The sequence below is a fragment of the Streptomyces tendae genome (genome assembly GCF_014650435.1).
GTDB lineage: Bacteria > Actinomycetota > Actinomycetes > Streptomycetales > Streptomycetaceae > Streptomyces > Streptomyces tendae.
Genome location: NZ_BMUY01000017.1, coordinates 115,344 through 172,571, shown reverse-complemented (window position 1 = coordinate 172,571; position 57,228 = coordinate 115,344). Strand labels below are relative to the sequence as shown.

Annotated in this window: 49 protein-coding genes, 1 tRNA gene and 1 pseudogene (2 of these 51 running past the window's edge); 32 read left to right on the top strand and 19 right to left on the bottom strand. The window is 72.2% G+C overall.

The annotated features are described in order from the left end of the window. Both IE258_RS34575 and IE258_RS34570 read left to right on the top strand, forming a co-directional pair. On the top strand, positions 1–471 hold the 3' portion of the coding sequence (locus IE258_RS34575) for a DegT/DnrJ/EryC1/StrS family aminotransferase (RefSeq protein WP_189749766.1). Its footprint begins 192 nt before the window's first position; only the last 471 of its 663 coding nucleotides appear in the window; its start codon lies off the left edge, out of view; the stop codon is at positions 469–471. Between the two features lie 82 nt (positions 472–553). After that, positions 554–629 (top strand) — tRNA-Thr (locus IE258_RS34570). Positions 630–695: 66 nt separating this feature from the next. Here the strand turns inward: IE258_RS34570 and IE258_RS34565 are convergent. Beyond that, positions 696–3,446: a SpoIIE family protein phosphatase gene (locus tag IE258_RS34565; protein WP_127894250.1), complete on the bottom strand. Its 2,751-nt coding sequence runs from the start codon at positions 3,444–3,446 to the stop codon at positions 696–698. Positions 3,447–3,840: 394 nt separating this feature from the next. Between IE258_RS34565 and IE258_RS34560 the strand changes: the two genes are divergently transcribed. From IE258_RS34560 to IE258_RS34505, 12 genes are all read left to right on the top strand, one after another. Continuing rightward, complete coding sequence (locus tag IE258_RS34560) at positions 3,841–9,330, top strand: HAMP domain-containing protein (RefSeq protein ID WP_189749757.1); 5,490 nt, start codon at positions 3,841–3,843, stop codon at positions 9,328–9,330. 464 nt (positions 9,331–9,794) lie between these two features. After that, positions 9,795–10,469 (top strand): response regulator, encoded by a 675-nt coding sequence (locus tag IE258_RS34555; RefSeq protein WP_087806923.1) that lies wholly within the window; start codon positions 9,795–9,797, stop codon positions 10,467–10,469. Between the two features lie 203 nt (positions 10,470–10,672). Beyond that, entirely contained in the window at positions 10,673–13,426 is a 2,754-nt protein-coding gene (locus tag IE258_RS34550) for a DNA translocase FtsK (protein WP_189749756.1), read from the top strand. Positions 13,427–13,688: 262 nt separating this feature from the next. Then, on the top strand, positions 13,689–14,552 hold the full coding sequence (locus tag IE258_RS34545; protein WP_189749754.1) for a helix-turn-helix domain-containing protein: 864 nt from the start codon (positions 13,689–13,691) through the stop codon (positions 14,550–14,552). 91 nt (positions 14,553–14,643) lie between these two features. Beyond that, positions 14,644–16,125 carry a 30S ribosomal protein S12 methylthiotransferase RimO gene (gene rimO, locus IE258_RS34540; RefSeq protein ID WP_189749753.1) on the top strand — a complete coding sequence of 494 codons (1,482 nt, stop codon included), beginning with the start codon at positions 14,644–14,646 and terminating at the stop codon, positions 16,123–16,125. Further along, a complete protein-coding gene (pgsA, locus tag IE258_RS34535; RefSeq protein WP_189749751.1) occupies positions 16,122–16,985 on the top strand; it encodes a CDP-diacylglycerol--glycerol-3-phosphate 3-phosphatidyltransferase in 864 nt (287 codons plus the stop codon). Before rimO ends, pgsA begins: the two co-directional genes overlap by 4 nt. After that, complete coding sequence (locus IE258_RS34530; protein ID WP_189749750.1) at positions 16,982–17,527, top strand: CinA family protein; 546 nt, start codon at positions 16,982–16,984, stop codon at positions 17,525–17,527. The genes pgsA and IE258_RS34530 overlap by 4 nt, the downstream gene beginning before the upstream one ends. 109 nt (positions 17,528–17,636) lie before the next feature. Then, positions 17,637–18,017 (top strand): helix-turn-helix domain-containing protein, encoded by a 381-nt coding sequence (locus IE258_RS34525; protein WP_003973269.1) that lies wholly within the window; start codon positions 17,637–17,639, stop codon positions 18,015–18,017. A 207-nt stretch (positions 18,018–18,224) separates the two neighbouring features. Beyond that, the gene (locus tag IE258_RS34520; RefSeq protein ID WP_003973268.1) at positions 18,225–18,695 is read left to right on the top strand and encodes a Dps family protein; all 471 of its coding nucleotides are present in this window, start codon (positions 18,225–18,227) and stop codon (positions 18,693–18,695) included. Positions 18,696–18,701: 6 nt separating this feature from the next. Then, positions 18,702–18,971, top strand: a complete 270-nt coding sequence (locus IE258_RS34515; protein ID WP_189749748.1) for a hypothetical protein — start codon at positions 18,702–18,704, stop codon at positions 18,969–18,971. Between the two features lie 84 nt (positions 18,972–19,055). Next, the gene (locus IE258_RS34510; protein ID WP_189749747.1) at positions 19,056–19,445 is read left to right on the top strand and encodes an ArsR/SmtB family transcription factor; all 390 of its coding nucleotides are present in this window, start codon (positions 19,056–19,058) and stop codon (positions 19,443–19,445) included. Then, positions 19,442–19,930: an SRPBCC family protein gene (locus tag IE258_RS34505; RefSeq protein ID WP_159327932.1), complete on the top strand. Its 489-nt coding sequence runs from the start codon at positions 19,442–19,444 to the stop codon at positions 19,928–19,930. The genes IE258_RS34510 and IE258_RS34505 overlap by 4 nt, the downstream gene beginning before the upstream one ends. Before the next feature lie 29 nt (positions 19,931–19,959). Here the strand turns inward: IE258_RS34505 and IE258_RS34500 are convergent, their stop codons facing one another. Further along, positions 19,960–20,790, bottom strand: coding sequence for an Fpg/Nei family DNA glycosylase (locus tag IE258_RS34500; protein WP_189749745.1), 831 nt, complete (start codon positions 20,788–20,790; stop codon positions 19,960–19,962). A gap of 18 nt (positions 20,791–20,808) precedes the next feature. Then, entirely contained in the window at positions 20,809–25,887 is a 5,079-nt protein-coding gene (locus IE258_RS34495; protein WP_189749744.1) for an ATP-dependent helicase, read from the bottom strand. A 145-nt stretch (positions 25,888–26,032) separates the two neighbouring features. Between IE258_RS34495 and IE258_RS34490 the strand changes: the two genes are divergently transcribed. Genes IE258_RS34490 through IE258_RS34480 form a run of 3 tightly spaced genes read left to right on the top strand, consistent with a single transcriptional unit; the run spans position 26,033 to position 28,004 of the window. After that, entirely contained in the window at positions 26,033–26,899 is an 867-nt protein-coding gene (locus IE258_RS34490) for an AraC family transcriptional regulator (protein WP_189749742.1), read from the top strand. Then, entirely contained in the window at positions 26,896–27,699 is an 804-nt protein-coding gene (locus tag IE258_RS34485; protein ID WP_189749740.1) for an AzlC family ABC transporter permease, read from the top strand. Before IE258_RS34490 ends, IE258_RS34485 begins: the two co-directional genes overlap by 4 nt. Beyond that, on the top strand, positions 27,696–28,004 hold the full coding sequence (locus IE258_RS34480) for an AzlD domain-containing protein (RefSeq protein ID WP_087806910.1): 309 nt from the start codon (positions 27,696–27,698) through the stop codon (positions 28,002–28,004). Before IE258_RS34485 ends, IE258_RS34480 begins: the two co-directional genes overlap by 4 nt. A 44-nt stretch (positions 28,005–28,048) precedes the next feature. Here IE258_RS34480 and IE258_RS34475 read toward each other — a convergent pair whose 3' ends face one another. Then, positions 28,049–29,035 (bottom strand): hypothetical protein, encoded by a 987-nt coding sequence (locus IE258_RS34475; RefSeq protein ID WP_189749738.1) that lies wholly within the window; start codon positions 29,033–29,035, stop codon positions 28,049–28,051. An 81-nt stretch (positions 29,036–29,116) separates the two neighbouring features. On the opposite strand from IE258_RS34475, the gene IE258_RS34470 reads away from it, so the two are divergent. Both IE258_RS34470 and IE258_RS34465 read left to right on the top strand, forming a co-directional pair. Then, positions 29,117–29,311: a DUF3046 domain-containing protein gene (locus IE258_RS34470; protein WP_007445009.1), complete on the top strand. Its 195-nt coding sequence runs from the start codon at positions 29,117–29,119 to the stop codon at positions 29,309–29,311. 60 nt (positions 29,312–29,371) lie between these two features. Then, on the top strand, positions 29,372–30,703 hold the full coding sequence (locus IE258_RS34465; protein ID WP_189749737.1) for an AI-2E family transporter: 1,332 nt from the start codon (positions 29,372–29,374) through the stop codon (positions 30,701–30,703). Positions 30,704–30,722: 19 nt separating this feature from the next. Here IE258_RS34465 and IE258_RS34460 read toward each other — a convergent pair whose 3' ends face one another. Beyond that, positions 30,723–30,923, bottom strand: coding sequence for a type II toxin-antitoxin system VapB family antitoxin (locus tag IE258_RS34460; RefSeq protein WP_087806908.1), 201 nt, complete (start codon positions 30,921–30,923; stop codon positions 30,723–30,725). Positions 30,924–31,211: 288 nt separating this feature from the next. Between IE258_RS34460 and recA the strand changes: the two genes are divergently transcribed. The 3 genes and pseudogenes from recA to IE258_RS34445 form a co-directional block, all read left to right on the top strand. After that, on the top strand, positions 31,212–32,336 hold the full coding sequence (gene recA / locus IE258_RS34455) for a recombinase RecA (protein ID WP_189749735.1): 1,125 nt from the start codon (positions 31,212–31,214) through the stop codon (positions 32,334–32,336). 3 nt (positions 32,337–32,339) lie between these two features. Further along, on the top strand, positions 32,340–33,122 hold the full coding sequence (recX, locus tag IE258_RS34450; protein ID WP_189749734.1) for a recombination regulator RecX: 783 nt from the start codon (positions 32,340–32,342) through the stop codon (positions 33,120–33,122). Positions 33,123–33,362: 240 nt separating this feature from the next. Further along, a pseudogene (locus tag IE258_RS34445) lies at positions 33,363–34,217 on the top strand (sugar ABC transporter substrate-binding protein); the annotation flags it as partial. Between the two features lie 101 nt (positions 34,218–34,318). On the opposite strand, the gene IE258_RS41480 reads toward IE258_RS34445, so the two are convergent. The 8 genes from IE258_RS41480 to IE258_RS34415 form a co-directional block, all read right to left on the bottom strand. Beyond that, entirely contained in the window at positions 34,319–34,729 is a 411-nt protein-coding gene (locus tag IE258_RS41480) for a rhodanese-like domain-containing protein (RefSeq protein WP_229892608.1), read from the bottom strand. Then, positions 34,726–35,283, bottom strand: a complete 558-nt coding sequence (locus IE258_RS34440) for a cupin domain-containing protein (protein WP_189749730.1) — start codon at positions 35,281–35,283, stop codon at positions 34,726–34,728. The genes IE258_RS41480 and IE258_RS34440 overlap by 4 nt, the downstream gene beginning before the upstream one ends. A gap of 82 nt (positions 35,284–35,365) precedes the next feature. Continuing rightward, a complete protein-coding gene (locus tag IE258_RS42120) occupies positions 35,366–35,437 on the bottom strand; it encodes a putative leader peptide (protein ID WP_309544753.1) in 72 nt (23 codons plus the stop codon). Between the two features lie 126 nt (positions 35,438–35,563). Next, positions 35,564–37,186: an FAD-dependent monooxygenase gene (locus IE258_RS34435; RefSeq protein WP_189749729.1), complete on the bottom strand. Its 1,623-nt coding sequence runs from the start codon at positions 37,184–37,186 to the stop codon at positions 35,564–35,566. Positions 37,187–37,371: 185 nt separating this feature from the next. Then, a complete protein-coding gene (locus IE258_RS34430; RefSeq protein WP_189749728.1) occupies positions 37,372–38,259 on the bottom strand; it encodes an amino acid ABC transporter permease in 888 nt (295 codons plus the stop codon). After that, a complete protein-coding gene (locus tag IE258_RS34425) occupies positions 38,256–38,924 on the bottom strand; it encodes an amino acid ABC transporter permease (RefSeq protein ID WP_127892978.1) in 669 nt (222 codons plus the stop codon). The genes IE258_RS34430 and IE258_RS34425 overlap by 4 nt, the downstream gene beginning before the upstream one ends. Positions 38,925–39,008: 84 nt before the next feature. Then, positions 39,009–39,845 (bottom strand): glutamate ABC transporter substrate-binding protein, encoded by an 837-nt coding sequence (locus tag IE258_RS34420; protein ID WP_189749726.1) that lies wholly within the window; start codon positions 39,843–39,845, stop codon positions 39,009–39,011. 139 nt (positions 39,846–39,984) lie between these two features. Next, positions 39,985–40,761, bottom strand: a complete 777-nt coding sequence (locus IE258_RS34415) for an amino acid ABC transporter ATP-binding protein (RefSeq protein WP_108987449.1) — start codon at positions 40,759–40,761, stop codon at positions 39,985–39,987. Between the two features lie 302 nt (positions 40,762–41,063). Here IE258_RS34415 and IE258_RS34410 point away from each other — a divergent pair, with 302 nt between their 5' ends. Next, positions 41,064–41,750: a response regulator transcription factor gene (locus IE258_RS34410; RefSeq protein WP_189749725.1), complete on the top strand. Its 687-nt coding sequence runs from the start codon at positions 41,064–41,066 to the stop codon at positions 41,748–41,750. Between the two features lie 9 nt (positions 41,751–41,759). After that, entirely contained in the window at positions 41,760–43,193 is a 1,434-nt protein-coding gene (locus IE258_RS34405; protein ID WP_189749723.1) for a HAMP domain-containing sensor histidine kinase, read from the top strand. Here IE258_RS34405 and IE258_RS34400 read toward each other — a convergent pair. The 3 genes from IE258_RS34400 to IE258_RS34390 all read right to left on the bottom strand — a co-directional run bounded on the left by IE258_RS34400 (position 43,190) and on the right by IE258_RS34390 (position 46,093). Then, positions 43,190–44,185, bottom strand: a complete 996-nt coding sequence (locus IE258_RS34400; RefSeq protein WP_189749722.1) for a TAXI family TRAP transporter solute-binding subunit — start codon at positions 44,183–44,185, stop codon at positions 43,190–43,192. The two genes, IE258_RS34405 and IE258_RS34400, sit on opposite strands and share 4 nt — an antisense overlap. Before the next feature lie 185 nt (positions 44,186–44,370). After that, positions 44,371–45,603 carry a cation:proton antiporter gene (locus tag IE258_RS34395; RefSeq protein ID WP_189749720.1) on the bottom strand — a complete coding sequence of 411 codons (1,233 nt, stop codon included), beginning with the start codon at positions 45,601–45,603 and terminating at the stop codon, positions 44,371–44,373. A gap of 4 nt (positions 45,604–45,607) precedes the next feature. Further along, positions 45,608–46,093: a cation:proton antiporter regulatory subunit gene (locus IE258_RS34390; RefSeq protein WP_189749719.1), complete on the bottom strand. Its 486-nt coding sequence runs from the start codon at positions 46,091–46,093 to the stop codon at positions 45,608–45,610. 114 nt (positions 46,094–46,207) lie between these two features. Between IE258_RS34390 and IE258_RS34385 the strand changes: the two genes are divergently transcribed. Both IE258_RS34385 and IE258_RS34380 read left to right on the top strand, forming a co-directional pair. Further along, entirely contained in the window at positions 46,208–47,290 is a 1,083-nt protein-coding gene (locus IE258_RS34385; RefSeq protein ID WP_189749717.1) for a HAMP domain-containing sensor histidine kinase, read from the top strand. After that, positions 47,290–47,949, top strand: a complete 660-nt coding sequence (locus IE258_RS34380) for a response regulator (protein ID WP_059297894.1) — start codon at positions 47,290–47,292, stop codon at positions 47,947–47,949. Before IE258_RS34385 ends, IE258_RS34380 begins: the two co-directional genes overlap by 1 nt. A 48-nt stretch (positions 47,950–47,997) precedes the next feature. Here IE258_RS34380 and IE258_RS34375 read toward each other — a convergent pair whose 3' ends face one another. Continuing rightward, entirely contained in the window at positions 47,998–49,218 is a 1,221-nt protein-coding gene (locus IE258_RS34375) for a cellulose-binding domain-containing protein (RefSeq protein ID WP_189749716.1), read from the bottom strand. A 144-nt stretch (positions 49,219–49,362) separates the two neighbouring features. On the opposite strand from IE258_RS34375, the gene miaB reads away from it, so the two are divergent. Both miaB and IE258_RS34365 read left to right on the top strand, forming a co-directional pair. Beyond that, entirely contained in the window at positions 49,363–50,880 is a 1,518-nt protein-coding gene (gene miaB / locus IE258_RS34370) for a tRNA (N6-isopentenyl adenosine(37)-C2)-methylthiotransferase MiaB (protein ID WP_189749714.1), read from the top strand. A 49-nt stretch (positions 50,881–50,929) separates the two neighbouring features. Beyond that, complete coding sequence (locus IE258_RS34365) at positions 50,930–51,646, top strand: class III extradiol dioxygenase subunit B-like domain-containing protein (protein WP_189749713.1); 717 nt, start codon at positions 50,930–50,932, stop codon at positions 51,644–51,646. 121 nt (positions 51,647–51,767) lie between these two features. Here IE258_RS34365 and IE258_RS34360 read toward each other — a convergent pair whose 3' ends face one another. Then, on the bottom strand, positions 51,768–52,061 hold the full coding sequence (locus IE258_RS34360; RefSeq protein ID WP_123626519.1) for an antitoxin: 294 nt from the start codon (positions 52,059–52,061) through the stop codon (positions 51,768–51,770). 24 nt (positions 52,062–52,085) lie between these two features. Next, the gene (locus IE258_RS34355) at positions 52,086–52,364 is read right to left on the bottom strand and encodes a hypothetical protein (protein WP_189749712.1); all 279 of its coding nucleotides are present in this window, start codon (positions 52,362–52,364) and stop codon (positions 52,086–52,088) included. A gap of 182 nt (positions 52,365–52,546) precedes the next feature. Between IE258_RS34355 and miaA the strand changes: the two genes are divergently transcribed. The 4 genes from miaA to IE258_RS34335 form a co-directional block, all read left to right on the top strand. Beyond that, positions 52,547–53,485 carry a tRNA (adenosine(37)-N6)-dimethylallyltransferase MiaA gene (miaA, locus tag IE258_RS34350; RefSeq protein ID WP_189749711.1) on the top strand — a complete coding sequence of 313 codons (939 nt, stop codon included), beginning with the start codon at positions 52,547–52,549 and terminating at the stop codon, positions 53,483–53,485. Between the two features lie 107 nt (positions 53,486–53,592). Next, on the top strand, positions 53,593–54,093 hold the full coding sequence (locus IE258_RS34345; RefSeq protein WP_189749765.1) for a hypothetical protein: 501 nt from the start codon (positions 53,593–53,595) through the stop codon (positions 54,091–54,093). Between the two features lie 71 nt (positions 54,094–54,164). Then, on the top strand, positions 54,165–55,058 hold the full coding sequence (dapF, locus tag IE258_RS34340) for a diaminopimelate epimerase (RefSeq protein ID WP_189749709.1): 894 nt from the start codon (positions 54,165–54,167) through the stop codon (positions 55,056–55,058). Positions 55,059–55,304: 246 nt separating this feature from the next. Continuing rightward, a protein-coding gene (locus tag IE258_RS34335) for a RelA/SpoT family protein (RefSeq protein WP_189749708.1) crosses the window boundary here: on the top strand, positions 55,305–57,228 show its 5' portion. 254 nt of this gene lie beyond the right edge of the window; 1,924 of the gene's 2,178 nt are visible here — the first part of the coding sequence; its start codon is at positions 55,305–55,307; its stop codon lies beyond the right edge, outside the window.

Here is a 57,228-nt window from a genome sequence, read left to right as displayed (position 1 = left end):
GTGCACCGGTTCGGGCGGCCGGCGGACATGGGCTCCCTGCACCGGATCGGTGAGCGGCACGGGCTGCTCGTGCTGGAGCGGAGCGAGTCCGAGGCGCCGTACGACGAGATAGCCCGGCGCAGGCAGCGGGCGGCCTACCTCGACGGGAAGTTGAGGGGCGTGCGGACCCCCGACGGGGGTGACGGGCACACCTATCAGCAGTACGTGGTGCGGGTGCCGGGGAACGGGCGGCCGGACCGTGACGCGTTCGCCCGCGCGATACGGGGGAGGGGCGTCGAGTGCCGGGTGCCGGTGAAGACGCCCGTGCACCGGATGCCTGGATTCCGGCGGTGTGTGTCGCTGCCGGAGACGGAGCGGGCCGTCGACGAGACGCTCGCGCTGCCTGTCGAGGCCGCGTTGACCAAGCGGGACATGCAGCGGATCGTGTCCGCCTGCAATGCGCTCGGTGGGCTGTTGCAGTCCGCGTACTGAGTCAAAGTCCGTGGTTGGGAGCACCGGCTTGTTCGGGGTATGATCTATTCCGTTGCCGCGAGGGAAACCTCGAAAGCGACAGGCCCCTATAGCTCAGTCGGTAGAGCGTCTCCATGGTAAGGAGAAGGTCAACGGTTCGATTCCGTTTGGGGGCTCCAGTACAAAGGCCCCGCCCGATTGGGCGGGGCCTTTTGCATGCCTGCGCATGCCCGCGCACGCCCTGGTCAGTCCGCGTGGGGCTCCGGGACGCGCATCGCGAGGATCGCCATGTCGTCGGACGGGGCGTCGGACGCGAAGCGTTCCACCGCGCGCATGATGCGGGCGGCCACCGCGCCCGCCGTCAGACCCGTGCACGTCGTCAGGACGTCGGCGAGGCCGTCGTCGCCCAGCATGCGCGTGCCCTCGCGGCGTTCGGTGACGCCGTCCGTGACACAGAGCAGGACGTCGCCCGGGTCGAGGGTGACCGTCTGCTCGTACAGCTCCAGGTCCTCGATGACGCCGAGGAGGGGCTGCGGTTCGGCGGCCGGTTCCACCGTGCCGTCCTGGCGCAGGCGGAGCGGGAGCGGATGGCCGGCGCAGACCACCTTCAACTCCGCGCCGCCGTCCTCCTGCGGGCGCATCTCGCCGTACAGCAGCGTGAGGAAGCGGCTGCGGGCGCCCTCGTCGAGGATGGCGGAGTTGAGGCGCTGCAGGACCTCCGGGCCGCTGAGGCCCTCGCGGGCCAGCAGGCGCAGGGCGTGCCGGGCGAGGCCGGTGACGGCAGCCGCGTTGGGGCCCGTACCGCAGACGTCGCCGATGGCGAAGCCGTAGGCGTCGTCGCTGATGGGGAAGAGGTCGTAGAAGTCGCCGCCGACCTCGTTGCCCTCGCCCGCGGCGCGGTAGATGACGTCGACCTCCACGCCGTCCACGACGGGGAGTTCCGGGGGCAGGAGGCTGCGCTGGAGGGACTGGCTGATGGCCGTGCGCTCCGAGTACAGGCGGGCGTTGTCCAGGGCCAGGGCGGCCCTGCGGGACAGGTCCTCGGCGAGTTCGAGGATCTCCTGGCGGAAGTGGTCGTCGGTGGGCTTGCCGAGCGTGAGCATGCCGATGACGCGGTTGCGGGCGACCAGCGGCAGCACGACGGTCTCGCCGCCGACCGCGGAGGCCGTGGCGAGGGTCGGACCGATGCCGGTGCTCAGCGGCTGGGGCGCGCCGCCGCTGAGGCCGAGGTCCCGCATGGAGGTGCGCAGGGCCGCCTGGTGGGCCATTTCCGCCGGGGCCGTCCACACGCGGGCGCCCGGGGTGGGCACCGGGTCGGGCGGGGCGATCTTCGACAGCAGGGACTTGATGCCGTCGATGAGTTCCTCGTCCTCGTGCAGGACGTACGAGAGGTACGGGTCCGAGGACTGGTCGGCGATCGTGTAGACGGCGCACCAGGTGGCCAGCGTGGGAACCGTCATCTGGGCCATGAGGGCCAGCGTCTGGTCGCGGTCCAGGGTGCCGGCGAGGAGGTCGGAGGCCTCGACGAGGAAGCTGAGCGAGCCGCGGCGCAGCCGCTCCAACTCGCCGAGGCGCGCGGACTCGACGGCGAGCGCGATGCGGTCGGCGGCGAACTGGAGGCGCAGCGCCTCCTCGTTGGAGTACCGGCCGGGGGCCTCGGCGGCGACGCCGAGTGAGCCGGTGAGGCGGCCCTCGACCTTGAGGGGGACGGTGACCACCGAGCGCATGCCCGTGCTGTTGAGCAGCGGGACCGCGCCGGGGACGGACTCGAGGTCGTCGTGGACGGCGGGCATGCGCGCCGAGCCGTAGCGGCCGGGTCCGGCCTCGACGGGGACGCGGGCGAAACGCTGGCGGGCGGAGGGCAGACCGGTGGAGGCGCGGACCTCCAACTCCGTTTCGTCGTCGGTCGCCAGGAGCAGGAAGGCGGCGTCGGCGTCGAGCATGTCGCGGGCGCGTTCGACCGTGCGCTGCAGGAGGCCGTCGAGGTCGTCCGGGGCGGGGGAGCCGATGAACACTTCGAAGGGGTCGGTGCTCTGGCCCTCGGAGGACGGGGAGTCGGAGGCCGGCACCCGCAACGGGGTCTGCAGCACCGCGCGTTCGTGGTCGCGCACGAGGAGGCAGACCGTGGAGGGCTCGCCGTCGGCGTCGCGGACGCGCAGGTGGGAGGCGTAGACCGGGGTGACGCGGCCGTTGGCGCCCCGCATGCCGTAGCTGCCCTCCCAGCGGGAGAGCTGGAGTGCCTCGGCGATGCCGGTGCTGGTGCCGGGGGTGTGCGGCCACGCGGCGAGGTCGGTCAGCGGCTTTCCGGTGACCTGGTCGGCGGTGTAGCCGAACAGCTCTTCCGCGTCCTCGTTCCAGGACGTGACCGCGCCGGTGCGGTCGATCTGGACGACGGCGACGCGGACCCGGCCGTCGGCGAGCGGCAGGAGGGCCGCCGGGAGGGAGGGGCCGGCGGCGCGGGTGCCGACCGGACGCTCCGGCAGGTGGAGGTGGAACCAGACGTTCTTCAGCGTGGGCGTGTACTCGACGCCCCAGCGGTCCGCCAGGGCCGCGCACAGCTGGAGCCCGCGGCCGCCCTCGCGGTCGGGGCTGCCCATGTCGGCGGGGGAGCCCTGGAGGGGGACCTCGCGCTCGGGGTAGTGGTCGGCCACCTCGATCCGTACGCCGTCGTCGCTGCGCAGGCACAGGACGTCGGCGGTGGTGCCGGCGTGGACCACGGCATTGGTCACCAGTTCGCTGGTGAGCACCACGGCGTCGTCGACGATGTCGGCATGGCCCCAGCCCTGGAGCGTGTCGCGGACGAAGGACCGGGCGCTCGCCACGGATCGTCCGACGGGCTCGAAGCTGGCGGCCGCGCGCGCGGTGATCACAGAACTCCTCGACCCTCTCTCCCCGTGCACGGCCTCATGGCCGACCGGCTCGCGCCGCTGCTGCGGCAGTCCACCCGTCGGCCCGGGATCCGGGGGCTGCTCCCCCGGGATCAGTCCGGTGGTCATTCCGGCCGCCCCTCCGATGCCCGCTCGTCTCCGTGCCACCGCCCAGACCGGACGGGACCGGTTCGGCTGGACAGCCGTATGCAAGGTTACTTACCTTCGCCGTCCATCCGGATGCCGGTCTGCAGTGTTTCCGCCCAGAGGGTGTGCGGACGATGTGCGAAGCTGCCGAACTGTTATGGCCTGGTTCGGCCGGGGTGAAACACTGGGCAAGCTGCTTATGAAGGTCCGGGCAGGTGAATGCGCGCCGAGTCGGGTGGGCAGCAGCCTCTGGAAGCGGTCCGGCGCGCCGGACCGGATCGCCCGGCAGTACGGGAATCAAGCGGCAGCAACCGGTCCGCCGAGCGTGGGCGGACCGGGCACAGCGGTATCGGTCGACCCCTGCGGGAGGGACACAGTGGAGTCTGGCGCAGCGACGCGGGCCACGAAGACGCGCGCGAAAGGCGGACAGTCCCTGAGTAACCAGGGCAAAACGCGGGGTGGCGGCGCGCGGAGCGGCAGTACGACGGTGGACACGGCCGCGCTCAACCGGCTGCTCGCGGCGCTGGTGTCCATGCGCGAGGGGAATTTCCGCAGGCGGCTCACGGTGTCCGGCGACGGCGTGATGTCGGAGATCGCGGCGGTCTTCAACGAGGTGGCCGACCGCAATCTGCACCTCACGGGTGAGCTGGCGCGAGTGCGGCGCGTGGTCGGGCGTGAGGGAAAACTCACGGAGCGGCTGGAGACCGGGGCCTGCGAGGGGTCCTGGGCGGCCGCGATCGACCACTCGAACGCGCTGGTGGACGACCTGGTGCGGCCCGTCTCCGAGGTCAGCCGGGTGCTGTCGGCGGTCGCGGACGGTGACCTGTCGCCGCGCATGGAGCTGCGGACGCAGAACGACGAGGGCACCGGGCAGCCGCTGCGCGGTGAGTTCCTGAAGGTCGGCCGGACCGTGAACAACCTGGTCGACCAGTTGTCGACGTTCACGGACGAGGTCACGCGGGTGGCCAGCGAGGTCGGCACCGAGGGCAAGCTGGGCGGTCAGGCCCGGGTGCGGGGCATGTCCGGGTCGTGGAAGGACCTGACGGACTCCGTCAACACGATGGCGTACCGGCTCACCGCGCAGGTGCGGGACATCGCGCTGGTGACGACGGCGGTGGCCAAGGGCGACCTGTCCCGGAAGGTCACGGTGCACGTGGCCGGCGAGATGCTGGAGCTGAAGAACACCGTCAACACGATGGTGGACCAGCTCTCCGCGTTCTCGTCCGAGGTGACGCGGGTGGCCCGTGAGGTGGGCACCGAGGGCGCCCTGGGCGGGCAGGCGCAGGTGCCGGGCGTGGCCGGGGTGTGGAAGGAGCTGACCGACTCCGTCAACACCATGGCCGGGAACCTGACGGCCCAGGTGCGGGAGATCTCGCACGTGACGACGGCGGTGGCCAACGGCGACCTGTCGAAGAAGGTGACGGTGCCGGCCCGCGGCGAGGTCGCGCAGCTCGCCGAGACGATCAACCAGATGACCGAGACGCTGCGGATCTTCGCGGACGAGGTCACTCGCGTGGCCAACGAGACCGGTGGCGAGGGTCAGCTCGGCGGGCAGGCGAACGTGCCGGGTGCGGCCGGTATCTGGAAGGACCTGACGGACTCCGTCAACACCGTCTTCCGGAACCTGACCACTCAGGTGCGGGACATCGCCGCGGTGACGACGGCCGTGGCCAGCGGTGACCTGTCGCAGAAGGTCACGGTGGACGTGGCCGGCGAGATGCTGGAGCTGAAGAACACCGTCAACACGATGGTCGACCAGCTCTCCGCCTTCGGTGCCGAGGTCACGCGGGTGGCCCGTGAGGTCGGTGTCGAGGGCGAGCTGGGCGGTCAGGCGCAGGTGCCCGGGGCGGCGGGGACGTGGAAGGACCTCACGGACTCCGTCAACACCGCGTTCCGCAACCTCACCGGTCAGGTGAGGAACATCGCCCAGGTGACGACGGCGGTGGCCAACGGAGACCTGTCGCAGAAGGTCACCGTGGACGTCTCCGGCGAGATGCTGCAGCTGAAGAACACCGTCAACACGATGGTGGACCAGCTCTCCAGCTTCGCCGACCAGGTCACGCGGATGGCCCGGGACGTGGGCACGGAGGGCCGCCTCGGTGGTCAGGCCCGGGTCGACGGTGTCTCGGGGACCTGGAAGGAGCTGACGGACTCCGTCAACTCCATGGCCGGCAATCTCACCTCCCAGGTGCGCAACATCGCGCAGGTGACGACGGCTGTGGCGCGCGGCGACCTGTCGCAGAAGATCGACGTGGACGCGCGCGGCGAGATCCTGGAGCTGAAGAACACCATCAACACGATGGTGGACCAGCTGTCGTCGTTCGCGGAGCAGGTCACGCGGGTGGCCCGCGAGGTGGGCACGGAGGGCCGCCTCGGCGGTCAGGCGCAGGTGCCCGGGGTCGCCGGTGTGTGGCGGGACCTGACCGACTCGGTGAACGGCATGGCCGGCAATCTCACCGCGCAGGTGCGCAACATCGCGCAGGTCGCCACGGCGGTGGCGCGCGGCGACCTGTCCCAGAAGATCACCGTGGACGCGCGCGGGGAGATCCTGGAGCTGAAGAACACCCTGAACACGATGGTGGACCAGCTGTCGTCGTTCGCCCAGGAGGTCACGCGCGTAGCGCGCGAGGTGGGCACCGAGGGCATCCTCGGCGGCCAGGCGGAGGTGCAGGGCGTCTCCGGCACCTGGAAGGACCTCACGCAGTCCGTGAACGGCATGGCCAACAACCTGACCATGCAGGTGCGCAACATCGCCGAGGTGACCACCGCGGTCGCCAAGGGCGACCTGTCGAAGAAGATCACCGTCGACGCCAAGGGCGAGATCCTCGAGCTGGTCACCACCGTCAACACGATGGTGGACCAGCTGTCGTCCTTCGCCGAGCAGGTCACGCGGGTGGCCCGCGAGGTGGGTACGGAGGGCATCCTCGGCGGTCAGGCGAGCGTGCCCGGCGTCGTGGGCATCTGGAAGGACCTCAACGACAACGTCAACCTGATGGCCAAGAACCTCACGGTCCAGGTGCGGAACATCTCCCAGGTGGCCGCGGCCGTCGCCAACGGCGACCTGACGCGGACGGTGACGATCGAGGCGCGCGGCGAGGTCGCGCAGCTCGCCGACACCTTCAACACCATGGTGCGGACGCTGCGGTCCTTCGCCGACCAGGTGACCAAGGTGGCCCGCGAGGTGGGCACCGACGGCATCCTGGGCGGCCAGGCACAGGTGCCGGGCGTGTCGGGGACGTGGAAGGACCTCACCGAGTCGGTGAACCAGATGGCGTCCAACCTGACCGGTCAGGTGCGCAACATCGCCATGGTCACCACGGCGATCGCGAAGGGCGACCTGACCAAGAAGATCGACATCGACGCGCGCGGCGAGATCCTGGAGCTGAAGACGACGATCAACACGATGGTCGACCAGCTCTCCTCCTTCGCCGAGGAGGTCACCCGCGTCGCCCGTGAGGTGGGCACGGAGGGGCAGCTCGGCGGTCAGGCACGCGTGCGGGACGTCGACGGCACCTGGCGCGACCTGACGGAGTCCGTGAACGAGATGGCCGGGAACCTCACCCGGCAGGTGCGGGCCATCGCGCGCGTGGCGACCGCGGTGACCCGCGGCGACCTGAACCTGAAGATCGACGTGGACGCCTCCGGGGAGATCTCGGAGCTGCAGGACTACATCAACAAGATGATCGCCAACCTGCGCGACACCACGATCGCCAACAAGGAGCAGGACTGGCTCAAGGGCAACCTGGCCCGTATCTCCGGCCTGATGCAGGGCCGCCGGGATCTCCAGGACGTGGCCTCGCTGATCATGAGCGAGCTGACACCGGTGGTCTCCGCCCAGCACGGGGCGTTCTTCCTGGCGATGCCGCTGGTCGACGGGCAGGAGCAGGCGGGCGCCGAGGGCGACGCGTACGAGCTGCGCATGCTCGGGTCGTACGGCTACTCGATGGGGTCCATGCCCACCTCGTTCCGGCCGGGGGAGGCGCTGGTCGGCACGGCCGCCCAGGAGAAGCGCACGATCCTCGTGGAGAACGCGCCGAGCGGTTACCTGAAGATCTCCTCCGGGCTCGGCGAGGCGCCGCCCGCGCAGGTGATCGTGCTGCCGGTGCTGTTCGAGGGGCAGGTGCTCGGCGTCATCGAGCTGGCGTCGTTCACGCCGTTCACGCACATCCAGAAGGACTTCCTCAACCAGATCGCCGAGATGATCGCGACCAGCGTCAACACCATCTCCGTGAACACCAAGACGGAGGTCCTGCTGAGCCAGTCGCAGGAGCTGACCGAGCAACTGCGTGAGCGGTCGGAGGAGTTGGAGCAGCGGCAGAAGGCACTGCAGTCGTCCAACGCCGAACTGGAGGAGAAGGCCGAGCTGCTGGCGCAGCAGAACCGCGACATCGAGGTGAAGAACACCGAGATCGAGGAGGCCCGGCAGGTCCTGGAGGAGCGTGCGGAGCAGCTCGCGGTCTCCATGCGCTACAAGAGCGAGTTCCTGGCCAACATGTCGCACGAGCTGCGTACGCCGCTCAACTCACTGCTGATTCTGGCCAAGCTGCTCGCCGACAACGCCGACGCGAACCTGACCCCGAAGCAGGTCGAGTTCGCCGAGACGATCCACGGCGCCGGCTCCGACCTGCTCCAGCTCATCAACGACATCCTCGACCTGTCGAAGGTCGACGCGGGGAAGATGGACGTCTCGCCGACCCGCATCGCGCTCGTGCAGCTCGTGGACTACGTGGAGGCCACCTTCCGGCCGCTGAGCGCGGAGAAGGGCCTGGACCTGTCGGTGCGGGTGTCGCCCGGGTTGCCCGCCACCATGCACACCGACGAGCAGCGGCTGCTCCAGGTGCTGCGCAACCTGCTGTCCAACGCGGTGAAGTTCACCGACTCGGGCTCCGTCGAGCTGGTCATCCGGCCGGCCCGGGACGAGGTGCCGACGGCCATCCGGGAGCAGTTGCTGGAGGCCGGTTCGGTGAACGACCCGGACGCCGAACTGATCGCGTTCTCCGTGAGCGACACCGGCATCGGCATCGCGGCCAGCAAGATGCAGGTGATCTTCGAGGCGTTCAAGCAGGCCGACGGCACCACCAGCCGCAAGTACGGCGGTACGGGTCTCGGGCTGTCCATCTCGCGGGAGATCGCGCAGCTGCTCGGCGGTGAGATCCACGCGCAGAGCGAGCCGGGCCGCGGGTCGACGTTCACGCTCTATCTGCCGCTGCACCCGAGCGAGCTGCCCCCGCACGGCTACCAGCAGCCGCTGCCCTCCGTGGAGGCCGGTCAGCTGCCGGCGTCCCCGGGCGCCGCGGACGAACTGCCGGACACGTCGTTCGAGGCGCCGGCCGAGGTGAAGTCGTACCAGGACGCGCAGAACGGTGCCACCGCGCTCTTCCGGCGCCGGCGCAAGTCGGCCGCGGACGCCGAGGACCGGCCCGAGGTGCGGGAGCGGCAGCCGGGCGCCGGGCAGGAGTCGGCACCGCATGCGCACCGGGGGATCCGGTTCGGCGGGCAGAAGGTGCTGATCGTCGACGACGACATCCGCAACGTCTTCGCCCTCACCAGCGTCCTGGAGCAGCACGGCCTGTCCGTGCTGTACGCGGAGAACGGGCGCGAGGGCATCGAGGTGCTGGAGCAGCACGAGGACGTGGCGGTCGTCCTGATGGACATCATGATGCCGGAGATGGACGGGTACGCGACGACCACGGCGATCCGCCGGATGCCCCAGTTCGCCGGTCTGCCGATCATCGCCCTGACCGCCAAGGCGATGAAGGGCGACCGGGAGAAGGCGATCGAGTCGGGCGCGTCCGACTACGTGACGAAGCCGGTCGACCCCGACCACCTGCTGACGGTGATGCAGCAGTGGATGCGCGAGGAGTGAGCGCGGGCGGGCCGGCGGCAGTGGCCCACGGGGGAGCCGGTGGCCGCGGCCGGGGTCCGGGCGGGAAGTGATCGGTACGCTCGGACCCCGGGCCCGTAGTACGTTCGGGCACGGTGTCCTCGTGCGTACGGGCACCTTCCGTGCGGTCCGCTCGGGCGGTGTGCGAACGTGGGGTGTGTGTAAACGGCGGGAACCTTCGGAGTCCACGCGCAGTCGCTGACTCAGCGTGCCCGAAGCCGTGTAGGAGTGCGGGATTCGGGGAACCTTCTGGTCTCCCGCTGCGTTTCTGCTACGAGCACAGTGACATCACGGTGACAGGGTGTGGCGACAGGCGGGGTGCGGCTACGATGACCGGCACAAGGACGGACGGCGCAAGGGAGCCGTCCCCCGGGGCGGCACCCGCCGGTGCCGTGCCAGGTCCTGTGGACAGGGGAGGCCCCACGCCGGGGCGAGGAGGGCGGGCCATGGTGCAGAAGGCCAAGATCCTCCTGGTCGATGACCGGCCGGAGAATCTGCTTGCGCTGGAGGCGATCCTCTCGGCGCTCGATCAGACGCTGGTGCGGGCATCGTCCGGGGAGGAAGCGCTCAAAGCACTGCTCACGGACGACTTCGCGGTCATTCTGCTGGACGTCCAGATGCCGGGCATGGACGGTTTCGAGACCGCCGCGCACATCAAGCGACGGGAGCGGACCCGGGACATCCCGATCATCTTCCTCACGGCGATCAACCACGGCCCGCACCACACCTTCCGCGGGTACGCGGCGGGCGCGGTGGACTACATCTCCAAGCCGTTCGACCCCTGGGTGCTGCGGGCCAAGGTCTCGGTCTTCGTCGAGCTGTACATGAAGAACTGCCAGCTGCGTGAGCAGGCGGCGCTGCTGCGGCTCCAGTTGGAGGGCAACGGCAAGGCCGAGGCCGGCGAGGCCAAGGAGCCGGCGGGGCTGCTCGCCGAGCTGTCGGCGCGGCTGGCGGCCGTGGAGGAGCAGGCGGAGGCGCTGTCCAAGCAGCTCGGCGACGAGTCGACGGACGCGGCCGCCGTGGCGACGGCCGCCCACCTGGAGCGCAAGCTCACCGGACTCCGACGGGCGCTGGACGCCCTGGAGCCGGGCGCCTCCGGAGGCCAGGCCGCCGTCAACTGACGCCGTGTGCGCCCCTGGTGCCCGCGTGTTCCACCGGGCCGGTCTGCGTGGACGTCCGTGACGGGGCGCGGTCGGGCGGTCCGTGAGGGCTTGTCAGGGGCAGTAGCGGAAGCGTCAGTTCCGCCCCTGTGCGGGGGCGACACGAACGGGTGAAGCGGTAGGCACACGTGTCGACCGCCGTCTCCCCCGGTAACCTCACACCCATGGCCTCACGTCCCTCCGCAGCCAAGAAGCAGACCGCGAAGAAGGCGGCCGCTCCCGCGAAGGGTCCCGCCAAGAAGGCCGCCGCGAAGAAGGCACCCGCGAAAAAGGCGCCCGCCAAGAAGGCCGCGGCGAAGAAGCCCGCGCCCAAACCGGCTCCGAATCCAACCGGGGGCGTCTACCGGCTGGTGCGTGCGCTCTGGCTGGGCCTCGCGCACGGGGTGGGCGCCGTCTTCCGCGGCATAGGGCAGGGTGCCAAGAACCTCGACCCGGCCCATCGCAAGGACGGCGTCGCCCTGCTGCTGCTCGGCGTCTCGCTGATCGTCGCCGCGGGCACCTGGGCCGACCTCAAGGGCCCCGTCGGCGACCTGGTCGAGATCCTCGTGACCGGCGCCTTCGGCCGTCTCGACCTGCTCGTGCCGATCCTGCTCGGCGCCATCGCCGTACGTCTGATCCGGCACCCCGAGAAGCCCGAGGCCAACGGGCGGATCGTGATCGGCCTGTCCGCGCTCGTCATCGGCGTGCTCGGCCAGGTGCACATCGCCTGCGGCTCGCCGGCCCGCAGCGAGGGCATGCAGGCCATAAGGGACGCCGGCGGCCTCATCGGCTGGGGCGCGGCGACCCCGCTGTCGTACACGATGACCGACGTGCTGGCCGTGCCGCTGCTCGTGCTGCTCACGGTCTTCGGGCTGCTCGTCGTCACGGCCACCCCGGTCAACGCCATTCCGCAGCGGCTGCGGCAGCTCGGGGTGCGGCTGGGCGTGGTGCACGACCCGGTGGCGGACGAGTTCACCGAGGACGACGAGCGCTACGACGAGCAGTGGCGCGAGGCGCTGCCCGCCCGGCCCCGCAAGCGCGGCGCCCCGGCCGCCGCCGAGGCGTACGACCCCGACGCGGCCGAGCAGGAGGCCCTCAGCCGGCGCCGCGGCAGGCCCCGGCGGTCCGCCGTGCCCCAGCCCGAGATGAATCGTCCGATGGACGCCGTGGACGTCGCCGCGGCGGCCGCCGCCGCGCTCGACGGTGCCGTACTGCACGGGATGCCGCCCTCGCCGCTGGTCGCCGACCTCACCCAGGGCGTGAGCACGGGGGACCGCGAGTCCACCACCCCGACGCCCACGCCCGTGCCGGCCGCGCGGCCGCAGCCGGGGAAGCTCAAGAAGGACGCCGCCAAGGCCCCCGAACCGGACGCGGCGGGCGGTGCGGTCCCCGACCTCACCAAGACGCCGCTGCCCAAGGAGCGGGACCTGCCGCCGCGCGCCGAGCAGCTCCAGCTCTCCGGCGACATCACGTACTCCCTGCCGTCCCTGGACTCCCTCACGCGCGGGGGCCCCGGCAAGGCGCGCAGCGCCGCCAACGACGCCATAGTGGACTCGCTGACCACCGTCTTCACCGAGTTCAAGGTCGACGCCCGGGTCACCGGCTTCACCCGCGGACCGACGGTCACGCGCTACGAGGTCGAGCTGGGCCCCGCCGTGAAGGTCGAGCGGATCACCGCGCTGACCAAGAACATCGCGTACGCCGTCGCCAGCCCCGACGTGCGGATCATCAGCCCGATCCCCGGCAAGTCCGCGGTCGGCATCGAGATTCCCAACACCGACCGGGAGATGGTCAACCTCGGGGACGTGCTGCGCCTCGCCGAGTCCGCCGAGGACGACGACCCGATGCTGGTCGCCTTCGGCAAGGACGTCGAGGGCGGCTACGTCATGCACTCGCTGGCGAAGATGCCGCACATGCTGGTCGCCGGCGCCACCGGCTCCGGCAAGTCGTCCTGCATCAACTGCCTGATCACCTCGATCATGATGCGGGCGACCCCGGAGGACGTCCGGATGATCCTGGTCGACCCGAAGCGGGTCGAGCTGACGGCCTACGAGGGCATCCCGCACCTGATCACGCCGATCATCACCAACCCCAAGCGGGCCGCCGAGGCGCTCCAGTGGGTCGTGCGCGAGATGGACCTGCGCTACGACGACCTCGCCGCCTACGGCTACCGGCACATCGACGACTTCAACCGCGCGGTGCGCGAGGGCAAGGTCAAGCCGCCCGAGGGCAGCGAACGCGAGCTGCAGCCGTACCCGTACCTGCTGGTGATCGTGGACGAGCTGGCCGACCTGATGATGGTCGCCCCGCGCGACGTCGAGGACGCGATCGTCAGGATCACGCAGCTCGCGCGCGCGGCCGGCATCCACCTGGTGCTGGCCACCCAGCGGCCGTCCGTCGACGTCGTCACCGGTCTGATCAAGGCCAACGTGCCCTCCCGGCTCGCCTTCGCCACCTCCTCGCTCGCCGACTCCCGGGTCATCCTCGACCAGCCCGGCGCCGAGAAGCTCATCGGCAAGGGCGACGGTCTCTTCCTGCCGATGGGCGCGAACAAGCCGACCCGTATGCAGGGCGCGTTCGTGACCGAGGAAGAGGTCGCGGTCGTCGTCCAGCACTGCAAGGACCAGATGGCGCCGGTCTTCCGGGACGACGTCACCGTGGGCACCAAGCAGAAGAAGGAGATCGACGAGGACATCGGCGACGACCTCGACCTGCTGTGCCAGGCGGCCGAGCTGGTCGTCTCCACGCAGTTCGGGTCCACCTCGATGCTCCAGCGCAAGCTGCGCGTCGGCTTCGCCAAGGCCGGGCGGCTGATGGACCTGATGGAGTCACGGAGCATCGTCGGGCCGAGCGAAGGCTCAAAGGCTCGTGACGTTCTTGTGAAGCCTGACGAGCTGGACGGCGTGCTCGCGGTGATCCGGGGGGAGTCTGAAGGGTAGGCAACGGCGTGCGAGGGGTTCCGCCGACGGAGGGTCGAGGCGGCCGGGCGGCCGATCGTGACTCACCCGTTAGGGATCATTGAGCAACCGTTTCCCCATGCCCTACGTCAAGTTGAGGGAAGTGACAAACAGGTAGTCCACCATCGGAGTGCCGGGCCATTCCGATGGCGTAAAGGTCGTACCGCCCGGTTGCCCCACCCGTTTGCACCCCCCCTAGACTGAACGCCCAGCACAGGCGGCCAAACGCTCGAAAGGCGCCCCCGTGGCCAACGGAAACTCCCCCGAAGACGAGCGTCCGATCGAAGACGTGTCCCGAGACGTCCCTGCCGACCTCTCCGAGGAAGCCCGCCCCTCCGTGGGCCGCGCCCTGAAGCAGGCACGGATCGCCGCCGGGCTCACCGTCGACGACATCACCACCGCCACGCGGGTCCGCATCGCCATCGTGCACGCCATCGAGGCGGACGACTTCGCGCCCTGCGGCGGCGACATCTACGCGCGCGGTCACATCCGCACCCTCGCCAAGGCCGTCGGGCTCGACCCGGCCGAGCTGCTCGCGCAGTTCGACGCCGAGCACGGCGGGCGCCCGGCGCCGACCCCCGCCGCGCCCCTGTTCGAGGCGGAACGCATCCGTCCCGAGCGGCGCGGACCCAACTGGACCGCCGCCATGGTCGCCGCGATCGTCGCGGTGATCGGTTTCGTCGGCTTCACCTTCGTCAAGGGCGGCGACGACGGTGGCAACGAGGCGAGCGTCGCCGAGGGCGCCCAGCCCTCGTCCGGCGAGTCCGCCTCGTCGAGCGCAAAGCCCAAGAAGCCCGCCGACCCCAAGCCCGAACCGAGCGACAGCGCCATCGCCGCCGCGCCCGCGGACAAGGTCACCGTCAAGGTCAGCGCCACCGAGGGCCGCAGCTGGATCTCCGCCCAGGACCACAACGGCCGGCTGCTCTTCGACGGGCTGCTCAAGCAGGGCGACTCCAAGACGTTCCAGGACAACGAGAAGGTCAAGCTCGTCCTCGGCGACGCGGGAGCCATCCAGCTCTACGTCAACGGCAAGAAGATCGAGGACGACTTCCAGCCCGGCGCCGTCGAGCGCCTGACGTACACGAAGGGCGACCCGCAGGTCGGATAGGGGACGCGGGGGACGGGTCCACACGGGGTTGGCCAGGATCGGCCAACCCCGTCGACGTGGGCTGTCGGCGGGACGAAGTAGTCTTGAGCCCATGCCTGAAAGCCGTACCGTCGCACTCGTCACCCTTGGCTGCGCCCGTAACGAGGTGGACTCGGAGGAGCTCGCAGGCCGTCTGGAGGCGGACGGCTGGAAGCTCGTCGACGACGCCGAGGAAGCGGACGTCGCCGTCGTGAACACGTGCGGCTTCGTCGAGGCCGCGAAGAAGGACTCCGTGGACGCCCTCCTGGAGGCCAACGACCTCAAGGGCCACGGAAGAACGCAGGCCGTCGTGGCGGTGGGCTGCATGGCCGAGCGGTACGGCAAGGAGCTGGCCGACGCCCTCCCGGAGGCCGACGGCGTCCTCGGCTTCGACGACTACGCCGACATCTCCGACCGCCTGCAGACCATCCTGAACGGCGGCATCCACGCCGCCCACACCCCGCGCGACCGGCGCAAGCTGCTGCCGATCAGCCCCGCCGAGCGGCAGGAGGCCGGAGCCGCGGTCGCCCTGCCCGGGCACGGCCCGACCGACCTCCCCGAGGGCGTCGCCCCCGCCTCCGGGCCCCGCGCGCCCCTGCGCCGCCGCCTGGACGGCTCCCCGGTCGCCTCGGTGAAGCTGGCCTCCGGCTGCGACCGGCGTTGCTCCTTCTGCGCCATCCCGTCCTTCCGCGGCTCCTTCATCTCGCGCCGCCCGAGCGACGTGCTGAACGAGACGCGGTGGCTGGCCGAGCAGGGCGTCAAGGAGATCATGCTGGTCTCCGAGAACAACACCTCCTACGGCAAGGACCTCGGCGACATCCGCCTGCTGGAGTCGCTGCTGCCGAACCTGGCCGAGGTCGACGGCATCGAGCGGGTGCGGGTCAGCTACCTCCAGCCGGCCGAGATGCGCCCCGGTCTGATCGACGTGCTGACCTCCACCGAGAAGGTCGTGCCCTACTTCGACCTCTCCTTCCAGCACTCCGCTCCCAACGTGCTGCGCGCGATGCGCCGCTTCGGCGACACCGACCGCTTCCTGGAGCTCCTCGACACCATCCGGAGCAAGGCGCCCGAGGCAGGTGTGCGCTCCAACTTCATCGTCGGCTTCCCCGGCGAGTCCGAGGCGGACCTCGCCGAGCTGGAGCGGTTCCTGAACCACGCCCGCCTCGACGCCATCGGCGTCTTCGGATACTCCGACGAGGAGGGCACCGAGGCGGCGACCTACGGCGACAAGCTGGACGAGGACGTCGTCGCCGCGCGACTGGCCCGCGTCTCCCGCCTGGCCGAGGAACTGGTCTCGCAGCGGGCCGACGAGCGCGTCGGCGCGACCGTGCGGGTACTCGTCGAGTCCGTGGACCCCGCCGACGAGGGGGACGGCGTCCGTGGCCGCGCGGAGCACCAGGCGCCGGAGACGGACGGCCAGGTGCTGCTCACGAGCGGCGAAGGCCTGAGCGTCGGTCGTATGGTCGACGCGAAGGTGGTCGGTACGGAGGGTGTCGACCTGGTGGCCGAACCGCTGCCGGGCGCGCCCGAGTGTAGTGAGGAGGCCGGCAGATGACCGGAGTTCCGGCGTCCGCGGCGGGCGGCTCCTCCAGTGCGCGCAGGACCGGCCCGCGGGGGACCTCGGGCGCTGCGCAAGAACCTGCCGGGCGTACGAACGCGGGGAGCGCCGTCGAGCGGGGCGCGGCGGAACGTGCGGCGACGGATCGGGGCACGACGGATCAAGGGACGACGGATCAAGGGACGACGGGCCGGGGCTCGGCGGAACGGGGTTCGACCGAGGGCGGTGCGGCCGGGCGCGGTGGCAAGATCGCGGCCGCGGCCGTCAACCAGGCGAGCGTCTGGAACGTCGCCAATCTGCTGACGATGCTCCGCCTGCTCCTCGTGCCGGCCTTCGTCGCGCTGATGCTCGGCAACGGCGGGTACGACCCGGCCTGGCGCTCCTTCGCCTGGGCCGCCTTCGCCATCGCCATGATCACCGACCTCTTCGACGGGCATCTGGCGCGCACGTACAACCTCGTCACCGACTTCGGGAAGATCGCCGATCCCATCGCCGACAAGGCGATCATGGGCGCGGCGCTCATCTGCCTGTCCGCGCTGGGTGACCTGCCGTGGTGGGTGACGGCCGTCATCCTCGGCCGGGAACTCGGGATCACCGTCCTGCGTTTTGTGGTCATCCGGTACGGCGTCATCCCCGCGAGCCGGGGCGGCAAGCTCAAGACGCTCACCCAGGGCATCGCCGTCGGCATGTACGTCCTGGCGCTGACGGGGCCGCTGGCCACTCTGAGGTTCTGGGTGATGGCCGCGGCGGTCGTCCTGACCGTCGCGACCGGACTGGACTATGTGAAGCAGGCCATTGTGCTGCGGCGCCGGGGAATCGCCGAACGCAGAGCGGCGTTGAAGGAGGCGGAAGGTTGAGTTCCACGGCCGCCGACGTGGTGCGACTACTCACGGTCAGGGGCGAGACCCTCGCGGTCGCCGAGTCACTGACGGGTGGAATGGTCGCTGCCGCGCTCACGGCGGTCCCCGGGGCCTCCAAGGCGTTCCGGGGTTCCGTCACCGCGTACGCGACGGAGCTGAAGCAGGAGCTGCTCGGCGTCCAGGGCGAGCTGCTCGCGGCGCGCGGAGCGGTGGATCCGCAGGTCGCCGCCCAGATGGCGGCAGGCGTACGCACCGCGCTGGGCGCCGACTGGGGCGTCGCGACGACGGGTGTCGCCGGTCCGGACCCGCAGGACGGGCAGCCCGTGGGGACCGTCTTCGTGGCCGTGGAGGGGCCCCGCGGGGCCGAGCGGGGTTGCGCCGATGGCGGAAAAGTGGAGGCGCTGCGGTTGAACGGCGACCGCGCGGAAATTCGTATGGAGAGTGTACGGAGCGTACTCGCACTTCTTTTGAGGGAGCTTGCGAGCGAACAGACCGGGAATGAGCGGGCACAGGATACGGAACGGAACGGGGGGTTTTGATGTTTGCAGCCCTGAGTGAACACGACATCGCTCCCCGCACGGCCGCGGCGCGAGGCGGTACGGTGGGGCGTGAAGGATGCGGTTACACGGTCCGAGGAGGGAGCCACCGATGATTCTGCTCCGTCGCCTGCTGGGTGACGTGCTGCGTCGGCAGCGCCAACGCCAGGGCCGTACTCTGCGCGAAGTCTCCTCGTCCGCCCGAGTCTCACTCGGCTATCTCTCCGAGGTGGAGCGGGGGCAGAAGGAGGCTTCTTCCGAGCTGCTCTCCGCCATCTGCGACGCGCTGGACGTACGGATGTCCGAGCTCATGCGGGAAGTGAGCGACGAACTCGCCCTCGCGGAGCTGGCCCGGTCCGCTGCGGCGACGCCCAGCGAGACCGTACCGGCACCGGTGCGCCCGATGCTGGGTTCCGTCTCGGTGACCGGCGTGCCACCGGAACGGGTGACCATCAAGGCGCCCGCCGAGGCAGTGGACGTCGTCGCCGCCTGAGCGCCCGAGAACGTGTGCGTGTGAGGCCCCGACCGGGGGTCGCTCCGGGAGACCGGAGGGACGCGGTCGGGGTTTTCGCATGCCCGGGCGCGTTGCGTGCGCACGGGCGTGGGTGCCGTCGGCGGTGCGGCCGCCCGGTTTGCCGGTCCGTGGGGGTGCGGTCATCGTGGAGGGAGATGGCCGGGGGGCGAACCGACGGAGGCGTGGATGTACGTCGTGAAGAGCCCGTTGTCCGACGCGGACCTGAAGACCGTCTCCGAGGCGTTGCAGGGCGCCCTCGTGGACCTGGTCGACCTGGCCCTGGTGGCGAAGCAGATCCACTGGAACGTGGTCGGCCCGCGCTTCCGCTCCGTCCATCTCCAACTGGACGAACTCGTCGGCACCGCCCGCACGCACTCGGACACCGTGGCGGAACGTGCCTCGGCGCTCGGCGTCTCCCCGGACGGCCGGGCCGCGACGGTCGCCGTCGGCAGCGGCATCGACGTGACCCCCGAGGGCTGGGTCGACGACACCACCGCCGTACAGACCGTCGTGGACGCGCTGGGCGCGGTGATCGGGCGGATGCGCGAGCGGATCGCGGCGAGCGGTGAGCCGGATCCCGTGAGCCAGGACATCTTCATCCAGATCACGGCCGATCTCGAGAAGCAGCACTGGATGTTCCAGGCCGAAAACGGCTGACGCGGGATGGTCTCGGCGCGGACGGCTCGCCGGGCGGCCGCGCTGGTCCTCGGCGCGCTGTGGTGGTGGGCCGTGCTGCGCCTGGCGCTGGAGCCGGGCGCCGGGGTGCTGGAAGGGGCGGTCGCGGTCGGCGGCTGGGGGCTGAGCGTGCTGCCGGTGCACTGTGTGCCGAGGCGCCGGGCAGCGGGGGCGCTGGGAGCGGGGCGGTGGCGACGTGCCCTGCGCGGGGCGGAGCGGAGCCCGGCCCCGACCCGCCCGCGCCGGTACCGGCCTTGACGGCAGAGGGACCTTGACGGCAGTGGAGCCTTTACGGCAGAGCAGCCTTTACGGCAGGGGCCGGGGGGCGTAACGTATAACCAAATGGTTGTAGATGGAGTGGCCGAAGAAGCGGAAGCGGGCACGGACCGCCTGTTCCAGGCCCTGGCCGACCTGACCCGCCGCGACATCCTGCGTCGCTGTGCGCGGGACGAGCTGTCGGTGTCACGCCTGGCCGAGGCCTATCCGATGAGCTTCGCCGCGGTGCAGAAGCACGTCGCGGTACTGGAGCGGGCCGGCCTCGTGGTCAAGGAACGCCGCGGACGGGAGCAGCTCGTGCGGACCGATCCCGAGGCCCTGGACCGGGCCCGTCGGGCCCTGGACGAACTCGAGGCCGCCTGGCGCGGTCGGGTGGAGCGGATGTCCGACCTGCTCGCCGAGGCGCCGGAAGCCGAATCCGAGACGCGTCAACCTACGGAAGGACAGAGCCGATGAGTGTCACCAGCCTGGACAAGGACCTCGACAACCTGACCCTCACCCTGGTCGCCGACTTCGCCGCCCCCGTGGAGCGGGTGTGGCAGCTGTGGTCCGACCCCCGGCAGCTGGAGCGCTGGTGGGGACCGCCGACCTACCCGGCGACGGTGGAGGAGCACGACCTGACCCCGGGCGGGGACGTCACGTACTTCATGACCGGCCCGGAGGGCGAGAAGTTCCGCGGCTGGTGGCGAGTGGCCACGGTCGACGCCCCGAGGTCGCTGGAGTTCACCGACGGGTTCGCCGACGAGGACGGGGTGCCCAACGCCGCGATGCCGACGACCGCGAACCGGGTCACGCTCACCGAGCGCGACGGCGGCACCCGCATGGAGATGCGGGCCGTCTTCGACACCAGGGAGCAGATGGACCAGCTCATGACGATGGGCATGGAGGAAGGGCTGCGCGAGGCGGCCGGTCAGATGGACGCCCTGCTCACCACCGGCTGAGCCGCACCGCGGCATTCCCGGCGGCCTCCTCAGCGCCGCGTCCGGGCACCCGTGACGCCGCCCGGACGCGGCGCGGGCCCGCTCTGACAGGTCGGACACCAGTACGTGGGGCGCTCGCGGGAGCCGTCGCCCTGGTCGGCCACCCGGACCGACGTCCCGCAGCGCAGGCAGGGGCGGGGCGCCCGGCCGTACACGAACAGGTCCTGGCCACGCAGGCCGGTGGTGCGGCGGACCGGACGGTCGCGGTTGGCCTCCAGGAGCTTCTTCGCGAACGTGGGCAGCAGCGCGGCCCGGTCGGCGGGCAGCTCGCCGACCGGCAGCCACGGCGTGACGCCGAGCAGGAAGCACAGCTCGCTCTTGTAGACGTTGCCGATGCCGGCGAGATTGCGCTGGTCCAGCAGGGCCTCGCCGAGCGCACGGGCGGGGTCCGCGCGCAGGTTGTCCAGCGCCCGCGCCGGGTCCCAGTCGGGGCCGAGCAGGTCGGGACCGAGATGGCCCACGGCGCGCTGCTCGTCACCGGTGCGCAGGATGTCCAGCACCGGCAGACGGTAGCCGACGGCCGTGCGGTCGACGGTGCCGAGGACCACCCTGATCTGGTGCGCCGGGCCGCCGCTCCAGCGCTGACCGGGCGCGAAGACCTTCCAGGAACCGTCCATCCGCAGGTGCGAGTGCACCGTCAGGCCGCCCTCGACCCGGATGAGCAGGTGCTTGCCGCGCGGGGTGACGTCCAGGACGGTGCGGCCGGTGAGGTCGACCGTGGCGTACCGGGGGACACGGAAGTCGCTGCGGGTCAGCACCTTGCCCGCGAGGGCGTCGTGCAGCCGTCGCGCCGCCTGCCAGACCGTGTCTCCTTCGGGCATGGCTCAAGGGTGACAGGGTCACGCCCTGATGCGCAGACCGCGCGGGGTGGCGATGAACCCCGCTCCCTCCAGGAGCGGGCCGAAGGGGGACGTCAGGGCCGCGGTGCCGTTGACCCGCTCCACCGTGACCGTGCCGAGGGAACCGGCACGGGCCGCCTCCGCCAGCGCCTGCGCGGCGGCCCGCAGCCGCGGGTCCTCGGTGGGCAGCCGGTCGGGGTCCGAGGGCCACAGCAGGAGGGTCTTGCCGCCGCGCTCCATGTAGAGCGCCGGTTCGCCCTCGACGAGCACCACCAGGGAGCCCGCCTTGCGGCCGGGCTTGTGCGTGGCACCGGCCGGCGGCTCGGGCCAGCCGAGGGCCGCACCGTACGCGTTCGCCGGGTCGGCGGCGGCCAGGGCGACCGCCCGCGGACCGGCGGCGGCGCGGTCGCGACGGCCGGGGACTCCGACGCCGTACGGGTCGCGCGGGCCCTCGAAGCCCCGGTGCGCGCCACCCGCGTGCGCGCCTCCCCCGCGTGGGCCGCCCGCGCCCGGCTCGGCATAGTCGCGAGGCGAGATGTAGTCGCCCCGGGAGGGCGATCGGCCCAGGCGGTCGGGATCGGAGAAGACGTCGTCGTGCGGGCCCGGGCCTCCGGCGCCACCACGGCTGTCCGAGGTGAAGTCGGCGAAGGGGTCCGGGGCGTCGCCGGAGGGGTCCGGGCGGTCCAGGGGGTCGAGTGGGCCGACGAGGGGGTCGTCGGCCGGTCCGGGGTAGTCGTGAGGGCCGGTGGAATCGTGCGGGCCGGTGGAGCCGCCCGGTCCGGGCCGGTTCGCGGAGCTGCCGCGTGGGAACTCCTCCGGCCCGGGCGGGCCGTCGCCGCGCTCGCGGGCGTTCGCCACCGCGCGCAACCGGTCCACGGCGCCCTCCATGGCGAACTGCGCCGCCCCGAGCCCCTCCACCACGTAACCGCGCCGGGCCTGACCACTCTCCTCGAACGCGGCCAGGATCCGGTACACCGCCGAGAAGCCGCCCTCGACGCCCTCCGCGGCGACGGCGCCGCGAGTCACCACGCCGTGCCGGTCGAGGAGCGTGCGAGCCAGTGCGTGGGCCCGCACGGTGCCGTCGGCCTCGCGGGCCGGCAGCAGCGACCAGCGGCCCGCGACCGTCGGCGGGCCGGTGCGGGACGCCGGGCGGGCGGCGGCCGTCAGCGAGCCGTACCGTCCGCGTGGCACCGCGCGCTTGGCACGGTGGGCCGTGGAGCCCGCGGTGCGCCCGGAGCCCAGCAGGGAGCGCAGGGGCGCGAGCGTGTCGTTCGTCAGCCGTCCGGACCAGGCCAGGTCCCACAGGGCGTCGGCCAGCTGCGGATCGGTGGCCTCCGGGTGGGTGGTGGCGCGGACCTGGTCGGCGATCTGGCGGAAGAACAAGCCGTACCCGCCCGCGAGCACGCTCAGGACGGACTCGTGCAGGGCGGTCGTCTCCAGGGGATGCGGGGGCGGCAGGAGCAGCGGGGCCGCGTCCGCCAGGTAGAGGGAGACCCAGCCGTCCTTGCCGGGCAGCGAACCCGCCCCCGCCCACACCACCTCACCGGCGGCCGTCAGCTCGTCCAGCATCGCCGGGTTGTAGTGCGCCACGCGGGAGGGGAGGACCAGCTTCTCCAGCGCGGAGGCGGGCACCGAGGCGCCCTGCAACTGCTCGACGGCACGGACCAGCCCGTCGACGCCGCGCAGCGTGTGCCCCTTGCCGATGTGCTGCCACTGGGGGAGGAACTGGCCGAGCGCGGCCGGTGCCACCGGCTCCAGCTCGTGCCGGAGCGCGGCCAGGGAACGGCGGCGCAGCCTGCGCAGGACGGTCGCGTCGCACCACTCCTGGCCGATGCCGGCCGGATGGAACTCGCCCTGCACGACCCGTCCCGTCCCCGCCAGCCGCTGCAGGGCGCCCTCGGTGACCGCCACGCCCAGACCGAAGCGGGCCGCCGCGGTGACCGAGGTGAAGGGGCCGTGGGTGCGGGCGTGCCGGGCGAGGAGGTCGCCGAGCGGGTCCTTGACCGGCTCCGTGAACGCCTCCGGCACTCCGACGGGCAGCGCCGTGCCCAGCGCGTCGCGCAGCCGGCCCGCGTCCTCGATCGCCGCCCAGTGGTCGGCACCCGCGATCCGCACTCTGATCGCGCGACGGGCCGCGGCCAGCTCGGGCGCCCACTGAGCCTCGGCGCCCCGCTCGGCCAGCTCCGCGTCCGTCAGCGGGCCGAGCACCCGCAGCAGGTCGGCGACGCCCTCGGAGTCCTTGATGCGGCGGTCCTCGGTGAGCCACTGCAGCTCGCGCTCCAGCTCGGTGAGCACCTCCGCGTCGAGCAGCTCGCGCAGCTCCGCCTGGCCGAGCAGCTCGGCCAGCAGCCGCGAGTCCAGGGACAGGGCGGCGGCCCGGCGCTCGGCGAGCGGCGAGTCGCCCTCGTACAGGAACTGGGCGACGTAGCCGAAGAGCAGCGAGCGGGCGAACGGGGACGGCTCCGGGGTGGTGACCTCGACCAGGCGGACCTTGCGGGACTCCACGTCGCCCATCAGCTCGACCAGGCCGGGGACGTCGAAGACGTCCTGGAGGCACTCGCGGACCGCCTCCAGGACGATCGGGAACGAGCCGTACTCGCTCGCCACCTCCAGCAGCTGCGCGGCGCGCTGACGCTGCTGCCACAGCGGGGTGCGCTTGCCCGGGCTGCGTCGCGGCAGCAGCAGCGCGCGGGCGGCGCACTCGCGGAACCGGGACGCGAACAGCGCCGAGCCGCCCACCTGGTCGGTGACGACCCGGTCGACCTCTCCCTTGTCGAAGACGACGTCGGCCGCGCCCACCGGCGCCTTCTCCGCGTCGTACTCGAGGCCCGGCTTCGCGGGGTCCTGGTCGAGGAAGTCCAGTCCCATCAGATCGGCGTCCGGCAGGCGCAGCACGATGCCGTCGTCGGCGTGCATGACCTGGGCATCCATGCCGTACCGCTCGGACAGCCGGGCGCCGAGGGCCAGCGCCCAGGGGGCGTGGACCTGGGCGCCGAAGGGGGAATGGACCACCACCCGCCAGTCGCCCAGCTCGTCGCGGAACCGCTCGACGACGATGGTGCGGTCGTCAGGGACGTGGCCGCAGGCCTCGCGCTGCTCGTCGAGGTACGACAGCACGTTGTCCGCGGCCCAGGCGTCCAGACCCGCGGTGACCAGGCGCAGCCGGGCGTCCTCCTTGGACAGCGAGCCGACCTCGCGCAGGAACGCGCCCAGCGCGCGGCCCAGCTCCAGGGGACGGCCCAGCTGGTCGCCCTTCCAGAACGGCAGCCTCCCCGGCACGCCCGGCGCCGGGGAGACCAGGACCCGGTCCCGCGTGATGTCCTCGATCCGCCAGGAACTGGTGCCGAGCGTGAAGACGTCGCCCACGCGGGACTCGTACACCATCTCCTCGTCCAGCTCGCCGACCCGGCCGCCGCCCTTCTTCGGGTCGGCACCGGCGAGGAACACCCCGAAGAGCCCGCGGTCGGGAATCGTGCCCCCCGACGTCACCGCGAGCCGCTGCGCCCCCGGGCGGCCGGTGACCGTGCCGGCGATCCGGTCCCACACCACGCGCGGGCGCAACTCGGCGAAGGCGTCGGAGGGATAGCGGCCGGCGAGCATGTCCAGGACGGCGGTGAAGGCCGACTCCGGCAGCGAGGCGAAGGGCGCGGCGCGCCGGACGGTGGCGAGGAGGTCGTCGACCTGCCAGGTGTCCAGCGCGGTCATCGCCACCAGCTGCTGGGCCAGTACGTCCAGCGGGTTGGCGGGAATCCGCAGGGCCTCGATGGCGCCGCTGCGCATCCGCTCGGTGACCACGGCCGACTGCACCAGGTCGCCGCGGTACTTCGGGAAGACCACGCCCGTGGAGACCGCGCCGACCTGGTGCCCCGCGCGGCCGACGCGCTGGAGGCCGGAGGCGACGGAGGGCGGCGACTCGACCTGGACGACCAGGTCGACGGCGCCCATGTCGATGCCCAGCTCCAGACTGGAGGTGGCGACCACGGCGGGCAGCCGGCCCGCCTTCAGGTCCTCCTCGACCAGGGCGCGCTGCTCCTTGGAGACCGAGCCGTGGTGGGCGCGGGCGATCACGGGCGGGGCGCCCTGGGCGGCGCCCGAGCCGCCCATCAGCTCGGCGGGCGAGTGGTGCTCGTCCAAGGGCTCGCCGGTGGCCCTCTCGTACGCGATTTCGTTGAGCCGGTTGCACAGGCGCTCGGCCAGCCGCCGGGAGTTGGCGAAGACGATCGTGGAGCGGTGCGACTGGACCAGGTCGGTGATCCGCTCCTCCACGTGCGGCCAGATCGACGGCCGCTCCGCGCCCTCGTTGCCGTCGGCGACCGGGGAGCCGCCCAGCTCGCCGAGGTCCTCGACCGGGACGACGACCGACAGGTCGAACTCCTTGCCCGACTCCGGCTGGACGATCTCGACCCGGCCGCGCGGGGCGAGGAACCGCGCCACCTCGTCCACCGGGCGGACCGTCGCCGACAGGCCGATGCGCCGGGCCGGCTTGGGCAGCAGCTCGTCCAGCCGCTCCAGGGTGAGCGCGAGATGGGCGCCCCGCTTGGTGCCCGCGACCGCGTGCACCTCGTCCAGGATCACCGTCTCGATGCCGGTCAGCGCGTCGCGCGTGGCCGACGTCAGCATCAGGAACAGGGACTCCGGGGTGGTGATCAGGATGTCCGGCGGCCGGGTGGACAGGGCGCGGCGCTCGGCGGCCGGGGTGTCGCCGGAACGGATGCCGACCTTGATCTCGGGCTCGGGCAGGCCGAGGCGCACGGACTCCTGGCGGATGCCGGTCAGCGGGCTGCGGAGATTGCGCTCGACGTCGACGGCCAGGGCCTTCAGCGGGGAGACGTACAGGACGCGGCAGCGCTTCTTGGGGTCGGCGGGCGGGGGAGTCGAGGTCAGCTGGTCCAGCGCGGCGAGGAAGGCGGCCAGCGTCTTGCCGGAACCGGTGGGGGCGACCACCAGGACGTCCGAGCCCTGCGAGATGGCCTGCCACGCGCCCGCCTGGGCGGAGGTGGGCGCGGAGAAGGCCCCCGTGAACCAGCCGCGGGTCGCGGGGGAGAAGCCGTCCAGGGCTCGGTGTGCGGAGCTGACCATGGCTCCATCGTGCACCCGACCACTGACAATCGGCCCGAGCCGGGCGCACGGGTCGATCACCGTCGGGCTCGCGCACCCGCCCGCCCGTCGAGGCCGTCCGGGCCGCCCGCCGGGGGCCGACGGCGGGTGACGGAGAATGGGGGACATGGCGGGATCGGGCGAGCGGGCGCGGCACTGGCGGTACGCGGAGCTGCCCGACGTCGACCTGCTCCGCGCCCAGTACATACGGAAGACCTTCGTGCGCCACACGCACGAGCACTTCGTCATCGCCGCCATCGCCGACGGCGTGGAGGTCTTCCACCACGGCGGAAGCGATCAGTACGCCGGGGCCGGCTCGCTCGCCCTGGTCAACCCGGACACCCCGCACACGGGGCGGGCCGGGGTGCCGGAGGGATGGCGGTACGGGGCCGTCTACCCGGCGCCCGAGCTGGTGGCCCAGATCGCGGCGGAGACGACGACGCTGCGCGGGACGCCGGGATTCGTCCGGCCGGTGCTCGACGACCCGTACACCGTCGAGCTGGTGCACCGCGTGCTGCGGGCCGCCGACGACGGGAACGCGCTCGCCGCCGACACCCTGCTGCGAGTGGCCGTGACCAGGCTCCTGCGGCTGAACGGCGGTCCGCTGCCCCGGCGCCAGGTGCGTACGGCCGGAGCCAGGACGGCGGCACGCGCGCGTGCCGTGCTGGAGGAGCGGATGGCCGACCCGCCGAGCCTGGAACGGCTCGCCGGGGAGCTGGGGAGCAGCCCGTTCGCGCTGCTGCGGGCCTTCCGGGACGCCTACGGGATGCCGCCCCACACCTGGCTGACGGACGCCCGGGTGCGGTGGGCGCGGCGGCTCCTGGACACCGGGACCTCCCCGGCCGAGGCCGCCGTCGCCGTCGGGTTCACCGATCAGCCGCACCTGAACCGGCACTTCGCGCGGATCGTCGGCGTGCCGCCCGGTGCCTACCAGCGGGAGCGCAAGAACGTACAAGACGCGCGGCGAGCGCTGCTCCTACCGTTCGAGGCGTGACAGAACAGACAGCCCTTCCCGACGCTCCCGGCACCGGAGGCGCCGGCGCCAAGCCGGACGCCGCCGTCGTACGGGACGCCCTCGGGGTCGGAGTCGCCGTCGGACTGTCCGGGTTCGCCTTCGGGGTGACCTCGGCCGGCAGCGGACTCACCCTGGCCCAGACCTGCGCCCTGAGCCTCCTGGTGTTCACCGGGGCGTCCCAGTTCGCGCTCGTCGGGGCCCTCGCGGCCGGTGGCAACCCGCTCACCGCGGCGGCGGGGGCCTTCTTCCTGGGCGTGCGCAACGCCTTCTACGGGCTGCGCCTGTCGCAGTTGCTCGCCCTCCCGCGCGCGGTGCGGCCGTTCGCCGCGCAGTGGGTCATCGACGAGACGGCGGCCGTGGCTCTCGCCCAGCCCACGCGGCGCGCCGTCCGGATCGGGTTCACCGTCACCGGACTCACCCTGTACGTCCTGTGGAACCTCACCACCCTGCTGGGCGCGCTGGGCGCCGAGGCCATCGGGGACACCGACGCCTGGGGCCTCGACGCGGCCGGTCCGGCGGTCTTCCTCGCGCTGCTCGCGCCGATGCTGAAGGACACCACCGAGCGCGCGGTCGCCGCCGTGGCCGTCCTCCTGGGGCTCGGTCTGCTGCCTGTGCTGCCCGCGGGCGTACCGGTCCTGGTGGCCGCGCTGGCGGCGCCGCTCGTCCTGTGGGCGCGCGGACGCCGCGCGGGTGGTGCCGAGGACGACGGCGCGGTCCGTGGGGCTGCCGAGGACGACGGTGCGGTGCGTGGAGCCGCCGAGGGGGAGGACGGGCGATGAGCGTGTGGATCGCGATCGGCGTGACCGCGGTGGGCTGCTACGCGGTCAAGCTCCTCGGGCTGCTGGTCCCCGCGGGCGCCCTGGAACGACCCCTGGTCCGGCGGCTCGCCGCACTGCTGCCCGTCGCCCTCCTCGCGGCGCTCACCGCCCAGCAGACCTTCGCCGACGGCCAGGACCTCGTGCTGGACGCGCGGGCCGCCGGAGTCGCCGCGGCTGCCGTCGCGCTGCTGCTGCGCGCGCCGTTCCTGCTCGTCGTCGCGGCGGCCGTGGTGGTCACCGCGGGCGTACGGGCCATGGGCGGCTGAACCGTCGGCGGGCCGGCCAACCGCCGGGCCGGTCGACCGCCCGGTCAGCCGAGGGGACGTCCGTACGCCCTCAGGGTGCGCAGGGCATCGAGCGTCACCCGGCCGCGGGCCTCCAGGGCCGGGACGGGCGCCCACCGGCGGCGCCGCACCGGCCAGCCGCCGTCCCCCTCCTGCCCGGCCGCGAGGAAGTCGAGGGAGCGGGCCATCTCGTCGTCCGTGAACCACGCGCGCGCGAGTGAACGCGGATCCCTCGCGTAGTCGTGCGGGAAGTGGTGCTCTTCCGGGGCGTGGCCGGGAGGGACCGGACACGAGTCGAGGTCGTCCGGGTCCAGCACGGCGAGGCACTGTTCGCGCACCAGGCGCCCCAGCCGGTCGGCCGCGGCCTGTGCGCGGGGACGGTCCGGAGCGGCGTCCAGGAAGGCCAGGGCGGCCTCCACCTCGTAGGGGTGCGGGGACACCAGCGACTCGGTCGCCTGCCAGCAGAAGTCCGTGGCCCGGAACAGCCAGGCGTGCCAGACCTCGTTGCGGTGCAGCAGGCCCACCACCGGCCCGGTGACGAGCAGCTCACCGGGAGGGTCGGCCACGACCGGCACGAAGGGCGCGGCCGGATACCCGTTCCGGCTCGCACGGGCCACCGGCAGGGCACCGTCGGGCGTGGACACGGAGGTCAGATAGCGGCAGACCCGCTCGGCCCGCTGCCCGCCGCAGCGGCCGACGGCGTCCAGGACGCGCAGGGCACACGCGGTGTGCAGCGGCTGGCTGACCGGTCCGCGCAGATCGGGCTCCAGGGCGTGCCCGTATCCGCCGTCCTCGTTGCGGTAGGCCTCCAGCGCGGTCTCCACCGGGCCGGGGTCCCCGCCGCGGAAGTGGTACGCGAACAGCCGCTGCTCCAGTACGCGCGCGGTGAGCCAGACGAAGTGCTCCGCGCGCGCGAGCGGTGAACGCGAGTCCGGGGTGCCCGGGGTGCCCGCAGTGCGGACGGTCGCGGGCGGAGGGATCTCGGGGAGTGGGGACGCTCCGGATTCGGCCATGGGACAGACCGTAGGCCGAGATGCGGTTCCGGCAGGTGGTCCCCGCTCAGGGCCCACTCTCAGGGGCGGGATACTGGTGGCATGCGGTTGACGGTCTTCTGGGAGCGGATGACGGATCACTTCGGTCCGGGGTACGCCGACACCTTCGCGCGCGATCACGTGATGGCGGAGCTGGGCGGGCGTACGGTGCACGAGGCGCTGGACGCCGGCTGGGACGCCAAGGACGTGTGGCGGGTGGTGTGCACCGTCATGAACGTCCCGCGGGAACAGCGGTGACGGTCCACGAAGATCGCCGGACGGGGCTCCTCCGTCGGCGGCGTGGGCGAGACTTGCTCCGTGGCATCCACTGACGAGACCGGGCAGAGCGCCCGGCACACCTCCCCGGCCGGCACCACGCCGCCCACCGGCCCACCGGCCGACGGCGCCGTCGCCGGGCCGGGCGCACGCATGCCGCGCTGGCTGCCGCGCGCCATGGTGCTGGCCCTGGCGCTCATCGCCGCCTTCCAGCTGGGCAGCTGGGCCTTCCACCAGCTCACCGGGCTGCTGATCAACGTCCTCATCGCCTTCTTCCTGGCCCTGGCCATCGAACCCGCGGTGAGCTGGATGGCCGGGCGCGGCATGCGCCGGGGGTTCGCCACCTTCCTCGTCTTCCTCGCCGTGCTGATCGCCGCCGCGGGGTTCGTCACGCTGCTCGGCTCCATGCTCGCCGGGCAGATCGTCAAGATGGTCGAGGACTTCCCGGACTACCTCGACTCCGTCATCAACTGGGTCAACGGTCACTTCCACACCGAACTGCGGCGGGTCGACATCCAGGAGGGACTGCTCCGCTCCGACTGGCTGCGCAACTACGTGCAGAACAGCGCGACGGGTGTCCTGGACGTGTCGGCCCAGGTCCTCGGCGGCCTCTTCCAGCTGCTGACGATCCTGCTGTTCTCGTTCTACTTCGCCGCCGACGGCCCCCGGCTGCGGCGCGGGCTCTGCTCCGTCCTGCCGCCCGCCCGCCAGGCCGAGGTCCTGCGCGCGTGGGAGATCGCCGTGGACAAGACCGGCGGCTACCTGTACTCACGCGGGTTGATGGCGCTGATCTCCGGCGTCGCGCACTACATCCTCCTGGAGATCCTCGAGGTCCCCTACGCGCCCGCGCTCGCCGTGTGGGTGGGCCTGGTGTCGCAGTTCATCCCGACCATCGGCACCTACCTCGCGGGCGCCCTGCCCATGCTGATCGCGTTCACGGTGAACCCCTGGTACGCGCTGTGGGTGCTGATCTTCGTGGTGGTCTACCAGCAGTTCGAGAACTACGTGCTGCAGCCCAAGCTGACCTCCAAGACCGTGGACATCCACCCCGCCGTCGCCTTCGGCTCCGTCATCGCGGGCACCGCCCTGCTCGGCGCCGTCGGCGCGCTGATCGCCATCCCGGCGGTCGCCACGCTGCAGGCGTTCCTCGGGGCGTACGTCAAGCGCTACGACGTCACGGACGATCCGCGCGTCCACGGGCGCCGGTACCGCAGGGCGGTGTCCGGGACGTCCACGCGTCTGCGCAAACTGTGGACGCGGCGCCCGGAGCAGGAGCGTCCGGAGCAGGCGCGTACAGAGCAGGAGCGCCCGGGGACGGAGGGCACAGGGGGCGCCGGGGACACCGGGGACACTGCGGACGGCGGCTCCTCCTGACGGACCGCCCGGTGCGGGGTCAGCCCTGCGGCTCCTGCGGCCTCGCGTCGGTCTCCCGCAGGCTGCGGTCCTTGAACTCGGTGCGGGTCTCCGTGCGGTGACCACGGGCGATGTAGTCCCGCACCACCGCCTCGACGGCGTCCTGGGGCGAGCCGACACCGGCCAGCACCATCACTTCCACCACCAGTTCGGCGTCGAGACTGATGTTGACCTTGGCCACGGTGTCCCCTCTCGTCCCCGCTTCCGGCGTCGCATCCGCATCCAACCACCTGGCTTGCCGGCCCGGGGACGTACGCTCGGAAGTGCCGCGTGGTGCGCTTGACACGAAAATCGAACATCCATTCTTATGGAGGCTCCGGCGGGGCTCGTGACGGGTGATTCGAGTGGGTTCGGGTGGAGATGCACCCGAGTTATCCACAGGCCGGACCCGCATCGGGGCCCATTGTCAGTGGCAGGCATTAGCGTCTTTGACGTGAAGCGATCGAATCAAGCAAACCGGGTGGAACCCATGGCAGGAACCGACCGCGAGAAGGCCCTGGACGCCGCGCTCGCACAGATTGAACGGCAGTTCGGCAAGGGCGCGGTCATGCGCATGGGCGAGCGGCCGAACGAGCCCATCGAGGTCATCCCGACCGGATCGACCGCGCTCGACGTGGCCCTCGGCGTCGGCGGCCTCCCGCGCGGCCGTGTCGTGGAGGTCTACGGCCCCGAGTCCTCAGGCAAGACGACCCTGACCCTGCACGCCGTGGCGAACGCCCAGAAGGCCGGCGGCCAGGTCGCGTTCGTGGACGCCGAGCACGCCCTCGACCCCGAGTACGCCAAGAAGCTCGGCGTCGACATCGACAACCTGATCCTCTCCCAGCCGGACAACGGCGAGCAGGCCCTGGAGATCGTGGACATGCTGGTCCGCTCCGGCGCCCTCGACCTCATCGTCATCGACTCCGTCGCCGCGCTCGTCCCGCGCGCGGAGATCGAGGGCGAGATGGGTGACAGCCACGTCGGTCTGCAGGCCCGGCTGATGAGCCAGGCCCTGCGGAAGATCACCAGCGCGCTCAACCAGTCCAAGACCACCGCGATCTTCATCAACCAGCTCCGCGAGAAGATCGGCGTGATGTTCGGCTCCCCGGAGACCACGACCGGTGGCCGGGCGCTGAAGTTCTACGCCTCCGTGCGCATCGACATCCGCCGCATCGAGACACTGAAGGACGGCACGGAAGCGGTCGGCAACCGCACCCGCTGCAAGGTCGTCAAGAACAAGGTCGCACCGCCCTTCAAGCAGGCCGAGTTCGACATCCTCTACGGCCAGGGCATCAGCCGCGAGGGCGGCCTGATCGACATGGGCGTGGAGCACGGCTTCGTCCGCAAGGCCGGCGCCTGGTACACGTACGAGGGCGACCAGCTCGGCCAGGGCAAGGAGAACGCGCGCAACTTCCTGAAGGACAACCCCGACCTGGCCAACGAGATCGAGAAGAAGATCAAGGAGAAGCTGGGCGTCGGCGTGCGTCCCGAGGAGAAAGCCACCGAGCCCGGCGCGGACGCCGCCTCCGCCGCCACGGCCGACGCCGCACCGGCGGTGCCCGCGCCCACCACCGCCAAGGTCACCAAGTCCAAGGCCGCGGCAGCCAAGAGCTGACCCGTGACCCGACGAACCGACTGGGCCGAGTACACGAGCGGCTCCGCCGGACCGGGCGACGACGCGTACGGGGCGGCTGCGGCCCCGTACGAGACGGACCCCTCCGCCGTGGGGCCCCGCGAGGACGGCGCGGCGCGCCACGGTGACGGCGGGGCGCGCCAGGGCGGCGGACGGGGCCGCGGGGCGGGCGGCGGGCGCGGGCGCCGGAGGCGCGAGCGTGCGGAGTCGTCCGCGGAGGACGGAGGTGCCACTTCCTCGTCGAGGGCCGAGAAGGGGGAGCCTCCGCGGGACCCGGTCGAGCAGGCACGGGCGATCTGCCTGCGCCTGCTCACCGGGACCCCGCGCACCCGCAGGCAGCTGGCCGACGCGCTGCGCAAGCGGGAGATCCCGGACGAGGCCGCGGAAGAGGTGCTGTCCAGGTTCGAGGAGGTCGGCCTGATCAACGACGGCGCCTTCGCGGACGCCTGGGTGGAGTCCCGGCACCACGGCCGCGGGCTGGCCCGGCGCGCCCTCGCCAGAGAGCTGCGCACCAAGGGCGTCGACGCCACGCTCATCGACGCGGCGGTGTCCCAGCTGGACACCGAGCAGGAGGAGGAGACCGCGCGCGACCTGGTCGCCCGCAAGCTGCGCGCCACCCGGGGCCTCGACCGCGACAAGAGGCTGCGCCGCCTCGCGGGCATGCTGGCCCGCAAGGGCTACCCCGAGGGCATGTCCCTGCGGGTGGTCCGCCAGGCGCTGGAGGAGGAGGGCGAGGACACGGAGTACCTCGGCGACGAGGCATTCTGACCCGGAGCCCGACCCCGGGACACGAGGGGGCCGACCCGGCAGGCCGACGGACGTAGGCCGCGCAGGATTACCTTGCGTTCCCGGAAGGGTGAAGACCCGCCGCACGGCGGTACCGTCTGCGCCGTCGCGTGGCCGCACGAGCCGCGGCCACCGCGCGCGTCCCTGATCGCCAGAAGACCGGCGGCGGCCGGGACCCGCGCGGGACGACCCCTCCACGCGCCCCGGAAAGGCGGCCCCGCCATGCCCACGCCCGCCCGCCGCCGAAGAACCCTCCCCGTCCTGCTCCTCGGCACCGGCCTGCTGCTGAGCGGCTGCGGCCTCTACTCGGCCGACTCCGGTTCCGCGGACGACGGGCCGCTCACCCTCGGATTCGTCAACGGCGGCGACAGCCGATTCCACACCTGCCTCCAGCGGTCCGTGGAGATCGCCGCCAAGAACAACTTCGCGCGGCTGGTCACCGCCAACTCCCGGCAGGACGCCGCGACCGAGCTGAGCAACATCGAGGACATGATCGCGCGCGAGGTCGACGCGATCATCCTGCAGACCGTCGACACGGACGCCCTGAAACGCGACCTCGAGAAGGCCGCGGAAGCGGACATCCCCGTCTTCCTGACCTCCGTGAGCACCGACCCGGACGACATCCTGGGAGCGGTGGTGGTCGACCTGGAGGCCGTCGGGCGGCTCGACGCCCAGTGGGTCGCCGACGACGCCGGCGGCCGGGACGTACAGGTCGCCGTCGTCGCGGGGGCGCCGGGTGCCGCCTCCGACCTGCTCACCGACGGCTTCACCAAGGCCCTGCCCGCCAACGCCGAGGTGGTCGCCGAGCAGCCGGGCATGTTCGACGCCGACAAGGCCGAGGAGGTCGCCGCAGGCATGGCCCGGGCCCACCCCGGCCTGGACTACGCCTTCGTCGCCAACGAGCAGATGGCCTTCGCCGCCCGCAGGGCCTTCGACGCGGCCGGAGGGGACCGGGTCAGGATCGTCACGGTCAACGGCACCGACGAGGCCCTCGACGCGCTGAAGGACGGCCGCTTCTCCGCGACGGTGTCCAACTCGGCCGGGAACACCGGTGAACTGGCCGTCCGCAACACCATCGCCCTGCTGCGCGACCGGACGGCGAAGAAGATCGACCACACCCCGATCCGGCTGGTCACCGAGGACGACGCGGACACGGCACCCCTGTACTGCCCCGCCGACTACCGAGACCGGGACCGGACGGCCACCGGCAGGCCCGCCGCGCGCCATGCCTGGAAGCCGCCGACCAGATCGGTGGCCCGGTGCAGCCCCAGCCGGTGCAGGGACTCCGCCGCCAGACTGGAGGCGTAGCCCTCGTTGCACACCACGACCACCCGCACGTCGTGGTCCGTCGCCTCCGGGACGCGGTGACTGCCCTGCGGATCCAGCCGCCACTCCAACTCGTTGCGCTCGATCACCAGGGCGCCGGGAATCACCCCGTCCCGCTCACGCAGCGCGGCGTACCGGATGTCGACCAGCAGCGCCGCGCCCGCCTCGGCGGCGTCGTACGCCTCCTGCGGAGCGATCCGCCGGTATCCGGCGCGTACCCGCTCCAGCAGGGCGTCGATGCCGGTCGGCCGGGGCCCGCTCACTGCCAGTCCTGCGGGCGCTCGACCTGCTCCAGGCGCAGGGTCTGTCCGCTGCGGCTGTAGCGGCGGATCTGCGGCAGGGGCGGATAGTAGGCGTGCACGGAGACCGCGTGGCGGTCGGCCGACTCGTTGAGGACCTCGTGCACGTGGTGCCGGCCGAAGGCGCGTCCCTTGCCGACGGTCAGCCGGCGCTCCCGGTCCACCCCGTCGTTGAGTTCGAGGGTCTTCCAGCCGTCGGTGGGCAGGCGGGCGGCGAGCGCGTTCTCCTTGAGTTCGCCCGCGGCCGTGACGAAGGCGCCCACGGAGTCGGCGTGGTCGTGCCAGCCGGTGCCCGTGCCGGGCGGCCAGCCGATCAGCCAGGCCTCGCTGCCGCCCGGCCCGGCCAGCCGCACCCAGGTACGGCCCTCGGGGTCGAGCGGCAGGGAGGCGATCAGTTCGGCGTCGGCCGCGGCACGCCGTACGAAGTCGAGGAGCTCGGCCTGCGTCGGGGCGGCCGCGGAAGCAGGGGCGGCAGCAGAGGCGGGGGCAGAGGCAGGAGAAGGGGAGGGGAGGGACACGGGTACCGTCCTGGGAGTTCGCGAGGGTGCGCGCGGCGGCACGTCCGAGCGGCGGCGCGCGCGAAGAAGGGGGAAAGCGAATTCAGCAGGACGGGCGACACACGCAGCCCGCATAGCGGACGAGGTCCATATGGACCCTCCGCCACAGGCGCACACAGGTGTCGGTCACGATCCGGAGTAGACCACGCGGGTGCGGACCGGTCAACTCAGCGTCACCATGCGGACAGTGCCCGCACGCCCTCAACGCGACCCGCACGCCCTGAACGCGACCCGCACGCCCTCAACGCGACCCGGCCGCCGCTCCCGCCCCCTCCTCGGCCTCGGTCGTCGCCCCCGTCGTCGCCCCGCCCAGCGCGCTCTCCGCGGCCGCGTAGAGGTCGGCCGGGCGCACCCCGTTCAGCGCCGTGACCAGGTGCCCGTCGGGCCGTACCAGCAGCACGGTGTGCGCCGCGGCACCGGGATAGCTCTCGGTGACCAGCAGCTCGGCACGGTGGGGCAGCGCCGTCACCGCCGCCGCCAGCCGGGGCATGATCCCGGCCGTCACCCAGTGCTTGCGGTCCCACACCCCGGTACCCGGCGCGATCAGCACCACCAGCAGCGCCCCGCGCCCCAGCCGGTCGCGCAGCCGTACGAAGGTGCCGTCCTCCGCCGTGACCCGCACATCGGTGACGGGCGTCCCGGGCGGTGTGCCCACGGACACCTCACCGGCCAGGTTCCGGGGCGCGAGGGGCGAGTCGGCGTACGTACCCGGCGCGCCCAGTGTGCCGCGCCCGAGGTGACCGTCCGTCAGCAGCGCGTCGTTGCCGCGGGCGGCGCCGGGGACGTAGGAGCGCAGTCCGCCGCCGCCGCGCAGCAGCGGGAGCACCTGGTCGGCGGCGCGCAGCCGGGCGGAGATCGCCGCCCGCCGCTCCTCCTGGTAGCTGTCGAGCAGTGCCTCGCGCGGCCCGTGGTGCCAGGCCAGGGCCAGTTTCCAGGCGAGGTTGTCGGCGTCGAGCAGCCCCTCCTCCAGGCCCTGCGTGCCCAGCGCGCCCAGCAGGTGGGCCGCGTCCCCGGCGAGCAGCACGCGGCCCACCCGCCAGCGACGTGCGAGGCGGTGGTGGACCGTGTGGACGCCGGTGTCGAGCAGTTCGTACGCCGGGGTCGGACCGTCGGCCCAGCCCGCGAGGGTCTCGCGGACCCGGTTCACCAGCAGTTCGGGCGTGACCAGGTCCTTGCCGGGCGGCAGCAGCCAGTCCAGGCGCCACACGCCGTCCGGCAGCGGGCGGCCGACCACCTCACCGGCCGACGGCCCGGTCGTCCGCCACGGCGGCAGGCGGTGCAGCAGCGCCTCGTCGGTCCACGGGAGTTCGGTGCGCAGCGCGGCGACGGCGTATCGTTCCACCGCCGTACGGCCGGGGAAGCGGATGTCCTGGAGCTTGCGGACGGTGGAGCGCGGGCCGTCGCAGCCGACCAGGTAACTGCCCCGCCACCAGGTGCCGGCCGGGCCGCGGGTGTGGGCCGTGACGCCGGACCTCTCCTGCTCGATGCCGTCCAGCCGGCTGTCCACGGCGATCCTGACGAGCCGCTCACGGGTGAGCGCCGTGCGCAGGAGACCGGTCAGCTCGTGCTGGGCGATGTGCAGGGGTGCCGGTTCCGCGTCGCCGAACACGACCTCGCGCGTCACCTGCTTGCGCCGCATCGACCGCCATCCGGCCCAACGCGAACCCAGCCCCGTCAGCGGTGCGCCGGTCAGCCGCTCGACGAGCGCGACGGCCTCCTCGCGCAGGACGACGGTGCGCGCGGGGCGGGGCTCGTCCTTGCCCGGCCCCTCGTCGAGGACGACACAGGGCACCTCCTGCCGCGCCAGCGCCAGGGCGAGCGTGAGCCCGACGGGCCCCGCTCCGGTGATGATCACCGGGTCCACGGTGCGGCGCCCCCTGCCCGTGGCGGTGTCCCGGGGGACGTGGGTGAACAGGACATTGGAGCAGGGTGCACGGTCACAGAACGTATGCAACCTATTGCCGCTGCTTGCGTCAAGCGACGGAGGCCGTGGCGATCATGCCACGGCCTCCGTCGATGGTCATACGAGATGACCGAGGGTCAGAAGTGCTAGACCTTGCCCACCGTTCCGGCGTCGGCGGTCTCCACGTCGTCCGCACTCAGTACCGCACCGGTCGACTTCTTCGCCCGTCGCAGCCGGCGCTCCAGCCAGCTCGCGAAGCTCGTGAGGGCGAAGTTGAGCGCGATGTAGATCACGGCGACCACGGTGTAGCTGGCGATCACGTTGGCGCCGTAGTAGCCGCTCATGGTGTTGGCCGACGCGAGCAGCTCCGGGAAGGTGAGGATCGCGCCGCCGAGCGCGGTGTCCTTGAGGATCACGACGAGCTGGCTGACGATGGCCGGCAGCATCGCCGTGACCGCCTGCGGCAGCAGGATCAGCCGCATGACCTGGCCCTTGCGCAGCCCGATCGCCATGGCGCCCTCGGCCTGGCCCTTGGGCAGGGCGAGGATGCCGGACCGGACGATCTCGGCGAGGACCGAGGCGTTGTACAGCACCAGGCCGGTGACGACGGCGTACAGCGGGCGGTCGTCCGAGCTGACGTTGGTGTACTCCGCGAACAGCGCGAGACCGAAGATCATCAGGACCAGCACGGGGATGGACCGAAAGAACTCGACCACGACCGCGGCCGGTACCCGGACCCACTTGTGGTCGGAGAGCCGGGCGATGCCCAGTGCCGCGCCCAGGGGCAGGGCGATGACCACCGCGAGCACCGCGGCCTTCAGGGTGTTCTGCAGACCCGGCCAGATGTACGTCGACCACGCCTCGGTGCCGGTGAAGAACGGCTTCCACAGGGCCCACTCGAGCTGGCCCTTGTCGTTGAGGGTGCCGAACACCCACCACAGCAGGGCGGCGAGGGCGACCAGGAAGACGACCGTGAAGAGGATGTTGCGACGCTTGGCGCGGGGGCCCTGGGCGTCGTAGAGGACCGAGCTCATCGCTTCACCGCCACCTTCTTGCCCACCCAGCCGAGGATCAGGCCGGTCGGCAGCGTCAACACCACGAACACGAGAGCGATGACCGCGGAGATGAGCAGCAGCTGGGCCTCGTTCTCGATCATCTCCTTCATCAGCAGCGCCGTCTCCGCCACACCGATGGCGGCGGCGACCGTGGTGTTCTTGATCAGGGCGATCAGCACGTTCGCCAGCGGAACGACGGACGAGCGGAACGCCTGCGGCAGCACCACCAGCCGGAGCACCTGGCCGAAGCTCAGACCGAGCGCCCGAGCCGCCTCTGCCTGGCCGACGGGCACCGTGTTGATGCCGGAGCGCAGCGCCTCGCACACGAACGACGACGTGTAGAGGATCAGGCCCAGGACGGCGAGCCGGAAGTTGATCGTCTCGAAGTCATTCCCCCCGCCGAGGGTGACCCCCAACGTCTGGTTCAGTCCCAGCGACGCGAACAGGATGATCACGGTCAGCGGGATGTTCCGGACGATGTTCACGTACGCGGTTCCGAAACCGCGCATCAACGGCACCGGGCCGACCCGCATGGCGGCCAGTATGGTGCCCCAGATCAGGGAGCCGACGGCCGACAGCACAGCGAGCTGCACTGTCGTCCAGAAGGCTCCCAACAGGTCGTACTTGTCGAGAAAGTCGAACACGATCTCCCGCGCTTCCGCGTGTAGGGACGCCCGATCCGGTGCGCCGCCCCTGCCGTGGGGCGGCGCACCCCGTCAGGCCCGGCCTCAGCTCTTGATGTCGCCGATCTTCGGCGCCGGCTCGTTCTTGTAGTTGGCCGGGCCGAAGTTGTCCTTGACGGCCTTGTCCCAGGCGCCGTCGGCGACCATGGCCTCGAGCGCGTCGTTGATCTTGTTCTTGAGGTCGCTGCCCTTCTTGACGCCGATCCCGTAGTTCTCGTTCGTCAGCTTGAAGCCGCCGAGCTTGAACTTGCCCTTGAACTGCGACTGGGAGGCGTAACCGGCGAGGATCGAGTCGTCCGTGGTCAGCGCGTCGACGGCGCCGTTCTGCAGACCGGGCAGGCAGGCCGAGTACGTCGGGTACGGCTGCAGCTGGGCCTTGGGAGCCAGCTTCTTCTTGATGTTCTGCGCCGAGGTCGAACCGGTGACGGAGCAGAGCTTCGCGTCGTTCAGGTCCTCCGGCGACTTGATCTTGTCGTCGTCGGCGCGGAGCAGCACGTCCTGGTGGGCCAGCAGGTAGGGGCCGGCGAAGTCGACCTTCTCCGAGCGCTCGGGAGTGATCGAGTACGTGGCGGCGATGAAGTCGACGTCACCGCGCTGCAGCATGGTCTCGCGGTCGGCGCTCTTCGACTCCTTCCACTCGATCTGGTCCTCGGTGTAGCCGAGCTTCTTGGCGACGTACGTGGCGACGTCCACGTCGAAGCCCGCGTAGCCGTCCGGGGTCTTCTGGCCGAGGCCGGGCTGGTCGAACTTGATACCGATGGTGATCTTCTTGCCGTCACCGCCGGAGGAGCCGCTGTCCTTGTCGTCGCCGCCGCACGCGGTGGCGGTCAGGGCGAGGGCGAGCACGGCGGCCGAGGCGGCGGAGACCTTGCGAAGCTTCATGGTGGACATCCTTTGGCTGTGATCGAGCTGCGATGAGCGAGCTGCGATCGGACGATCAGCGGATCAGGCGATCAGGTGCGGCCGTCGGAAGCGGGCCGCCGGTGCGGTCGGCGCAGGGCGCCGGAGCCGCTCCGAAGTCTCAGTGGTGCAGGATCTTCGACAGGAAGTCCTTGGCACGGTCGCTGCGCGGATTGCTGAAGAACTGGTCGGGCGTGGCCTCTTCGACGATGCGGCCGTCCGCCATGAACACCACGCGGTTGGCCGCCGAGCGGGCGAAGCCCATCTCGTGCGTGACCACGATCATGGTCATCCCGTCCTCGGCGAGCTGCTTCATGACCTCGAGGACCTCGTTGATCATCTCGGGGTCGAGGGCCGACGTCGGCTCGTCGAAGAGCATGACCTTGGGGTCCATGGCCAGCGCCCGCGCGATGGCGACGCGCTGCTGCTGACCACCGGAGAGCTGCGCGGGGTACTTGTCCGCCTGGGCGCCCACGCCGACCCGGTCGAGCAGGGCGCGGGCCTTCTCCTCGGCCTTCTTGGCCTCGACCTTGCGGACCTTGACCTGGCCCAGCGTCACGTTCTCCAGCACCGTCTTGTGCGCGAAGAGGTTGAACGACTGGAAGACCATGCCGACGTCGGCCCGCAGCCTGGCCAGCTCCTTGCCCTCGGCGGGCAGCGGCTTGCCGTCGATGGTGATCGAACCGTCGTCGATCGTCTCCAGACGGTTGATGGTGCGGCACAGGGTGGACTTGCCGGACCCGGAGGGTCCGATGACCACGACGACCTCGCCGCGCTGAATCGTCAGGTCGATGTCCTGGAGCACGTGCAACGCGCCGAAGTGCTTGTTGACACTCTTCAGGACGACCAGTTCGCCGGTCGCAGCCTTGTCTTCCTTGGCCACCGATACTTCGGTCATCGCTCTCGGGCTCCGTCCTCCTGGGTTTCGCAGGACAGTAGTGACCCGGGCCACGTCGCGTCTCTACATCTGAGCGAGATCTGAGCATCACGATCCGATAGCAATCGGACACGAGTCGTAGCACTTGTGAGCTGGGCGCATATCGGCCGGATAACTTCGAGCGGCCGCAACCGGAAGCCTCTTGACGCCGTCCCCCTCCATCGGCGTCACTGCACAGGACGCACGCGCGCGTGCCCGTGCGTCAGCCCGTCCCGATTTCTACCCGCCCCGAGCGTACGGCCGATGAACCGAAGGGAGCCCGGATGAGACTGCTGCTCGTCGAGGACGACAACCACGTGGCCGCCGCCCTGTCCGCGATCCTGGCACGGCACGGCTTCGACGTCACCCACGCGCGCAGCGGTGAGGAGGCGCTCCAGGCCCTCGTCCCCGAGGTCGACGGCTTCGGCGTCGTCCTGCTCGACCTGGGCCTGCCCGACCAGGACGGCTACGAGGTCTGCGGCAAGATCCGCAAGCGCACCAGCACCCCGGTCATCATGGTCACCGCGCGCTCCGACGTGCGCTCCCGCATCCACGGCCTGAACCTCGGCGCCGACGACTACGTGGTCAAGCCGTACGACACCGGGGAACTGCTCGCCCGGATCCACGCCGTCAGCCGGCGCACCGCGCACGAGGAGGCCACCGGGAGCACCGAGACCGTGGTGCGTCTCGGAGCGGTCCGTATCGAGCTGCCGACCCGCCAGGTGAGCGTGGACGGTTCGGTTGTCCAACTCACCCGCAAGGAGTTCGACCTGCTCGCCCTGCTCGCCCAGCGGCCCGGTGTGGTCTTCCGGCGCGAGCAGATCATCAGCGAGGTCTGGCGCACCAGCTGGGAGGGGACCGGCCGCACCCTGGAGGTGCACGTCGCCTCCCTGCGCTCCAAGCTGCACATGCCCGCGCTGATCGAGACCGTCCGCGGCGTCGGCTACCGCCTCGTCGCGCCCACCTCCTAGCGGGGCCGGGTGAGCACACGCCTGCTTCCGCTGCTCATCGTCCTGATGGCGGCCGTACTGCTCGCGCTCGGCGTTCCCCTCGGCGTCAGCGTCGCCCGCGCGGAGCAGCAGAAGGTCGTCATCGACCGCATAGACGACACGGCGCGCTTCGCCGCGCTCGCCCAGTTCGTCACCGAGGACGGGACGGGCGGCTCACGCCAGACGGACACGGACGAGCGCCTGGACACCCTGCAGACCGAGCTGACCAGCTACTACGAGGTCTACGGCATCAAGGCGGGCGTCTTCTACCGCAACCACATCCCGATGGCCAACGCGCCCACGACGTGGTTCCTGCCGCAGACCGGCGAGGTCCGCGACTCCTTCGACGAGGCACTGCTCAGCCGCCGCAGCCACGACCCGGAGCAGGTGTGGCCCTGGCAGGACGGCAGGCTCGTGGTGGCCTCGCCGGTCATCCGGGACGGCGACGTCGTCGCGGTCGTCGTCACCGAGTCGCCGACCGACTCTATGCGCTCCAGCACCCTGCGCGGCTGGCTGGTCATCGGCGCCGGGGAGTTCGCCGCGATGCTGCTCGCCGTCGGTGCGGCACTGCGGCTGACCGGCTGGGTGCTCAAGCCGGTGCGGGTGCTCGACGCCACCACCCACGACATCGCCACCGGGCGGCTCAAGTCCCGGGTCGCGCCGTCCGGCGGACCGCCGGAGCTCAGACGCCTGGCCGGCTCGTTCAACGAGATGGCCGACCACGTGGAGGACGTGCTGGAGCAGCAGCGCGCCTTCGTCGCCGACGCCTCGCACCAGCTGCGCAACCCGCTCGCCGCACTCCTGCTGCGCATCGAGCTGCTCGCCCTGGAGCTGCCCGAGGGCAACGAGGAGATCGCCTCCGTCCAGACCGAGGGCAAACGCCTGGCCCGGGTCCTGGACGACCTGCTCGACCTGGCGCTGGCCGAGCACAGCCAGGCCGACCTGAAGGTCACCGACATCGGCGCGCTGGCCGCCGAGCGGGTGGCCGCCTGGGCGCCGACGGCCGAGGCCAAGGGCGTACGGCTGGTCGGCGACTGCCCGCCGACCACGGGCTGGGCGGACCCGGTGACGCTGTCCAGCGCCCTGGACGCGGTCATCGACAACGCGGTGAAGTTCACACCGCGCGAGGAGACCGTACGGGTCGCGGTGGCCTCCACCGGGAACGCCGCCACCGTCGTCGTCACCGACAACGGTCCCGGACTCACCGACGAGGAGCTCACGCGCGTGGGCGACCGTTTCTGGCGCAGTGGCCGCCACCAGAACGTCAAGGGCTCGGGCCTTGGCCTATCGATCTGCCGGGCGCTGCTCGCGGCGGGCGACGGCTCGATCTCCTTCGGCCCCCACGATCCGCACGGCCTGGAGGTCACGGTCACGGTGCCCAGGACCGGCACGGCGCCCACGGAGCGGCGGCAGCCGCGCCCCTAGGGCTTGACCGAGCGGTAGTAGCGCCGGGCGCCCTCGTGCAGCTCCAGCGGGTCGGTGTAGATCGCGGTGCGCAGGTCCACCAGCTGCGCGGAGTGCACGTGCGCGCCGATGCCGTCGCGGCTGTCGAGCACGGTCCGGGTCAGCCACTCGGTGAGCCGCGGATCGACGTCCGCGCGGGTCACCAGCAGGTTGGACACCGCCATCGTCGGGACGACCGCGCCGTTCTGGACGGTGGGGTAGGCCGACTCCGGCATGTTGGTGGTGCGGTAGTAGCGGGTCGCGCCGCCCGACTCGTGCAGCCTGGTGACCAGGTCGGCACCGATCGGGACGAACCGGAACGCGGAGCTCTCCGCTATCTCCTTGAGGCCGTCCGTCGGCACTCCGCCGGACCAGAAGAACGCGTCCAGCTCGTCGCCGAGGCGGCCGGGGCCGGTGTCGATCCCGTCCGCCCGGGGCGTGATGTCCGTCTCCGGGTCGATGCCCACGGCCTTGAGCAGCCGGGTGGCGATCAGCCTGACCCCCGAGTTCGGCAGCCCGATGGCCACCCGCTTGCCCCGCAGGTCGGCCACCGACTGGATGTCCGAGTCGCTCGGCACGACGAGCTGCACGTAGTCGTCGTAGAGCCGGGTGACCCCGCGCAGCGACTCGGCACCGCGGTTGCCGGCCAGTTTGTACGTCTCCACCGCGTCGGCCGCGGCGATGGTGAAGTCGGCCTCGCCGGACGCCACCCGCTCGACGTTCTCCTGCGAGCCCGCGCTGGTCATCAGCCGTACGTCCAGTTCCGGCATGTCCTTGCGCAGCTCGGTGCGCAGCAGCTCGCCGTACTTCTGGTAGACGCCCGCGCGGGTGCCCGTACTGAACGTGATCGTCCCGCTCGGTGGTCCCTCGCCCAGCGGCAGCAGCCACCACAGCAGCAGCCCGAGCGCGACGGCACCGGCGACCGCGCCCTGGGCGGCCCGGCGCCTGCCGATACGGGAGAGCAGCGTGGACATGGGGGCGATCCTGCCAGCCCGCACCGGCACTGACCAGGGCCGGGCTCACACACGGGGCCACCGCCCCGGCACCCGGACCCGGAGACACGTCCGCGTCCTCCGCGTCGGGGCCCGAACCCGTGGACGCGGACGCGGGACAGAGCCGTACCCCGCCCCAAGTCCGCGTCTCGACGGGACCGGTGCGGTCAGTCGCCGACCGACGCCTCCGCCTCCGCCGCCCGGGGCGCCGCCTCGACGGGGCCGGCGGGACGGTCCGGGTTGTCGCCGCGCCGGAAGAGACGCATCGCCAGCGGTTCGGTGAAGCGCGCGGTGAGGGGGCCGAGGACGACCAGGATGAGGACGTAGGCCGTGGCCAGCGGGCCCAGGGACGGCTCGATGCCGGCCGAGACCGCGAGGCCCGCGATGACGATGGAGAACTCGCCGCGCGCCACCAGCGCGCCGCCCGCCCGCCAGCGGCCCTTGACGGAGATCCCGGCCCGCCGCGCCGCCCAGTAACCGGTGGCGATCTTCGTCACGGCGGTCAGCAGCGCCAGCGCCAGCGCGGGCAGCAGGACGGGCGGAATGCTGGCCGGATCGGTGTGCAGCCCGAAGAAGACGAAGAAGACCGCCGCGAACAGGTCCCGCAGCGGGCTCAGCAGCGTGTGCGCGCCCTCGGCGACCTCCCCGGACAGCGCGATGCCCACCAGGAAGGCGCCCACCGCGGCCGACACCTGGAGCTGCTGCGCGACACCGGCGACGAGGATCGTCAGACCCAGCACCACGAGGAGCAGCTTCTCCGGGTCGTCGCTGGAGACGAATCGGGAGATGAGGCGGCCGTAGCGCACCGCCACGAACAGCACGAGGCCCGCCGCGGCCAGCGCGACCGCCAGCGTGATGCTTCCGGTCATCAGACCGGCACCGGCGACCAGGGCCGTGACGATCGGCAGGTACACCGCCATCGCCAGGTCCTCCAGGACCAGCACGCTGAGGATCACCGGCGTCTCGCGGTTGCCGACCCGGCCCAGGTCGCCGAGGACCTTCGCGATCACACCGGACGACGAGATCCACGTCACGCCGGCCAGGACCACGGCGGCCACCGGACCCCAGCCCATCAGCAGCGCGGCCACCGCGCCCGGCACGGCGTTGAGCGCGCAGTCGACGAGACCGGCCGGATAGTGGGACTTGAGGTTGGTGACCAGGTCGCTGGCCGTGTACTCCAGGCCCAGCATCAGCAGCAGGAGGATGACACCGATCTCGGCGCCGGTCGCGACGAACTCCTCGCTCGCGCCGAGCGGGAGCAGGCCGCCCTCGCCGAAGGCCAGACCGGCCAGCAGGTACAGCGGGATGGGGGAGAGCCGGTAACGGCCGGCGAACCGGCCGAGCAGCCCGAGCCCCAGGATGATGGAACCGAACTCGATCAGCAGAACCGCTGAGTGCACCGGCTCACTCCTGCCCGAGTATCGCCGCGGCGGCGTCGACGCCCTCACGGGTGCCGATGACGATCAAGGTGTCACCACCCACGAGCCGGAAGTCCGGCGCCGGCGAGGGGATCGCCTCGGCCCGCCGGAGCACCGCCACGATCGAGGCACCCGTGTCCGTCCGCATCCGGGTGTCACCCAGCAGCCGTCCGTTCCAGCGCGAGGTGGCGGCCACCTCGATCCGCTCGGCGACCAGTCCCAGATCGGTGGTGTAGAGCAGACTCGCGCTGTGGTGGGACGGCTTCAGCGCGTCGATCAGCGCGCCCGCCTCGGGCCCCGTCATCCGCAGCGAGTGGGCGCAGGAATCGGGGTCGTCGGACCGGTACACGTTCACCGTGCGGGCACCGTCGCGGTGGGCCACCACCGACAGGTGGCCGTGCTCGCGGGTCACCAGGTCGTACTGGACCCCGATACCCGGGAGCGGCGTCGCCCTCAGGCGTGGAGCTGACACGTGCTTTCCCCTCATTCGTCCTGCGTTGCCTGCCGCGGCTCCTGCTGGGCTTTCCGCACGTGGATGACGTGCTCGCGACCTCGCCATGCTGCCATCCGCACGTACGGTGGCGATATGGGTGTCGTGACGGATATACGCAGCCGGTCGCGGTCGGCGAAGCTGCCTGCGGGGGCGTCGTGCGAGCAGGCCGGGAGGAGCGGGAAGAGGAACGTGTCGCTGTTCTGGCGGATCTTCTCGCTCAACGCCGCCGGCCTGGTCGTCGCCACCGCACTGCTGCTGGGACCGGTCACCGTGTCGACCCCCGTGCTGGCCGGGGAGGCCCTCGTCCTGCTGGTGGGCCTCGCGGCACTGCTGGCCGGCAACGCGGTCGTCCTGCGCATCGGGCTCACCCCGCTGCACCGGCTGGGGCGGGCCATGTCCACCGCCGACCTGCTGGTGCCCGGGACCCGTCCCGAGGTCTCCGGACCGGCCGAGGCGGCGCAGCTGATCGCGACGTACAACACGATGCTGGACCGGCTCCAGGCCGAACGTGCCGCCGGCGCGGGCCGGGCCCTGGAGGCCCAGGAACGCGAACGCCACCGCATCGCCCGCGAGCTGCACGACGAGGTCGGCCAGACGCTCACCGCCGTCCTCCTCCAGCTCAAGCGGGTCGCGGACCGGGTCCCCGGGGAACTGCGCGAGGAGGTCACCCTGGCGCAGGAGGCCACCCGGGCCGGGCTCGACGAGATCCGGCGCATCGCCCGCCGCCTGCGCCCCGGCGTCCTGGAGGAACTCGGCCTGGCCAGCGCCCTGCGCTCGCTCGCCGCCGAGTTCACGCACCACGGACTGAGCGTCCAGCACCAGATCCCCGGGGACCTGCCCCCGCTCGCCCCGGAGGCCGAACTCGTGCTCTACCGGGTCGCCCAGGAGGGGCTGACCAACACCGCCCGCCACTCCGCCGCGGACCGCGCGGCGCTCACCCTGCGCCCGCTGCCGCCGTCCGAGGGCGGCGGTGTCGAACTGCTCGTCCGCGACAACGGCACCGGCCTCGGCACGGCCGCCGAGGGCGCCGGCATCCGCGGGATGCGGGAGCGGGCCCTGCTGATAGGAGCCGACATCCACTTCCAGCCCGCCCCCGGAGGGGGCACCGACGTACGCCTGCGCGTCCCCGCGCCGCCGGGGGACCGTTTCGCAGACCGAACCGGAGACAGCCCCTGATGTCCGCACGGCCCCCGATCCGCGTCCTGCTCGCCGACGACCACACCCTCGTACGCCGCGGGGTCCGCCTCATCCTGGACGGCGAACCCGACCTGACGGTGGTCGCCGAGGCCGGTGACGGTGCCGAAGCGGTCGCGGCCGCGCGGGCCACCGAGGTCGACCTGGCCGTCCTGGACGTCGCCATGCCCCGCATGACCGGCCTCCAGGCGGCCCGCGAACTCTCCCGCCGCCTGCCCGAGCTGCGCATCCTGATCCTGACCATGTACGACAACGAGCAGTACTTCTTCGAGGCCCTCAAGGCGGGCGCCTGCGGATACGTCCTGAAATCCGTCGCCGACCGCGACCTGGTCGAGGCGTGCCGGGCCGCCGTGCGCGACGAGCCCTTCATCTACCCCGGCGCCGAACGGGCCCTCGTCCGCTCCTACCTGGACCGCGTGCAGGGCGGTGGCGGTCTGCCGGAGCGGCCGATCACCGAGCGCGAGGAGGAGATCCTCAAACTCGTCGCGGAGGGGCACACCTCCAAGGAGATCGGCGAGCTGCTCTTCATCAGCGCCAAGACCGTCGAACGCCACCGCGCGAACCTCCTGCAGAAACTGGGCGTACGCGACCGCCTGGAACTCACCCGGTACGCGATCCGCGCGGGGCTCATCGAGCCGTGAGCCCCCGCGGATCGCGCAACGCCGGTCAGCGGCATCGCGCAACGCCGGTCAGCAGCCGATCGGCGCGGAGCCCACGGCCACGTCGTCGAACCAGAGGGTGTCGTCGCCCGTCGCGTAGCTCTCCCAGCCCAGCCGCAGGGCGGTCGGCCGGGGCGCGGTGCCGCGGGCGAGCCACTGCTGGTCGACGTCCTGCGTCGGCACCCCGTCGGCGTGCAGGCCGGGGACCTGCTCGTCGCCGAGCCAGGTGTCCAGGTGGCCGGCCGAGGTGTCGACCGCGAACCGCAGGCACTGCCAGCCGTCCGTCGGCAGCGGCCTGCTCAGCGCGACCCCGGCCGGGCTCTGCGCGGGCAGGGTGGCGTCGTCGCTCTCCCGGTTCCACTGCAGCGCGCCGTTCTGACCGCCCACGCGCAGTGCCCGGCCGCCCTGGGCCGAGTCCGGCATCGACACGAAGGTGACGTGCGAGACGGGCAGCGCGGTGGTGTGCCGTACCCACATGCGTACGTACATCACCGGGCCGACCGACGACAGGTCCGCGGCATGGGTGACGAAGGCGTGGTTGCAGTAGCCGGCCCGGCCGTCCACCCGCAGCGACCTGCCGCCCTCGTGCGCCACCGCCGGATCGACGGCGACGGCCCCCGTGCCCTGGCAGTCGGGCGCGGTGAACCGCCAGTCGCCGGACGGCTCCGGGCCGGCCTGGTTCTCGAAGCCCGAGCAGATCACGGCGTCACCGCACTCCGCGGACGGCGGTGCGGTGGTGGCGGGAGGCGTGGTCGGCGGTGTGGTGGTGGGCGGTGTGGTGGTCGGCGGCGCCGTGGTGGGTGATGGCGTGGTGGGAGGCGTGCCGCCGTCGCCGCCGCAGGAGGCGCCGTTGAGCGCGAAGTCGTCCGGCACGGGGTCGGCGGACCGCCAGGTCCCCTGCACCCCGAACTCGGCGGTGCCGCCGGTGGACAGCGCGCCGTTCCAGCCGGCGTCGACGGCGACGACCGACGCGCCGGTCTGCGTGACGGTCGCGTTCCACGCCGACGTCACCTGCTGATCGCCGGTGTAGGTCCAGGTCAGCCGCCAGTCGCTCACCGAGGGGCCGAGGTTGGTGACCCGTACCCGGGCGGTGTAGCCGCCCGCCCACGCGTCGACGGTGTAGTCGACCCGGCAGGCGGCCGCCGCCGCACCGCTCGCGGGCATCGCCACCAGGACCGAGACCACCAGCGCCACGGCCGCCACCGCGGCGGTCCAGGGCCGGCGCAGCAGTCGGAGAACTCGGATGCGCACAGGGTGCCTCCAGTGCGGGAGAAGGGACGGGGTGGGCGCACCCGGTTTGTGGGAGCGCTCCCACAAAAGGAGAGCGGGTCTGACGGTGTACTGTCAATATGCTCGCGGCGTCCGGCCCGATCGCGACCGCCTACCCTTATTGCCATGAGCAGCATCGACCGGAGCCAGTCAGCGGGCGGCACGCGCACCTACGAAGTACGCACCTACGGGTGCCAGATGAACGTCCACGACTCCGAGCGATTGTCCGGTCTGCTGGAGGACGCGGGATACGTCCGCGCCCCCGAGGGTGCCGACGGCGACGCCGACGTCGTCGTCTTCAACACCTGCGCCGTGCGGGAGAACGCCGACAACAAGCTGTACGGCAACCTCGGCCACCTCGCCCCGAAGAAGGCGAGCCGCCCCGGCATGCAGATCGCGGTCGGCGGCTGCCTGGCGCAGAAGGACCGCGACACCATCGTGAAGCGGGCCCCCTGGGTGGACGTCGTCTTCGGCACCCACAACATCGGCAAGCTCCCCGTGCTGCTGGAGCGCGCCCGCGTGCAGGAGGAGGCGCAGGTCGAGATCGCCGAGTCCCTGGAGGCGTTCCCGTCCACGCTGCCCACCCGGCGCGAGAGCGCGTACGCGGCCTGGGTCTCCATCTCCGTCGGCTGCAACAACACCTGCACCTTCTGCATCGTCCCCGCGCTGCGCGGCAAGGAGAAGGACCGCCGCCCCGGCGACATCCTCGCCGAGGTCGAGGCACTGGTCGCCGAGGGCGTCAGCGAGATCACCCTGCTCGGGCAGAACGTCAACGCCTACGGCTCCGACATCGGCGACCGCGAGGCGTTCAGCAAGCTGCTGCGCGCCTGCGGGAACATCGACGGCCTGGAGCGCGTCCGCTTCACCTCCCCGCACCCGCGCGACTTCACCGACGACGTCATCGCCGCGATGGCCGAGACGCCCAACGCGATGCCGCAGCTGCACATGCCGCTCCAGTCCGGCTCCGACCCGGTCCTCAAGGCGATGCGCCGCTCCTACCGGCAGGAGCGCTACCTGGGGATCATCGAGAAGGTCCGCGCCGCCATCCCGCACGCGGCGATCACCACCGACATCATCGTGGGCTTCCCCGGCGAGACCGAGGAGGACTTCGAGCAGACCCTGCACGTGGTGCGCGAGGCCCGCTTCGCACAGGCCTTCACCTTCCAGTACTCCAAGCGGCCCGGGACCCCGGCCGCCGAGATGGACGGCCAGATCCCCAAGGCGGTCGTCCAGGAGCGCTACGAGCGCCTGGTCGCCCTCCAGGAGGAGATCTCCTGGGAGGAGAACAAGAAGCAGGTCGGCCGCACCCTGGAACTGATGGTCGCCGAGGGCGAGGGCCGCAAGGACGGCACCACCCACCGCCTCTCCGGCCGCGCCCCCGACAACCGCCTGGTCCACTTCACCAAGCCCGACCAGGAGGTCCGCCCCGGCGACGTGGTGACGGTCGAGGTCACCTACGCCGCCCCGCACCACCTCCTCGCCGAGGGCGCGGTGCTCGACGTGCGCCGCACACGCGCGGGCGACGCCTGGGAGAAGCGCAACACGGCCGAGCAGGCCAAGCCGGCCGGTGTGCTGCTGGGCCTGCCGAAGATCGGCGTCCCCGAGCCCCAGCCGGCCGTGGCGAGCGGCTGCGGCTGCGACTGACCGCAGGGGGTGCCCTCGGGGGCGGCGGCACGGGGATACGCTGCCGATCATGCTTGTCGCCGCCGCCGTCTGCCCCTGCCCGCCGCTCCTCGTCCCGGAGGTCGCCGCGGGTGCCGCACCCGAGCTGGACGCCGCGCGCGCCGCGTGCACGGACGCCCTGGGGGTGCTCGCCGCGTCCCGGCCCGACCGGCTCGTGCTGGTCGGACCCGCGGACTCCGCCGGACCCGAGGTCTACCCGCGGGGCGCGCGGGGCTCCTTCCGGGGCTTCGGCGTTGACCTGGAGGTGTACCTGGGCGCCGGCAGCGGCGACGCGGACGGGACCGAGCTGCCCTACGGGCCGGCCGTGGGCGCCTGGCTGCTCGGGCGGACCGGCGGCTGGACCGACGTCCCCGTCGACGGCATCGGTGTGGGGGACGCCCTGTCCGCCGAGCGCTGCGCCGCCCTCGGCCGGGACATCGCCGCGCGGTCCGGACGGACGGCTCTGCTGGTGCTGGGCGACGCCAGCGCGTGCCGCACGCTGAAGGCACCCGGTTACCTCGACGAGCGGGCGGCGTCCTTCGACGCGGAGGTGGGACGCGCCCTGGGCGCGGCGGACCCGGCGGCGCTCGCCGCGCTGGACGTCGTACTGGCCCGGGAGCTCAAGGTGTCCGGCCGGGCACCCTGGCAGGTCCTCGCGGGTGCGGCCGAGGGCGCGGACCTCGCGGGCGCGCTGCTGTACGAGGACGCGCCGTACGGGGTCGGGTACGTCGCGGCCGCCTGGTCGTAGCGGCCGGCCCCGACGTACCTGCGGCCGGCCCCGACGTTCCCGCGGCCGGCCCCGACGTTCCCGCGGACGGCCCCGAGCCGAGCCACTGCCCGGCCTCGGGGCCGTCCGACGTCCCGGCGGGTCAGGACGCCGGGGGCGGTCCGGCCGGAGGGGTGCCGCCAGGCGTTCCGCCCGGTGCGTCGCCGCCTCCTTCGGTGCCCTTGTCGTCCTTGTGGGCGAGACGGTCCATGGCGCCCTTGGCCTTGCCCGTGCCCGTCTGGATCCGGTCGCTGTACTTGCCCTTGGTCCGCTCGTCGACGGTCCGCGCCATCTTGTCGAGACCGCGGTCGATCTTGTCGCCGTGCTGCTGCGCGAGGTCGGAGACCTTGCCCTTCGCCGGTTCGAGTCTGGCCTTCAAGTTGTCCAGGAGACCCATGGTTCGCCTTCCCTCACGAGGCAGTCAGGTGCGGGCGCCCTCGTCGGCCTCGTTGTCGACGGCCTCCCCGGCGGACTGCTGCTTGGGGATGCCGACGCCGTCCGAGTCAGCGGCCTCGGCGGCGGCCCCGCCGGCTTCGTCGGCCTGAGCCGTGTTCCGGGGACCGGCGTCGGCCGTCTCCGCGGCCTCGGTCGCCTTCGCCTCCGCCGCGCCCTCGGTGTTTGGGGTTTCGGTCCGCGTCTCCGCGCCCGACGCCTCCTCGGTGTTCTTCGACCTCCGAAAAAGCCGTGCAAAAACGCCCATATCAACTCCATACGTTACTCGTGCGGGCGAAATCCCGCGGCATCCGGTGCGTCCGTTTGCGTGGCCGGGGCCATGACCCGGTGGTCCGGGGAGCGGGAACCTCGCAACGGGCAACGACGCCGGACGCGGACCGTCACGTAACTCGTTCGAGGGCGGGGTGAGAGGTTTGCGAGACTGGTGCGGTGAGCAGCACACCCCCCGCCCCCCGCGTCATCGCCGTAGTCGGACCCACCGCGGCCGGAAAGTCCGATCTGGGCGTCTTCCTGGCCGAACGACTCGGCGGCGAGGTCGTCAACGCCGACTCCATGCAGCTCTACCGTGGGATGGACATCGGCACCGCCAAGCTGACGCCCGACGAGCGCGGTGGCGTCCCGCACCATCTGCTGGACATCTGGGACGTGACGGTCACGGCATCCGTCGCCGAGTACCAGCGCCTCGCGCGGGAGCGGATCGACACGCTCCTCGGCGAGGGGCGCTGGCCGGTCCTGGTCGGCGGTTCCGGTCTCTACGTCCGCGGGGCCGTCGACAACCTGGAGTTCCCCGGCACCGACCCCGAGGTACGGGCCCGCCTGGAGGAGGAGCTCGAACTGCGCGGCTCGGGTGCGCTGCACGCCCGCCTGGCCGACGCCGACCCGGAGGCCGGGAGGGCCATCCTGCCCAGCAACGGGCGCCGGATCGTGCGCGCCCTCGAGGTGATCGAGATCACCGGCAGGCCCTTCACCGCCAACCTCCCCGGCCACGACTCCGTCTACGACACCGTGCAGATCGGCGTCGACGTGGCCCGCCCCGAACTGCACGAGCGCATCGCCCTGCGCGTCGACCGCATGTGGGAGGCCGGTCTGGTCGACGAGGTCCGGGCGCTGGAGGCGCAGGGGCTGCGCGAGGGGCGCACGGCATCGCGCGCGCTCGGCTACCAGCAGGTCCTCGATGCGCTCGCCGGCGAGTGCACGCTCGACGAGGCGCGCGCCGAGACCGTCCGTGCCACCAAGCGCTTCGCGCGCCGTCAGGATGCGTGGTTCAGGCGCGACCCGCGGGTGCATTGGCTCAGTGGGGGTGTGGCGGATCGCACGGAACTTCCGCGGCTCGCGCTCTCGTTGGTCGAACGACCGGTTACAGCCTGATCACGTGATGGCATCGGGACGCCCCGGCCGTCATCCGGGCCTTCGGCGGCGTGCCATCATCGAGCTTCGATCGACCGAGTGAGTCCTAGTTGGGAGGGCGCGTGGCGATGGAGGCCGGCCCTCGCGACACCGCACCGAGCACCGAGCACGGCACCGCCGCCCCCGGCGGACCGGAGCCCGACGGCGGCGCCCTGAGCCCCGACGGCCCGGACGAGACGCCGGAGGGCGTCGCAGCCGACGGTCCCGAGCCCGACGAGATGTACGGGGACGAGGTCGAGGTCGAACTGCGTCCCCAGCGCCGCCTGCGGATCTGGCAGCTCGCCCCCATCGTGTGCCTGGCCGCGCTCGGCTCCCTGATGTTCGCCTTCCCGCTCGCCTTCGACTTCGGCGACAGCGGCGCGGTGATCGCGATGCTGGGCCTGCTGATCTGCTCCTGCGCGGCCGGCTGGGGCATGATGGCCGCCCGCCGGGTCGGGTACACCTGGCCGGGCCTGCCGCAGCGCGGATCGGGGCGCCGTGCCGACTGGCGGACCATCCTCGTGTACGCCCTGGCGGTCGCCGCGGTGGTCGTGCTGGCCGTGTGGCGGGTCGCCCGCCTGCGGGGCTGACGGCGCCCTGCGCCCGGAGGGTATCCTCCGCCCCTCGTCGTCGTGCCGCACCCACCCCGTACGATCGAGGAATGAGCACGCGGATCGCTTTCCTCAAGGGTCACGGCACCGAGAACGACTTCGTGATCGTTCCCGACCCGGAGAACGCCGTCGACCTGCCGCCCGCCGCCGTCGCCGCCCTGTGCGACCGCCGCGCGGGCCTCGGCGGGGACGGGCTGCTCCACGTGGTGCGCTCCGCGGCGCACCCCGAGGCCCGGGGCATGGCCGCCGAGGCGGAGTGGTTCATGGACTACCGCAACGGCGACGGCTCGGTCGCGGAGATGTGCGGCAACGGCGTGCGGGTCTTCGCCCGCTACCTCCAGCGCGCCGGGCACGCCGCCGAGGGCGACCTCGCCGTCGCGACGCGCGGGGGAGTGAAGCGCGTACACATCGCCAAGGGCGCCAGTGACGGCGGCTCCGCCGCGGGCGACATCACCGTCGGCATGGGCCGCGCGCTGCTGCCCGAGGGAGACGTCGAGGTGGGCGTGGGCGAGCGCCGCTGGCCCGCGCGGAACGTGAACATGGGCAACCCGCACGCGGTCGCCTTCGTCACCGACCTCGACCACGCCGGCGACCTGTACACCCCGCCGTCCCACGCGCCGGCCGGCGCCTACCCGGACGGGGTCAACGTCGAGTTCGTGGTCGACCGGGGCCCCGGCCACGTCGCGATGCGCGTCCACGAGCGCGGCTCCGGCGAGACCCGCTCCTGCGGCACCGGCGCGTGCGCCGTCGCCGTCGCCGCCGCCCGCCGGGACGGCGCCGACCCGGCGGTCACCGGCGCCCCTGCGACCTACACCGTCGACGTACCCGGCGGCACCCTGGTGATCACCGAGCGCCCGGACGGCGAGATCGAGATGACCGGGCCCGCCGTGATCGTCGCGGAGGGCGAGTTCGACTCCGCCTGGCTGGAGGGGGTACGCGCCTGAACGAGGACCCGGTGACCATGGCCGAGGTGAACCACAGCCCGGTCCATGACACTCAGTGCGAAAACGTAAACCCTCGGACCATCGCTCGAATGGGTGATCCGTTTCACGCTCGGCGAGAGGCGGTCGGCCGCACGTGATGGGCTCGATAGCATCAAGCACCGGCCCGGACGGGGGACCGACAGCATCCCCTGAGCCGTGTCCGCCCTGGGATCACCCGTCCGCCGGTCCGCGCAGCCGGAGGTGCCCATGAACGCGGAGGCCGTGAATCCAGCGAGCCCGGGCCCCGTGCCGCCCGCGGCCACCGGCGCCGTCACCCCGGCGCCCCGGCGCAAGGCCCGCCCCCGGATCGACCTGCGCCGCCTCGGCCGCGCCGCCCTGCTCGGCTCCGCCACCCGCAGCCGCGGCCTGCCCGACGCCATCGGCCACGTCGTCGAGGCCCACCGCGCCCACCACCCCGACGCCGACCTCGACCCGCTGCGCCGCGCCTACGTCCTGGCCGAGTCCTCGCACCGCGGGCAGATGCGCAAGAGCGGCGAGCCGTACATCACCCACCCGCTCGCCGTCACCTTGATCCTCGCCGAACTCGGCGCCGAGACCACCACCCTGACCGCCTCGCTCCTGCACGACACCGTCGAGGACACCGAGGTGACGCTCGACCAGGTGGGCGAGCAGTTCGGCGCCGAGGTCCGCTACCTCGTGGACGGCGTCACCAAGCTGGAGAAGGTCGACTACGGCGCCGCCGCCGAGCCCGAGACCTTCCGCAAGATGCTCCTCGCCACCGGCAACGACGTCCGCGTGATGTCGATCAAACTCGCCGACCGGCTGCACAACATGCGCACCCTCGGCGTCATGCGCCGCGAGAAGCAGGAACGCATCGCCAAGGTCACCCGCGACGTCCTCATCCCGCTCGCCGAACGGCTCGGCGTCCAGGCGCTCAAGTCCGAGCTGGAGGACCTCGTCTTCGCGGTCATGCACCCCGAGGAGTACGCCCACACGCGCGAGCTGGTCCAGCAGAACGCCGCCCGCGCGGACGACCCGCTCGCCGCGGTCGCCGACGAGGTGCGGGGGGTGCTGCGCGAGGCCGACATCCAGGCCGAAGTCCTCATCCGGCCACGCCACTTCGTCTCCGTGCACCGCGTCTCCCGCAAGCGCGGCACGCTCCGCGGCGCGGACTTCGGGCGCCTTCTGGTGCTCGTCCAGGAGGACGCCGACTGCTACGCCGTCCTCGGTGAACTGCACACCTGTATGACGCCCGTCGTCTCGGAGTTCAAGGACTTCATCGCCGTCCCCAAGTTCAACCTCTACCAGTCGCTGCACACGGCGGTCGCCCGCGCGGCGGACGGCCAGGTCGTCGAAGTCCTCATCCGCACCCACCAGATGCACAAGGTCGCCGAGGCCGGTGTGGTCGCGCTCGGCAACCCGTACGCGCCCGGGTCGGAGGAGCAGAGCGCGGGCGACGGCGAGCGCGCCGACCCCACCCGGCCCGGCTGGCTCTCCCGGCTGCTCGACTGGCAGCGCGGCGCCCCCGACCCCGACACCTTCTGGTCCACCCTGCGCGAGGACCTCGCCCAGGACCGCGAGATCACCGTCTTCCGCCCCGACGGCGGCACCCTCGGCCTGCCCGAGGGCGCCACCTGCGTCGACGCCGCCTACGCCCAGTACGGCGAGGACGCGCACGCGACCATCGGCGCGCGGGTCAACGGCCGGCTGGCGACCATGAGCACGGTGCTGCGGGACGGCGACACCGTGCAGCTCCTGATGGGACAGGACCCCGCCTCCGAGCCGTCCAGGCAGTGGCTGGAGCACGCCCACACGCCCGCCGCGCGGATCGCCATCCAGCGCAGGCTCGCGGCTCACCCGGAGCCGGTGCCCGAGGCGGAGGGTCCGGCTCGCGGCCCCGCCGCGCCCGGGGGCCACGCCCGCCCCGGCGCACCGCGGCCGGCTCCGGGCGCCCCCGCCGCCCGCCCGGCCTCCGCCGACGTCCTCGTCGACCCGCCGGGCGCCACCGTGCGGCTGGCCGGTTGCTGCACCCCCGTACCGCCGGACGAGATCACCGGCTTCGCCGTGCGCGGGGGAGTCGTGACCGTGCACCGCGCCCAGTGCGCGGTGGTGGCGCGCATGAAGGGTGCCGGGCGTGCGGAGGTCGGTGTGCGCTGGGGCGAGAGCACCG

Excerpts from the sequence above, each read along its gene's own strand:
- IE258_RS34400 (WP_189749722.1), bottom strand. The coding sequence starts at position 44,185 with ATGTCCACGCTGCTCTCCCGTATCGGCAGGCGCCGGGCCGCCCAGGGC.
- IE258_RS34490 (WP_189749742.1), top strand. The coding sequence starts at position 26,033 with ATGGCGGGATCGGGCGAGCGGGCGCGGCACTGGCGGTACGCGGAGCTG.
- rimO (WP_189749753.1), top strand. The coding sequence starts at position 14,644 with ATGCCTGAAAGCCGTACCGTCGCACTCGTCACCCTTGGCTGCGCCCGT.
- IE258_RS34470 (WP_007445009.1), top strand. The coding sequence starts at position 29,117 with ATGCGGTTGACGGTCTTCTGGGAGCGGATGACGGATCACTTCGGTCCG.
- IE258_RS34520 (WP_003973268.1), top strand. The coding sequence starts at position 18,225 with ATGTACGTCGTGAAGAGCCCGTTGTCCGACGCGGACCTGAAGACCGTC.
- IE258_RS34420 (WP_189749726.1), bottom strand. The coding sequence starts at position 39,845 with ATGAAGCTTCGCAAGGTCTCCGCCGCCTCGGCCGCCGTGCTCGCCCTC.
- IE258_RS34385 (WP_189749717.1), top strand. The coding sequence starts at position 46,208 with ATGGGTGTCGTGACGGATATACGCAGCCGGTCGCGGTCGGCGAAGCTG.
- IE258_RS34360 (WP_123626519.1), bottom strand. The coding sequence starts at position 52,061 with ATGGGTCTCCTGGACAACTTGAAGGCCAGACTCGAACCGGCGAAGGGC.
- IE258_RS34565 (WP_127894250.1), bottom strand. The coding sequence starts at position 3,446 with ATGACCACCGGACTGATCCCGGGGGAGCAGCCCCCGGATCCCGGGCCG.
- IE258_RS34500 (WP_189749745.1), bottom strand. The coding sequence starts at position 20,790 with ATGCCCGAAGGAGACACGGTCTGGCAGGCGGCGCGACGGCTGCACGAC.
- IE258_RS34345 (WP_189749765.1), top strand. The coding sequence starts at position 53,593 with ATGGAGGCCGGCCCTCGCGACACCGCACCGAGCACCGAGCACGGCACC.
- dapF (WP_189749709.1), top strand. The coding sequence starts at position 54,165 with ATGAGCACGCGGATCGCTTTCCTCAAGGGTCACGGCACCGAGAACGAC.
- IE258_RS34430 (WP_189749728.1), bottom strand. The coding sequence starts at position 38,259 with ATGAGCTCGGTCCTCTACGACGCCCAGGGCCCCCGCGCCAAGCGTCGC.
- IE258_RS34380 (WP_059297894.1), top strand. The coding sequence starts at position 47,290 with ATGTCCGCACGGCCCCCGATCCGCGTCCTGCTCGCCGACGACCACACC.
- IE258_RS34355 (WP_189749712.1), bottom strand. The coding sequence starts at position 52,364 with ATGGGCGTTTTTGCACGGCTTTTTCGGAGGTCGAAGAACACCGAGGAG.
- IE258_RS34480 (WP_087806910.1), top strand. The coding sequence starts at position 27,696 with ATGAGCGTGTGGATCGCGATCGGCGTGACCGCGGTGGGCTGCTACGCG.
- IE258_RS34510 (WP_189749747.1), top strand. The coding sequence starts at position 19,056 with ATGGTTGTAGATGGAGTGGCCGAAGAAGCGGAAGCGGGCACGGACCGC.
- IE258_RS34415 (WP_108987449.1), bottom strand. The coding sequence starts at position 40,761 with ATGACCGAAGTATCGGTGGCCAAGGAAGACAAGGCTGCGACCGGCGAA.
- IE258_RS34410 (WP_189749725.1), top strand. The coding sequence starts at position 41,064 with ATGAGACTGCTGCTCGTCGAGGACGACAACCACGTGGCCGCCGCCCTG.
- IE258_RS34515 (WP_189749748.1), top strand. The coding sequence starts at position 18,702 with ATGGTCTCGGCGCGGACGGCTCGCCGGGCGGCCGCGCTGGTCCTCGGC.
- IE258_RS34495 (WP_189749744.1), bottom strand. The coding sequence starts at position 25,887 with ATGGTCAGCTCCGCACACCGAGCCCTGGACGGCTTCTCCCCCGCGACC.
- IE258_RS34550 (WP_189749756.1), top strand. The coding sequence starts at position 10,673 with ATGGCCTCACGTCCCTCCGCAGCCAAGAAGCAGACCGCGAAGAAGGCG.
- miaB (WP_189749714.1), top strand. The coding sequence starts at position 49,363 with ATGAGCAGCATCGACCGGAGCCAGTCAGCGGGCGGCACGCGCACCTAC.
- IE258_RS34555 (WP_087806923.1), top strand. The coding sequence starts at position 9,795 with ATGGTGCAGAAGGCCAAGATCCTCCTGGTCGATGACCGGCCGGAGAAT.
- IE258_RS34475 (WP_189749738.1), bottom strand. The coding sequence starts at position 29,035 with ATGGCCGAATCCGGAGCGTCCCCACTCCCCGAGATCCCTCCGCCCGCG.
- pgsA (WP_189749751.1), top strand. The coding sequence starts at position 16,122 with ATGACCGGAGTTCCGGCGTCCGCGGCGGGCGGCTCCTCCAGTGCGCGC.
- IE258_RS34365 (WP_189749713.1), top strand. The coding sequence starts at position 50,930 with ATGCTTGTCGCCGCCGCCGTCTGCCCCTGCCCGCCGCTCCTCGTCCCG.
- recA (WP_189749735.1), top strand. The coding sequence starts at position 31,212 with ATGGCAGGAACCGACCGCGAGAAGGCCCTGGACGCCGCGCTCGCACAG.
- IE258_RS34525 (WP_003973269.1), top strand. The coding sequence starts at position 17,637 with ATGATTCTGCTCCGTCGCCTGCTGGGTGACGTGCTGCGTCGGCAGCGC.
- IE258_RS34505 (WP_159327932.1), top strand. The coding sequence starts at position 19,442 with ATGAGTGTCACCAGCCTGGACAAGGACCTCGACAACCTGACCCTCACC.